The sequence below is a fragment of the Mesorhizobium sp. M0514 genome (genome assembly GCF_040321145.1).
Classification (GTDB): Bacteria; Pseudomonadota; Alphaproteobacteria; order Rhizobiales; family Rhizobiaceae; genus Mesorhizobium.
In genome coordinates, this window is the sequence record NZ_JAMYQZ010000033.1 from 1 (window position 1) to 55,254 (window position 55,254).

General features: G+C 62.4%; 56 protein-coding genes, 1 tRNA gene and 2 pseudogenes (1 of these 59 only partly in view). 31 read left to right on the plus strand and 28 right to left on the minus strand.

From position 1 onward, the window contains the following. Window positions 1-30 precede the first annotated feature (30 nt). The 8 genes from NKI61_RS15575 to NKI61_RS15610 form a co-directional block, all read right to left on the minus strand. Window positions 31-1,098, minus strand: a complete 1,068-nt coding sequence (locus NKI61_RS15575; RefSeq protein ID WP_352839994.1) for a BMP family ABC transporter substrate-binding protein — start codon at window positions 1,096-1,098, stop codon at window positions 31-33. Window positions 1,099-1,148: 50 nt separating this feature from the next. Further along, a complete protein-coding gene (locus NKI61_RS15580; protein WP_023668962.1) occupies window positions 1,149-2,069 on the minus strand; it encodes an ABC transporter permease in 921 nt (306 codons plus the stop codon). Then, a complete protein-coding gene (locus NKI61_RS15585; RefSeq protein ID WP_352839995.1) occupies window positions 2,069-3,193 on the minus strand; it encodes an ABC transporter permease in 1,125 nt (374 codons plus the stop codon). The genes NKI61_RS15580 and NKI61_RS15585 overlap by 1 nt, the downstream gene beginning before the upstream one ends. Further along, window positions 3,190-4,767 (minus strand): ABC transporter ATP-binding protein, encoded by a 1,578-nt coding sequence (locus NKI61_RS15590; protein WP_352840019.1) that lies wholly within the window; start codon window positions 4,765-4,767, stop codon window positions 3,190-3,192. Before NKI61_RS15590 ends, NKI61_RS15585 begins: the two co-directional genes overlap by 4 nt. A 210-nt stretch (window positions 4,768-4,977) precedes the next feature. Then, window positions 4,978-5,955 carry a quinone oxidoreductase family protein gene (locus tag NKI61_RS15595; protein ID WP_352839996.1) on the minus strand — a complete coding sequence of 326 codons (978 nt, stop codon included), beginning with the start codon at window positions 5,953-5,955 and terminating at the stop codon, window positions 4,978-4,980. 18 nt (window positions 5,956-5,973) lie between these two features. After that, the gene (gene pcsA / locus NKI61_RS15600) at window positions 5,974-6,804 is read right to left on the minus strand and encodes a phosphatidylcholine synthase (protein ID WP_023682522.1); all 831 of its coding nucleotides are present in this window, start codon (window positions 6,802-6,804) and stop codon (window positions 5,974-5,976) included. Beyond that, a complete protein-coding gene (locus tag NKI61_RS15605; RefSeq protein ID WP_023706821.1) occupies window positions 6,801-7,415 on the minus strand; it encodes a DUF1326 domain-containing protein in 615 nt (204 codons plus the stop codon). The genes pcsA and NKI61_RS15605 overlap by 4 nt, the downstream gene beginning before the upstream one ends. Window positions 7,416-7,429: 14 nt before the next feature. Beyond that, entirely contained in the window at window positions 7,430-8,317 is an 888-nt protein-coding gene (locus tag NKI61_RS15610) for a DUF2182 domain-containing protein (RefSeq protein WP_352839997.1), read from the minus strand. A gap of 95 nt (window positions 8,318-8,412) precedes the next feature. On the opposite strand from NKI61_RS15610, the gene NKI61_RS15615 reads away from it, so the two are divergent. Further along, window positions 8,413-9,624, plus strand: coding sequence for a UbiH/UbiF family hydroxylase (locus NKI61_RS15615; protein WP_352839998.1), 1,212 nt, complete (start codon window positions 8,413-8,415; stop codon window positions 9,622-9,624). Here the strand turns inward: NKI61_RS15615 and NKI61_RS15620 are convergent. Then, window positions 9,601-10,563, minus strand: a complete 963-nt coding sequence (locus tag NKI61_RS15620) for an AEC family transporter (protein WP_023741221.1) — start codon at window positions 10,561-10,563, stop codon at window positions 9,601-9,603. The two genes, NKI61_RS15615 and NKI61_RS15620, sit on opposite strands and share 24 nt — an antisense overlap. Window positions 10,564-10,787: 224 nt before the next feature. Between NKI61_RS15620 and hspQ the strand changes: the two genes are divergently transcribed. Beyond that, entirely contained in the window at window positions 10,788-11,111 is a 324-nt protein-coding gene (gene hspQ / locus NKI61_RS15625) for a heat shock protein HspQ (RefSeq protein ID WP_023668971.1), read from the plus strand. An 81-nt stretch (window positions 11,112-11,192) separates the two neighbouring features. Here the strand turns inward: hspQ and NKI61_RS15630 are convergent, their stop codons facing one another. Continuing rightward, a complete protein-coding gene (locus NKI61_RS15630; protein ID WP_023668972.1) occupies window positions 11,193-11,816 on the minus strand; it encodes an invasion associated locus B family protein in 624 nt (207 codons plus the stop codon). 260 nt (window positions 11,817-12,076) lie between these two features. On the opposite strand from NKI61_RS15630, the gene NKI61_RS15635 reads away from it, so the two are divergent. Both NKI61_RS15635 and NKI61_RS15640 read left to right on the plus strand, forming a co-directional pair. After that, window positions 12,077-13,897: an extracellular solute-binding protein gene (locus NKI61_RS15635; protein WP_352839999.1), complete on the plus strand. Its 1,821-nt coding sequence runs from the start codon at window positions 12,077-12,079 to the stop codon at window positions 13,895-13,897. Window positions 13,898-13,946: 49 nt separating this feature from the next. Further along, complete coding sequence (locus NKI61_RS15640; RefSeq protein ID WP_023702256.1) at window positions 13,947-14,627, plus strand: DsbA family oxidoreductase; 681 nt, start codon at window positions 13,947-13,949, stop codon at window positions 14,625-14,627. 6 nt (window positions 14,628-14,633) lie between these two features. Here the strand turns inward: NKI61_RS15640 and NKI61_RS15645 are convergent, their stop codons facing one another. Next, window positions 14,634-15,068 carry a hypothetical protein gene (locus tag NKI61_RS15645; protein ID WP_023741220.1) on the minus strand — a complete coding sequence of 145 codons (435 nt, stop codon included), beginning with the start codon at window positions 15,066-15,068 and terminating at the stop codon, window positions 14,634-14,636. Window positions 15,069-15,674: 606 nt separating this feature from the next. Between NKI61_RS15645 and NKI61_RS15650 the strand changes: the two genes are divergently transcribed. Both NKI61_RS15650 and mgtE read left to right on the plus strand, forming a co-directional pair. Further along, window positions 15,675-17,561, plus strand: coding sequence for an ABC transporter ATP-binding protein/permease (locus NKI61_RS15650; RefSeq protein ID WP_352519919.1), 1,887 nt, complete (start codon window positions 15,675-15,677; stop codon window positions 17,559-17,561). A gap of 290 nt (window positions 17,562-17,851) precedes the next feature. Further along, window positions 17,852-19,219, plus strand: a complete 1,368-nt coding sequence (gene mgtE / locus NKI61_RS15655; protein ID WP_352840000.1) for a magnesium transporter — start codon at window positions 17,852-17,854, stop codon at window positions 19,217-19,219. A gap of 74 nt (window positions 19,220-19,293) precedes the next feature. On the opposite strand, the gene gor is transcribed toward mgtE, so the two are convergent. The 3 genes from gor to rpiA form a co-directional block, all read right to left on the minus strand. Then, window positions 19,294-20,685, minus strand: coding sequence for a glutathione-disulfide reductase (gene gor / locus NKI61_RS15660; RefSeq protein ID WP_352444299.1), 1,392 nt, complete (start codon window positions 20,683-20,685; stop codon window positions 19,294-19,296). A gap of 124 nt (window positions 20,686-20,809) precedes the next feature. Further along, window positions 20,810-21,427: a DUF2059 domain-containing protein gene (locus NKI61_RS15665; protein WP_023668979.1), complete on the minus strand. Its 618-nt coding sequence runs from the start codon at window positions 21,425-21,427 to the stop codon at window positions 20,810-20,812. Continuing rightward, window positions 21,414-22,145, minus strand: a complete 732-nt coding sequence (gene rpiA, locus NKI61_RS15670; protein WP_352840001.1) for a ribose-5-phosphate isomerase RpiA — start codon at window positions 22,143-22,145, stop codon at window positions 21,414-21,416. Before rpiA ends, NKI61_RS15665 begins: the two co-directional genes overlap by 14 nt. Window positions 22,146-22,300: 155 nt before the next feature. Between rpiA and NKI61_RS15675 the strand changes: the two genes are divergently transcribed. Both NKI61_RS15675 and NKI61_RS15680 read left to right on the plus strand, forming a co-directional pair. Continuing rightward, entirely contained in the window at window positions 22,301-22,984 is a 684-nt protein-coding gene (locus NKI61_RS15675; RefSeq protein ID WP_027050903.1) for a phosphoglycolate phosphatase, read from the plus strand. A gap of 128 nt (window positions 22,985-23,112) precedes the next feature. After that, window positions 23,113-23,187, plus strand: a tRNA-Val gene (locus tag NKI61_RS15680). Between the two features lie 38 nt (window positions 23,188-23,225). Here NKI61_RS15680 and NKI61_RS15685 read toward each other — a convergent pair. Both NKI61_RS15685 and NKI61_RS15690 read right to left on the minus strand, forming a co-directional pair. Beyond that, window positions 23,226-23,498, minus strand: a complete 273-nt coding sequence (locus tag NKI61_RS15685) for a hypothetical protein (protein WP_352840002.1) — start codon at window positions 23,496-23,498, stop codon at window positions 23,226-23,228. A 248-nt stretch (window positions 23,499-23,746) separates the two neighbouring features. Then, the gene (locus NKI61_RS15690; RefSeq protein WP_352840003.1) at window positions 23,747-26,011 is read right to left on the minus strand and encodes a DNA/RNA non-specific endonuclease; all 2,265 of its coding nucleotides are present in this window, start codon (window positions 26,009-26,011) and stop codon (window positions 23,747-23,749) included. 68 nt (window positions 26,012-26,079) lie between these two features. Between NKI61_RS15690 and NKI61_RS15695 the strand changes: the two genes are divergently transcribed. Beyond that, window positions 26,080-26,421, plus strand: coding sequence for a hypothetical protein (locus NKI61_RS15695; protein ID WP_156936196.1), 342 nt, complete (start codon window positions 26,080-26,082; stop codon window positions 26,419-26,421). A 96-nt stretch (window positions 26,422-26,517) separates the two neighbouring features. After that, window positions 26,518-27,204 carry a Crp/Fnr family transcriptional regulator gene (locus tag NKI61_RS15700; protein ID WP_023668987.1) on the plus strand — a complete coding sequence of 229 codons (687 nt, stop codon included), beginning with the start codon at window positions 26,518-26,520 and terminating at the stop codon, window positions 27,202-27,204. Window positions 27,205-27,233: 29 nt separating this feature from the next. Here the strand turns inward: NKI61_RS15700 and NKI61_RS15705 are convergent, their stop codons facing one another. Beyond that, entirely contained in the window at window positions 27,234-31,556 is a 4,323-nt protein-coding gene (locus NKI61_RS15705) for a cytochrome P450 (protein WP_352840004.1), read from the minus strand. 129 nt (window positions 31,557-31,685) lie between these two features. Then, the gene (locus NKI61_RS15710; RefSeq protein ID WP_352538312.1) at window positions 31,686-33,458 is read right to left on the minus strand and encodes an adenylate/guanylate cyclase domain-containing protein; all 1,773 of its coding nucleotides are present in this window, start codon (window positions 33,456-33,458) and stop codon (window positions 31,686-31,688) included. Between the two features lie 357 nt (window positions 33,459-33,815). Between NKI61_RS15710 and NKI61_RS15715 the strand changes: the two genes are divergently transcribed. The 3 genes from NKI61_RS15715 (at window position 33,816) to NKI61_RS15725 (ending at window position 35,459) form a co-directional block, all read left to right on the plus strand. Next, complete coding sequence (locus tag NKI61_RS15715) at window positions 33,816-34,073, plus strand: PepSY domain-containing protein (RefSeq protein ID WP_023668990.1); 258 nt, start codon at window positions 33,816-33,818, stop codon at window positions 34,071-34,073. 83 nt (window positions 34,074-34,156) lie between these two features. After that, window positions 34,157-34,897 carry a lysozyme inhibitor LprI family protein gene (locus NKI61_RS15720; protein WP_352638291.1) on the plus strand — a complete coding sequence of 247 codons (741 nt, stop codon included), beginning with the start codon at window positions 34,157-34,159 and terminating at the stop codon, window positions 34,895-34,897. A gap of 91 nt (window positions 34,898-34,988) precedes the next feature. Next, on the plus strand, window positions 34,989-35,459 hold the full coding sequence (locus NKI61_RS15725; protein WP_023668992.1) for a hypothetical protein: 471 nt from the start codon (window positions 34,989-34,991) through the stop codon (window positions 35,457-35,459). Between the two features lie 97 nt (window positions 35,460-35,556). Here the strand turns inward: NKI61_RS15725 and NKI61_RS15730 are convergent, their stop codons facing one another. After that, window positions 35,557-37,437: a L,D-transpeptidase family protein gene (locus NKI61_RS15730; protein WP_023696140.1), complete on the minus strand. Its 1,881-nt coding sequence runs from the start codon at window positions 37,435-37,437 to the stop codon at window positions 35,557-35,559. A 212-nt stretch (window positions 37,438-37,649) separates the two neighbouring features. Next, window positions 37,650-38,395: pseudogene (locus tag NKI61_RS15735) on the minus strand (3-oxoacyl-ACP reductase family protein). Between the two features lie 100 nt (window positions 38,396-38,495). Here NKI61_RS15735 and NKI61_RS15740 point away from each other — a divergent pair. Together NKI61_RS15740 and NKI61_RS15745 are read left to right on the plus strand one after the other, a co-directional pair. Further along, on the plus strand, window positions 38,496-39,104 hold the full coding sequence (locus NKI61_RS15740) for a TetR/AcrR family transcriptional regulator (RefSeq protein WP_352840020.1): 609 nt from the start codon (window positions 38,496-38,498) through the stop codon (window positions 39,102-39,104). 62 nt (window positions 39,105-39,166) lie between these two features. After that, window positions 39,167-39,565, plus strand: a complete 399-nt coding sequence (locus tag NKI61_RS15745) for a rhodanese-like domain-containing protein (RefSeq protein WP_023688500.1) — start codon at window positions 39,167-39,169, stop codon at window positions 39,563-39,565. 45 nt (window positions 39,566-39,610) lie between these two features. Here NKI61_RS15745 and NKI61_RS15750 read toward each other — a convergent pair whose 3' ends face one another. Further along, window positions 39,611-40,519, minus strand: coding sequence for an alpha/beta hydrolase (locus tag NKI61_RS15750; RefSeq protein ID WP_352840005.1), 909 nt, complete (start codon window positions 40,517-40,519; stop codon window positions 39,611-39,613). A 48-nt stretch (window positions 40,520-40,567) separates the two neighbouring features. Here NKI61_RS15750 and NKI61_RS15755 point away from each other — a divergent pair, with 48 nt between their 5' ends. After that, the gene (locus tag NKI61_RS15755) at window positions 40,568-41,020 is read left to right on the plus strand and encodes a MarR family winged helix-turn-helix transcriptional regulator (protein WP_023668997.1); all 453 of its coding nucleotides are present in this window, start codon (window positions 40,568-40,570) and stop codon (window positions 41,018-41,020) included. 26 nt (window positions 41,021-41,046) lie between these two features. On the opposite strand, the gene NKI61_RS15760 is transcribed toward NKI61_RS15755, so the two are convergent. Together NKI61_RS15760 and NKI61_RS15765 are read right to left on the minus strand one after the other, a co-directional pair. After that, window positions 41,047-41,658 (minus strand): pyridoxamine 5'-phosphate oxidase family protein, encoded by a 612-nt coding sequence (locus tag NKI61_RS15760; protein ID WP_352840007.1) that lies wholly within the window; start codon window positions 41,656-41,658, stop codon window positions 41,047-41,049. A 64-nt stretch (window positions 41,659-41,722) separates the two neighbouring features. Further along, window positions 41,723-42,076, minus strand: a complete 354-nt coding sequence (locus NKI61_RS15765; RefSeq protein WP_023668999.1) for a gamma-butyrobetaine hydroxylase family protein — start codon at window positions 42,074-42,076, stop codon at window positions 41,723-41,725. A gap of 198 nt (window positions 42,077-42,274) precedes the next feature. On the opposite strand from NKI61_RS15765, the gene moaA reads away from it, so the two are divergent. The 3 genes from moaA (at window position 42,275) to NKI61_RS15780 (ending at window position 44,276) form a co-directional block, all read left to right on the plus strand. After that, window positions 42,275-43,270, plus strand: a complete 996-nt coding sequence (moaA, locus tag NKI61_RS15770) for a GTP 3',8-cyclase MoaA (RefSeq protein WP_031193366.1) — start codon at window positions 42,275-42,277, stop codon at window positions 43,268-43,270. A 52-nt stretch (window positions 43,271-43,322) separates the two neighbouring features. After that, window positions 43,323-43,823: a hypothetical protein gene (locus NKI61_RS15775; protein ID WP_023714206.1), complete on the plus strand. Its 501-nt coding sequence runs from the start codon at window positions 43,323-43,325 to the stop codon at window positions 43,821-43,823. A gap of 96 nt (window positions 43,824-43,919) precedes the next feature. Further along, window positions 43,920-44,276, plus strand: a complete 357-nt coding sequence (locus tag NKI61_RS15780; protein ID WP_023669002.1) for a hypothetical protein — start codon at window positions 43,920-43,922, stop codon at window positions 44,274-44,276. Window positions 44,277-44,420: 144 nt separating this feature from the next. Here the strand turns inward: NKI61_RS15780 and NKI61_RS15785 are convergent, their stop codons facing one another. Then, a complete protein-coding gene (locus tag NKI61_RS15785; RefSeq protein WP_280800279.1) occupies window positions 44,421-44,552 on the minus strand; it encodes a hypothetical protein in 132 nt (43 codons plus the stop codon). Between NKI61_RS15785 and NKI61_RS15790 the strand changes: the two genes are divergently transcribed. The 11 genes from NKI61_RS15790 to NKI61_RS15840 all read left to right on the plus strand — a co-directional run bounded on the left by NKI61_RS15790 (window position 44,503) and on the right by NKI61_RS15840 (window position 52,135). After that, window positions 44,503-45,423 (plus strand): DMT family transporter, encoded by a 921-nt coding sequence (locus NKI61_RS15790; RefSeq protein ID WP_023730566.1) that lies wholly within the window; start codon window positions 44,503-44,505, stop codon window positions 45,421-45,423. The two genes, NKI61_RS15785 and NKI61_RS15790, sit on opposite strands and share 50 nt — an antisense overlap. Window positions 45,424-45,430: 7 nt before the next feature. Further along, complete coding sequence (gene mobA / locus NKI61_RS15795) at window positions 45,431-46,063, plus strand: molybdenum cofactor guanylyltransferase MobA (RefSeq protein WP_352840008.1); 633 nt, start codon at window positions 45,431-45,433, stop codon at window positions 46,061-46,063. Continuing rightward, window positions 46,060-46,563 (plus strand): molybdopterin-guanine dinucleotide biosynthesis protein B, encoded by a 504-nt coding sequence (gene mobB, locus NKI61_RS15800; protein WP_352840009.1) that lies wholly within the window; start codon window positions 46,060-46,062, stop codon window positions 46,561-46,563. Before mobA ends, mobB begins: the two co-directional genes overlap by 4 nt. 319 nt (window positions 46,564-46,882) lie before the next feature. Beyond that, on the plus strand, window positions 46,883-47,668 hold the full coding sequence (locus NKI61_RS15805) for an ABC transporter substrate-binding protein (RefSeq protein WP_023688509.1): 786 nt from the start codon (window positions 46,883-46,885) through the stop codon (window positions 47,666-47,668). A 75-nt stretch (window positions 47,669-47,743) separates the two neighbouring features. Then, window positions 47,744-48,460, plus strand: coding sequence for an ABC transporter permease (locus NKI61_RS15810; protein ID WP_023669007.1), 717 nt, complete (start codon window positions 47,744-47,746; stop codon window positions 48,458-48,460). Next, entirely contained in the window at window positions 48,457-49,287 is an 831-nt protein-coding gene (locus NKI61_RS15815; protein WP_023688511.1) for an ABC transporter permease, read from the plus strand. Before NKI61_RS15810 ends, NKI61_RS15815 begins: the two co-directional genes overlap by 4 nt. A gap of 104 nt (window positions 49,288-49,391) precedes the next feature. Beyond that, window positions 49,392-50,261 (plus strand): NAD(P)-dependent oxidoreductase, encoded by an 870-nt coding sequence (locus NKI61_RS15820; protein ID WP_023755279.1) that lies wholly within the window; start codon window positions 49,392-49,394, stop codon window positions 50,259-50,261. Between the two features lie 9 nt (window positions 50,262-50,270). Continuing rightward, window positions 50,271-50,975: a DNA alkylation repair protein gene (locus NKI61_RS15825; protein ID WP_352840010.1), complete on the plus strand. Its 705-nt coding sequence runs from the start codon at window positions 50,271-50,273 to the stop codon at window positions 50,973-50,975. Beyond that, a complete protein-coding gene (locus NKI61_RS15830; RefSeq protein ID WP_245266171.1) occupies window positions 50,935-51,255 on the plus strand; it encodes a hypothetical protein in 321 nt (106 codons plus the stop codon). The genes NKI61_RS15825 and NKI61_RS15830 overlap by 41 nt, the downstream gene beginning before the upstream one ends. 18 nt (window positions 51,256-51,273) lie before the next feature. Continuing rightward, window positions 51,274-51,519 (plus strand): GNAT family N-acetyltransferase, encoded by a 246-nt coding sequence (locus tag NKI61_RS15835; RefSeq protein WP_280791736.1) that lies wholly within the window; start codon window positions 51,274-51,276, stop codon window positions 51,517-51,519. A gap of 46 nt (window positions 51,520-51,565) precedes the next feature. Then, entirely contained in the window at window positions 51,566-52,135 is a 570-nt protein-coding gene (locus NKI61_RS15840; RefSeq protein WP_352512095.1) for a DUF3299 domain-containing protein, read from the plus strand. 48 nt (window positions 52,136-52,183) lie between these two features. On the opposite strand, the gene NKI61_RS15845 is transcribed toward NKI61_RS15840, so the two are convergent. The 4 genes and pseudogenes from NKI61_RS15845 to NKI61_RS15860 form a co-directional block, all read right to left on the minus strand. Continuing rightward, window positions 52,184-52,675: an Lrp/AsnC family transcriptional regulator gene (locus tag NKI61_RS15845; protein WP_023669013.1), complete on the minus strand. Its 492-nt coding sequence runs from the start codon at window positions 52,673-52,675 to the stop codon at window positions 52,184-52,186. A gap of 143 nt (window positions 52,676-52,818) precedes the next feature. Next, window positions 52,819-53,436, minus strand: coding sequence for a uracil-DNA glycosylase family protein (locus NKI61_RS15850; protein WP_023682484.1), 618 nt, complete (start codon window positions 53,434-53,436; stop codon window positions 52,819-52,821). Next, complete coding sequence (locus NKI61_RS15855) at window positions 53,436-54,047, minus strand: glutathione S-transferase (RefSeq protein WP_352512096.1); 612 nt, start codon at window positions 54,045-54,047, stop codon at window positions 53,436-53,438. The genes NKI61_RS15850 and NKI61_RS15855 overlap by 1 nt, the downstream gene beginning before the upstream one ends. 39 nt (window positions 54,048-54,086) lie before the next feature. Then, a pseudogene (locus NKI61_RS15860) lies at window positions 54,087-54,711 on the minus strand (thermonuclease family protein). A gap of 74 nt (window positions 54,712-54,785) precedes the next feature. On the opposite strand from NKI61_RS15860, the gene NKI61_RS15865 reads away from it, so the two are divergent. Then, window positions 54,786-55,254: the 5' end (the start) of a sensor histidine kinase gene (locus tag NKI61_RS15865; protein ID WP_352512098.1), read on the plus strand. Its footprint extends 1,055 nt past the window's final position; the window shows 469 of its 1,524 coding nt (coding positions 1-469); it begins with the start codon at window positions 54,786-54,788; its stop codon lies off the right edge, out of view.

Sequence of the window (55,254 nt, forward strand, 5' to 3'; positions counted from 1 at the left end):
GGCGCCCCTTCTCTTTTGCGTTTCCGATAACTACTGCGGCAACTTGTCGTCGACGCCCTTCACATAGAAGTTCATGCCGAGCAGCGTGCCGTCGTCGGCGACTTCGCCGTCCTTGAGCCACGGCGTGCCGTCCTGCTTGGCGACCGGTCCTGTGAAGGGGTTCCAGCCATCTGCGATTTTCTTGGCGGTTGCCTCGGCCATCGCCTTCACATCGTCCGGCATGTTGGTGAAGGGCGCCAGCTTGACGGCGCCGTCCTTGATGCCGAGCCAGACATTGTCCGGCTTCCAGGTGCCGTCGAGCGCTGCCTGGACGCGGCTGATGTAGTACGGCCCCCATTCGTCTGTCAGCGAGGTCAGCTGCGCGTTCGGCGCGAACTTGATCATGTCGGAGGACTGGCCGAAGCCGTGCAGCTTGCGCTCTTCCGCCACCTGCAGTGCCGCAGTGGAATCCGTGTGCTGGACGATGATGTCGGCGCCCTGGTCAAACAGCGCCTTGGCCGCGTCGGCTTCCTTGCCCGGATCGAACCAGGAGTTCACCCAGACGATCTTGGCCTTGAAGTTCGGGTTGACCGACTGCGCGCCGAGCATGAAGGAGTTGATGCCCATCACCACTTCGGGGATCGGGAAAGAAACGATATAGCCGGCGACCCCTGCCTTCGATTCCTTGGCGGCGATCTGGCCGAGCACGTAGCGGCCTTCATAGAAGCGCGCATTGTAGATGCCGAGATTGTCAGCGGTCTTGTAGCCGGTGGCGTGCTCGAACATCACTTTGGGGAACTTCTTGGCGACCTTCACTTCCGGGTCCATGAAGCCGAAAGAGGTGCCGAAGATGATCTTGCAGCCTTCGCGCGCCAGACGCTCGAAAGCGCGGTCGGCATCGGGACCTTCCGAGACGTTCTCGAGATAGGCGGTTTCGACCTTGTCGCCGAGCGCCTTCTCCACCTCAAGGCGGCCTTGGTCGTGCTGGTAGGAATAGCCGAAATCGCCGATCGGGCCGGTGTAGACCCAGCATGCCTTCAACTTGTCGGCGGCCTGCGCGGACGCCGCCAGTGACATGGCGGCGGTCGTGATCATCAACGCAATAAGCAGTTTTTTCATTGTGTTACCTCTCTGAGTTTAGCCTTGGAGCTTCCCGTTTGTTTTTGTTGTCAACGATCCGGAACGAATGGCTGCCCCAAGGAAGCCGGCGTGTTCATCATCGTCAGACGCTTGTTGCGTGAGATTAGAACGAGAACCACGACGGTTGCCAGATAGGGCAGAGAAGAAAGCAGCTGCGAAGGCACCGGAATGCCAAATGCCTGTGCATGAAGCTGGCCGATCCACACCGCGCCGAAGATGTAGGCGCCGGCCAGCACGCGCCACGGCCGCCAGGAGGCGAAGACGACCAGCGCCAGCGCGATCCAGCCGCGGCCCGCGCTCATGTTCTCCACCCATTGCGGCGTGTAGACCAGCGACAGGTGGCCGCCGGCAAGGCCGGCGCAGGCGCCGCCAAAGATGACCGCGAGATAGCGGTAGCGGATGACCTTGATGCCGAGCGCATGCGCCGATGTGTGGCTGTCGCCGATCGAGCGCAGGGTGAGGCCGGTGCGGGTCTTGAACAGGAACCACATGACGGCCGCCGTCAGCGCGATCGAGATGTAGAAGATCGGGTCCTGGCCGAACAGCAGCCTGCCGACCACGGGAATGTCGGTGAGCACCGGAACGTAGAGGTTTGGCAGCCGCTCGCCGGGCTGGCCGACGAAGCTGGTCCCCATCATGCCGGACAGGCCGAGGCCAAGCAGCGTCAATGACAGGCCGGTCGCCACCTGGTTGGTGGCGAGCGACAGCGTCATCACCGCAAACAGCAGCGAGAACACGGCACCCATGGCGATTGCCGCCAACAATCCGATCCAGGGCGATCCCGTGAGATAGCCGGCGCCGAAGCCGCCGACGGCGCCCATGATCATCATGCCTTCGACGCCGAGGTTGAGCACGCCGGAGCGCTCGACCACCAGTTCGCCGATGGCCGCTATTAAAAGCGGCGTTGCCGCCGTGGCGATGGTCAAAAGGATGTTGACGGCGATGTCCATCAGCGGGCTTCCTTCAACTTCGGCGCGGCTTCAAGCTTCGCCGCGCTTTTCGTCAGCGCCATGCCGACCAGGCGAATGCGGTAATGGATGAGCGTGTCGCAACCGAGCACGAAGAACAAAAGCATGCCCTGGAACACGCGTGCCACCTTGTCGGAAATGCCGAGCGCGCTCTGCACCGCCTCGCCGCCGAGATAGGTCAACGCCAGCACCAGGCCCGCGGCGACGATGCCGAGCGGATTGAGCCGGCCGAGGAAAGCCACGATGATCGCTGTGAAGCCGTAGCCGGGCGAGATCACCGGTTGCAGCTGGCCGATGGCGCCGGAGACTTCCGAAATGCCGGCAAGCCCAGCCAGCGCGCCTGACAGCAGGAAGGCAAAGAACACCATGCGGTTCAGGCCGAAACCGGCGAAGCGCCCTGCCCTCGGGCTGGAGCCGAGCACGCGGACCTCAAAACCCTTGAGCAGGCGGCTCATCAGCACCCAGATCAGCACGGCTGCAACAAGCGCGAAGACAAAACCCCAATTGGCGCGGCCGGCATCCGGCATCAGTTCCGGCAGGACCGCCGAGTCGTTGAACTGGATCGTCTGCGGGAAACCGTGGCCCTGTGGATCGCGCCAGGGGCCGCGCACCAACCAGTCGAGGAAAAGCTGGGCGACATAGACCAGCATCAGGCTGGTCAGGATTTCGTTGGTGCCGAAGCGCGTCTTCAAGAGAGCCGGGATTGCTGCATAGGCGGCACCGCCGACCATACCGAACAACAGCATCAGCGGCAGCACCAGTGGGCCTTCGAACCCGGGAAACAGCACCGGAATGGCCGAGCCGAAAACGCCGCCGAGGATGAACTGTCCCTCAGCGCCGATGTTCCAGATGTTGGCCTTGTAACAGACCGACAGGCCGACCGCGATCAGGATCAACGGCGCGGCCTTGATCGCCAGCTCATGCAGCTGCCAGACCTGGCTGATCGGCTCGATGAAATAGACCTCGAATGCGCCCAGCGGGTTGACGCCGAGCAGCGCGAACAGAACCGCGCCGGCGATGATCGTCAGAGCGAAGGCGATGAAAGGCGACAGCGCCGAAAACAGCATCGAGCGCTGTGGGCGTTTGACGAGTTCGAGGCGCATCATGCCGTCTCCAGACCATGTTCGGTGTGGCCGGGCTCGGCGCCGCCCATCAACAGGCCGATCTTCTCGAAAGTGGCCTCGGCGATCGGCAGCGGCTTCGACAATTCGCCGTTGTGCATGACCGCGATCGCGTCCGAAATCTCGAACAGCTCATCGAGGTCCTGGCTGATGACCAGAACCGCCGAGCCACTGCGCGCCAGTTCGATCAGCGCCTGGCGGATATGAGCGGCGGCGCCGGCGTCGACGCCCCAGGTAGGTTGGTTGACGACCATGACGGCAGGGCTGCGGTCGAGTTCGCGACCGACGATGAATTTCTGCAGATTGCCGCCCGAAAGGGCCGCAGCTTCCGGATCGGGCGCGCTCTTGCGCACATCCATCGCCACGATGATGCGCTGGGCGGCGGCATAGACCGCACCGCTTTTGACGGCGCCGCCGGCGCCGACAAAAACCTTGCCGTCGGTGGCGTGCCGCGACAGAAGCAGGTTTTCCGAAAGCTTCATGCGTGGCGCCGCGCCATGGCCGAGGCGTTCTTCCGGCACGAAGGCAGCGCCCATCAGCCGCCGGCCTGTGATCGAGAGCGAGCCGGCATCCTTGCCGCGGATGCGCACGGATGCGGCGTCCTGCTGCAGCACCTCGCCGGAGACGGATTCGAAGAACTCGCCCTGGCCGTTGCCGGCGACACCGGCAATGCCGATCACCTCGCCGGCGCGCACAGTGAGGTTGATATTCTTCAGCGGAATCGAAAACGGCGTTGCCGGCTTGCGGCTGAGGGCGCGGATTTCGAGCAGCGGCTGCGCGGTCTCGATGCCTTCGGCCGGCGCACGCACCACGGCCTTCACCTCGTTACCGACCATCATGCGGGCCAGCGACGAAGCCGTTTCCTCGCGCGGATTGCAATGGCCGACGACCTTGCCGTGACGCAGCACGGTGGCGCGGTCGCAAATGCGTTTGACCTCTTCCAGCCGGTGCGAAATGTAGAGGATGGATTTGCCCTCGGAGCGCAGGCGCTCCAGCGTCTCGAACAGCTTGTCGGCTTCCTGCGGCGTCAGCACCGAGGTCGGCTCGTCGAGGATGATGAGCTGCGGCGTCTGCAACAGGCAGCGGATGATCTCGATGCGCTGGCGTTCGCCGACCGAGAGATCGCCGACCAGCGAGTCCGGATCGAGCGGCAGGCCATAGCTGAAGGAAAGCGCCCTCGCCTTGGCCGCGATCGAGCTGATCGGTGAGCCGTCATCCAGAGACAGAGCGATATTCTCGGCCGCGGTCAGCGCCTCGAACAGCGAAAAGTGCTGAAACACCATGCCGATGCCGAGCTTCTTCGCCATGCCCGGACTGGTGATCCGCACCGCTTCGCCGTTCCAGAATATCTCGCCGGAATTGGGCTCCAGCGAGCCGAACAGCATCTTGACCAGCGTCGACTTGCCGGCGCCGTTTTCGCCGAGCAGCGCGTGGATCTCGCCCTTGGCGATGTTGAGGTCGATATGATCGCACGCCGTCAGCGTGCCGAATATCTTGGTCAGGCCACGAACCTCAAGCAGGTTCGCTCCATCATGATCTGCACTCACAGTGCCTCCCATCCGGTTCCCGGACATGTTCTGTGTTCCCGCCAGCATGGTATGCGCTGGCCGCTCTCGTGCGAAAGCAGCACCCACCTTGAAAGAGCTTCAAGAATTTCAGCGGAAACTCAAGGGGCAAAGACCGACCTGCTTCGTACAACAGACCGATCGCCCGGTTTTTCGGGTAAACAGTGCCTAGCGTCGCGGCAAAACACTGAACAGCAAGGCAGATCAGGGGATCAGTATGGTCGTGCCCGTGGTCTTGCGCCGTTCGAGATCGGCTTGCGCCTTGCCCGCGTCCTTCAGCGCATAACGCTGGTTGATCTTGATCTCGACCGCACCGCTCAACACCACGTCGAACAATGCCGCGGCGGAGACTTCGAGGTCTTCACGCTTGGCGTTGTAGACGAACAAAGTCGGCCTGGTAGCGAACAGCGAGCCCTTCTGCGCCAGCAGCGACATCGAAAATGGCGGGATCGGTCCAGAGGACTGACCGAAAGAGACGAACATGCCGAGCGGCTTCAGACAGTCGAGCGAGGCCGGGAATGTGTCGTTGCCGACCGAATCGTAGACGACGTCACATTTCTTGCCGCCGGTGATGGCGGCGACCCCGGCGACGAAATCCTGCTCCTTATAGTTGATGACATGGCCGAAGCCATGCGCCTTGGCGAGCTCGATCTTGTCGGTTGAGCTTGCCGTGCCGATCACGGTGGCGCCGAGATGTTTTGCCCATTGTCCCAGGATCAGCCCGACGCCGCCGGCGGCGGCATGAAACAGGATGGTGTCGCCTGCCTTCACCTTGAAGGTCCGGCGCAACAGATACTCCGCCGTCATGCCTTTAAGCATCATGCCGGCGGCCTGTTCGTCGCTGATGCGGTCCGGTACCTTGACCACGCGGTCGGCGGCGACAATGCGCTGTTCGGCATAGGCACCGACATTGACGGCATAGGCGATGCGGTCGCCCGGCTTCAGCCAGTCGATGCCTGCGCCGACCTCGAGAACCACACCTGCCGCCTCGCCGCCCGGGATCAGCGGGAAGCCGCCGGGCGGCGGATAGAGGCCATTGCGGTGATAGACATCGATGAAATTGAGGCCGATCGCGGTGTGCCTGACCAGGATCTGCCCGGCGCCGGGTTGTCCCGGATCGGCGTCTTCATAGGTCAGGACTTCCGGACCGCCATGGGCGTGGATACGGATTGCTTTGGACATTTGTGGGCTTTCCTGCGGTCAGGCTTTCTTAGTGTCCGGCTTGGCGCCGAGTTTGGGGAAGAACTGCATGATACCGCCGATGCAGGCGAGGTAAAGTCCGGTGATGGTGATGCCGACCTTGGTAAAGACGCCGACCTGTTCGCCCAAAACGCCGATCTGGTCGTAGAAGGCGGCAAGGGCCGCCTGCGCAAGCGCCAGCGCACCGAAAGCGCACCAGAGCAGCGTCATGCCAAGATTGATTGGCCGCAGCCGCACCACCCGCACGGGATGGATGAAGTTGATCGGCACGAAGGTCAGGATGCCGGCCGCCACGACGACGCCGAAGGACACCCACTGTCCGGGCTCGATGACGAACAGCGTGAACACGACCATGTTCCAGACGACCGGAAAGCCTTTGAAGAAGTTCTCCTTCGTCTTCATTCCGGTGTCGGCATAATAGATGGCGCTGGACACCACGATGATGGCCGCCGACAGGAACGACAGCCCTTCGCCCATGAAGCCGCGCTGGTAGAGTGCGAAGGCCGGGATCAGCACGTAGGTGACATAGTCGATGATGTTGTCGAGGAGTTCGCCCGACCAGGTCGGCAAAATCTCCTTGACCTCGAGCTTGCGGGCGATCGGCCCGTCTATGCCGTCGACGAACAGCGCCAGCCCCAGCCACCAGAACATCGCCGTCCAGCGTTGCTCGCTTGCCGCCACCAGCGACAGGAAGGCCAGGAACGAGCCAGACGCGGTCAACAGATGCACCGAGAATGCCCGCGCCTGCGGCCAGGTGACCTTTTTCTTCGGCCTCGGAATCCGGTCGGTGATCTTTTTGGCGGCGTTTCTGGCCGTTGTGTTCTTGCTCACGGGCCCCGCCAATCCAGTTTGCAGATTTCGGCCGAGCGGCCGGCAAAGTTCCAGTTGCGGCCGAAAGCCCGCATCTTGCTCTTGTCGGACCTGGCCACGATGATCTCCGGCGCGATCCAGTATTCCGAGTTGCCGATCACGGTATCCTTCTCGCGATCCTTGCCGGGAATCGGTGTGACCGCCCCGTCGATGATCTTCGGTATCTGGAAAATACGGGTCTTGTCACGCGTCTCGTAGGTGATCGGCACCTGCTCGACGCCGAGGAACTTGCCGACAAGGATCGACAACAGCGCGGTGGTTCCGCCGGCCTTCCCGGTGAAGATCCTGGTCAGCGCTTTCACCGCATAGACGGAGGCTTGCTTGTCGATGAACAGGCCTGCGGTCCAGTTGCCGCGGCTCATATAGCCGGGGATTTCCATGACCAGACCGAGATTGAGGCCGGACAGGTCGACCTCGCCGAAATGGCCTGCGTCGATGCGGAAGCCCGCCCAGGTCTGGCAATAACCCTCCGTCGGCGGATGGCTGCCAAGCGACAGTACGCAAGGACAAAAAACCGTGCAATTGCAGGAGAGTACGAGCTCTCCTTTCATTGCCCAGCCTTGCTCTGCCATGGAATTATCCCCCGTCATGCCGAGACTACTAGCAGGGCGACTGCCCAGACAAGCAGTATCGCACCGGCCACTCGGGTTGGAAGGCTGCCGGTGGTCTGTTTTTCGATCAAGGTGAACAGGCCGATCAGCGCCATCCAGAACACGTTCATCGCGCCGACGGCAAACATCACCAGCATCAGCGCCCAGCAGCAGCCGAGGCACCACAGGCCCTGCTTCAGCCCTAGCCGGAAGATGCCACCCGGCTCCGCGCTCCAGTTGGAAAACAGTGTCGAGAACGGGTTCCGGCATTTTGTCAGGCAGGCCTGCTTGAGGCTGCTGAACTGGTAAAGGCCGGCAACCAGCAGCGCGGCCGCCGCGGCAAGGCCGCTCACCGGATCGAGCAATCGCCCGGAAGACGCAAATGCGTGGACGGTCAATGTCAGCACCGCGAATCCCGTAGAGGCGACAAGCCATGTCGAGAGGTAGCCGGCGACCAGGACCAGCGGGTGGGCCACCGGCTCGCCCTTGATGCGGGCGGTGTCGGCGATTTCACAATAGGTACGGATCATCGGCGCCGCCGACGGCAGCATCGTCGCCACGGCCATCGAAAACCACATCACGATCAACGCCAGAAGCTGTGCGCCGCCGGCATCAAGTGGTGCGGGCGTCAGGCACATGCCGAAGAAGCGGTCGAGGACATCCGGCAGCGGCAGTTGCGGCAGATATCGCAGGACCACATCGCCTGGTACGCCGGGGAGCCGGCCTTCGGCGTCGCGGATCGCCATGGCGCCGAGAATGAACCAGGCGAGCAGAATGCCGCCGGCGATGGCGATGTTGACCGTCAGGCGGGGGCTGCGGGCCAGGCTTGCCGTGGCGCGGCCGGCGCGGTCGAGATGGCTGAAATCGTCCTGCTGGCCGGTCATGACAACCGAATGAGCCTAATCGCCGCGTTGATCAAGCCGCATGGTCTGACCTATATCCATGGGTAGACACCTGCATCGCAAACTGGAAGTCCAATTTGGATCATCGCGAGACAGCACGGATACTGGTAGCCGGCAGCGGCCCTGCCGGACTGATCGCGGCGCTCGGTTTCGCCGAGGCGGGCTTTCCGGTAACCCTGGTCGGACCCGAAGCAGGCGGGCCCGATGGCCGGACCACGGCGCTGATGAACCCTGCTCTCAAGGTTCTCGATCGGCTGGGCGTGCTGGCCGAACTTGCGCCGAAGGCCGCGCCGCTGAAGGTCATGCGCATCGTTGATGCGACCAGCCGGCTGATCCGCAGCCCGGTGGTGACTTTTCGCGCCATAGAGATCGGCGAGGAGCAGTTCGGGCTCAACCTGCCCAACAGTGCGCTGAACCCGACGCTGGCCAAGTCCGTCGCGGCGCATCCCGGCATCGAATGGCTGACGTCGATGGTCGAGAGTTGGCGTCTGGACGCAGATCAGGCGCATGCCGTCTTGACTGATGGTCGCGAAGTCTCGGCCGCGCTTGCGGTCGCTGCCGATGGGCGCCTGTCGCCGGCGCGCGAGGCGGCAGGCATAGTGGCCTCGGTGCGATCCTACCGCCAAGCGGCGCTGGTGCTGAATTTTGGCCATCGCAGCGAACACGGCTTCACCTCGACCGAGTTCCACACAGAGACCGGGCCGTTCACCCAGGTGCCGTTGCCCTGCAACCGCTCCAGCCTCGTCTGGGTGGTGAAACCGGAGACGGCGAAGGACCTCGCCGCACTCGATGACGCGACGCTTTCCGAGCGTGTTGAGCAGCAGATGCAGTCGATGCTGGGCCGGGTGTCGGTCGAGCCCGGCCGACAAATTTACCCGCTTTCTGCGGCATCACCGGGGCGCTTCGCGCAAAATCGGGTGGCGCTGGTCGGCGAGGCTGCACATGTATTCCCGCCGATCGGAGCCCAAGGTCTCAACCTTGGCATCAGGGACATCGAGCATCTCATTGGAATCGCTGGTGAAAATCGCGGCGACCCCGGCGCCGCGAAGGCCCTGGCCGCCTATGATTCCAGGCGCCGTCCCGACATTCTGGCGCGTTCCGGCGCGGTCAATCTGCTCAACATGTCGCTGCTTTCGGACATGCTGCCGGCGCAGATGGCACGCAGCGCCGGCCTCAATGTGCTCGGCAGTTTCGCGCCGCTGCGCGCCTTTTTCATGCGCGAAGGCTTGAGGCCGGGCAGCGGCTTTGCGGCGCTTACCGGCGGTTCAGGGAAACAGGTCCGGCGGTAAGATGCCGTGGCGGATCATGTAGAGCAGCCCGGTCACCGTCAGCACCGAGAGGCAGGTGGTGATCAGCACGCTGGCCGAGGCGCGTTGCACCCAGACGCCATATTGCTGGGCGATGACGAAGACGTTGGTTGCAGTCGGTAATGCCGCCAAAAGCACGGCTGAAAAAACCCAGATTTCGGAAAAGTTCCCGATCCAGCTCAGCACGACGTAGCAGAGCGATGGATGCAGGATCAGCTTCAGCGCCGCGATCGACGCCAGCTCATGCGGCACGCGGTTGAGCGGCCGGAGCGCAAGCGTCACGCCCATGGCAAACAGGGCGCAAGGGGCGGCTGCCCGCGAAAGATATTCAAGCAGGCGATCGACCGGCTGCGGTGGGTGAAAGCCGAGATAGGCGGCGCCGACGCCAAGCGCGGTCGCGATGATGAACGGGTGCAGGACGATTTTCCTGACTACGCCGAGGATGAGCCGCCACGGCGATGTCTTGTCGTCGCCCGACAGCGCCATCATCATCGGCGCGATGGCGAAATGCATGATATTTTCGAAGCAGAAGATCAGCGCGACGGGAACCGCCGCTTGTTCGCCGAAGGCGAGCAGCGCCAGCCCCGGCCCCATATAGCCGATATTGCCGTAGGCCGCGGCCAGCGCCTTGATCGTCGACTGGGCGATCTCGCCGCGCGACGCCGTCACCGACCATACGAACATGATCGAGAAGATCGTGTAGGTGGAAAATACCGAGCCGAAGATGAAGCGCCATTCGGTCAACTGTTCGAACGGCGTGCGGGCCAGCAATTGGAAGAACAGGGCAGGAAGCGCGACATAGACGATGAAGGTGTTCATCCAGCCAAGCGCTTCCAGCGGCTGCCTGGTCATGCGCGCGACCAGAAAGCCGATGAAAATCAGCCCGAAGAACGGAAGAACAAGACCGACAATGTCAGACATTTTTGCCCTGGCCCGAAACCCCGGGACCGGGCTAGCCCGTAGCTTCATCGGGCGTCAAGCGCTTCGGCATTGAACTGACACGCCATCTGCGCCAAATAAAGCCTGATCCCAGACCTAAGTCGGGCTCGATTTTGGGCCACGGTGTGTGTAAATTCAAAGCCTTAGAGCGCTCTTCGCACATTGGAGGGGACGCCGGGCGCTCTAGAGGCTTAGTGGTGAGTATGATGAAAACGGCCAAATTTTCGATCGGACAGGTGGTTCGTCATCGGCTGTTTCCGTTCCGCGGCATCATTTTCGATGTCGATCCGCAATTCGCCAACACCGACGAATGGTACGAAGCCATCCCGGCCGACGTGCGGCCGCGCAAGGACCAGCCGTTCTACCATCTGCTCGCCGAGAATTCGGAAACCGAATACATCGCCTATGTCTCCGAGCAGAACCTGCTCGAGGACCAATCAGGTGAGCCGGTCCGTCATCCGCAGATCGGCGAGATGTTCGACAAGCGGCCGGATGGACGCTACGAGCCGAAACGCCAGTCGAGACACTGACATCACCTTGCATCGACGTGACGACAACAAAAAAGCGGGGCATGACCCCGCTTTTTGTCGCTCCGGTATCTGTCCCGGCGATTAGTTGGCGGCTTTGGCCTTGGCCTGCTCGTCCTTGAGCTTCTTGGCGAAGTCCTGGTTGTTCTTGACGACGAAATCCTGAAGTTTTTTCTGCCGGTCCTCGATGTCCGACTGCTGCAGCGGCGCGCCGTCAAAGGCGCCGCTGAAGCCGGTCAAGGCAACCTTGATTGGATTTGGCTGACTCTGGAAGTTGATCGAGGTCAGCGTGATCGCCTGTCCCTTCTTGAAGGAAGCGACGAGCGCGTCGGTCAGCGGCACTTCGGCAACGCAACGGTCGGCGAAGCAAATGACATAATCCAGCTTCGTCGCCTTGCCGGCGTCTATTTGCAGGGCGATGCCGGGGGGCACCAGGCGACCTGGGGGAACCGTGACCTGGAAGACCTTGCGGTTTACCTTGCCCTTCAACTCAATCAGGCTGACGCCGGTGACGAACTGGCCGTTGCCGGCAGTGATGATGTTCTGGACATTGCAGATGTCGACATCTTCCTGCTTGGTGCAGGCCTTGAACCAACCCTGCGGAATCTGTTGCTGTGCCGAAGCGGTGGGAAGTCCGGCGCCCAGAAAGCCGACCACGCCCGCGGCCAGGACCGAAAGGCGGTATGCGTTGCTGTTCAGGCTCGTCATGTCGTGCATTTCCTCTCAAATGATCGCGGGACCGGCTTCTTCGCGCCGTGTGGTCCTGCTACCTGTTGCCGAATTGAGGCAACAGAATGACTTCGGAGCGCGTGTTACACTGCATGAGCAGCCGAATCCAGCCCGCCGCCTGCAATTCTTGGCCTCGCAATTTGGGTCGTGCGATTTGGATTGATGTATCTGGCCGGAGCGCCGCGGCGCCATGTTAGGGTGCACTCCGAATCATCAAGCCGCCCAGTAAGGAGACGGTCATGGGCCGCATTCTTGTTTGGCTGATCGCCGCAATCTCGTTCTTCGCCTTTGCACCCGGCGTGGCGATGTCGGAACCGAAACATGCCATCGCCATGCAGGGCGAGCCGGCGCTGCCAGCCGACTACCAGCATTTCGACTACGTCAATCCCGATGCGCCCAAGGGCGGCAACATCACTTACTGCGTCGTCGGCAGCTTCGACAATCTGAACCCGTTCATCCTGAAGAGCCTGCGCACCACGGCGCGCGGCATGCAGGACCTCATTTTCGGCAATCTCGTCTTCGAGCCGTTGATGATGCGCAACTACGACGAGGCCTTCACCCTCTATGGCCTGCTCGCAGACAGCGCCGATATGGACCTGGAGCGCAAATCGATCGAATTCCACCTTAATCCAAATGCGAAGTGGTCGGACGGTGAGCCGGTGACGCCGGATGACGTGCTGTTCACCTACGATGTCTTCACCGACAAGGGCCGCCCGCCCTACAGGGATCGCATGAGCCTGATCGCCAAGCTCGAAAAGACCGGCGATCACAGCGTGCGCTTCACCTTCAACGACAAGGCCAATCGCGAGACCCCCTTGATCATCGCGCTGACGCCGATCATCCCAAAGCACGCCTTCAACAAGGATACCTTCGAGAAGACGACGCTGAAGCCGGTGATCGGCAGCGGTCCCTACACCATCGACAAAGTGCAGCCGGGACAGCGCATCGTCTTCAAGCGCAATCCGAATTACTGGGGCAAGGACATCCCTTCCAAGCGCGGCTTCGACAACTACGACCAGATCACCATCGAGTACTTCCTCAACGCCAATGCCAAGACGGAAGCGTTCAAGAAAGGCATCTGCGCCATTTACGATGAGGGCGATCCGGTCAAGCGCGAGCGCGATATCGATTTTCCCGCCTTTCATCGCGGCGAGGTGATCGCCGAGACCTTCGACACCGGCATACCGCCCGTGGTGACCGGGTTCCTGTTCAACACGCGGCTGGAGAAGTTTTCCAATCCGGAGGTGCGGCGCGCGCTCGGCATGCTCTACGACTTCGAATGGGCCAACAAGAACCTGTTCGGCGGTAAGTACACGCGCACGATGAGCTACTGGCAGAATTCCGAACTTTCCGCGCTCGGCCATCCCGCCAGCGACAGGGAAAAGGCGCTGCTGGCGCCCTACCCCGGCCGCGTGCCGGCCGATGTCATGGACGGCAGCTGGCGCCCGCCGGTGAATGACGGCACCGGCCAGGACCGTAAGGTGCTGAAGGTGGCGTTCGACCTGCTGAAGAGCCAGGGCTACACCGTCAAGGACGGGGTCCTGCTGGACCCAAAGGGAAACCCGTTCGGTTTCGAGATCCTGACGGCCTCGCAGGACGAGGAACGCTTTGCCGCCATCTATCAGCGCTCGCTGGAAAAGATCGGCATCGCGGTGACCATCCGCAGCCTCGAGGCCGACCAGATCCAGTCGCGCAAGCAGCGTTTCGACTTTGAGGTTCTTGTCGGGTCGAGCGGGTTCAGCAACTCGCTGTCTCCCGGTATGGAGCAGAACCTTCGCTGGGGTTCTTCAGAGGCCAAAAGAGAAGGTTCATTCAATCTGGCCGGCGTCGCCGATCCGGCGGTCGACGCGGCGATCGACGCGATGCTGAGAGCACGGACCAAGGAAGACTATGTCGCCGCCGTGCGCGTGCTCGACCGATTGCTGATCTCCGGCAATTACATGGTGCCGATGCAGTACAACGCGCAGCAATGGCTCGCTTACTGGAATTACCTGGATCATCCCAAAAAGACACCCATATTCGGTTATCAATGGCCGACATGGTGGCGCAAGCCGAACTGAGCGTAGCCGAGATCATGCTCGGTAAAACGCTCGGCTGCAGGAGATCAAGATGAGCGATGACAATTCCATTACGGTCGACGTGGTTTCCGACGTCGTCTGCCCCTGGTGCTTCGTCGGCCAGAAGCGGCTGGATAAAGCGATTGCCGCTGCCGGCGACGTTGAGGTTCATGTGCGCTGGCGGCCGTTCCAGCTCGACCCGACCATCCCGCTCGAGGGCAAGGACCGGCGCGAATACATGCTGGCCAAATTCGGCAGCGACGAGCGCATCCGTCAGATGCATGCCCGCATAGAGCCGCTCGGCGAAGCCGAAGGCATCGATTTCGCTTTCGACGCCATCAAGGTCGCCGCCAACACGCTGGACGCGCATCGTGTCATCCGCTGGGCCGGTGCCGCCGGTGAAGCCGTGCAGAACCGGCTCGTGCGCCGGCTGTTCCAGCTGTATTTCGAGGAAGGCGGCAATATTGGCGACCACGCCGTGCTGGTCGATGCCGCCCGCGAGGCAGGCATGGACGCTGCCGTGGTCGAAACGCTGTTGCCGACCGATGCCGACGTCGAGGAGGTGCGCACAGAAATCGCCACGGCATCGCGGATGGGGATCACCGGCGTGCCGTGTTTCCTGCTCGAAGGCAAATACGCCGTCATGGGCGCGCAGGACGCCGAGACGCTGACTGATGCCATCCGCCAGGTCGCGGCTGCAAAGGCCAAGGGCGAGCTGGAAAAGGCCGGCTGACCGAAGTTATTTCACCGTCACCTTGGCTTTGCTGAGGAAGAAGCCATGCCCGTTGCTGCCCGTGCAGGTCAGTCCCTTGGTTGACGACTGGCAGGTAAACGGCCCTTTGCTCCAGCTGTTGCCATAGGCCAGCTTCGCGACATCGCTGCAGCAGCCCTGCTCTCCCGGATTCTTGATCAATGTCGCCGGGCCGTTCGGCCCAAGGATCACGGTGACGTAGCTGGGCTCGACTCGCGAACAGCTCAGTTCCGGACCGCCATCCTGTGGCTCGTAGGTGCTGGTGCCGCCCTTCGGCGTGTAGATGCAGCCGATGTTGCCGGACGGCCCATTGAACTCAATTTGCCCTTCGGCGCTTGCCGGAATGGTCTGGCTGACGGCATGCGCAAGAGGCAGCCAGGCAAAGAGCGTCACCATTGCGGGAACGGCTGCGCGTGCAAGCATTGGGGAGCTTCCTTGTTGGGGACCGGACATGCATCGGTGCCGACAGTGCCCGGCAAGGTTCATTCCAGTGCGCTTGATTGTCAAACGGTGTTCAGCTGCAGCTAAAAAGCGTGGGCCAACTCATGAGCAGTCGCCGTGCAGGAGCGACGATCTTGCGTGCCCAACCATGATGGCCGGTGAAATGATTCGGGCGGCCTGGGGCGATCACGGACGGCAATTTTTCGGGCGATCCGGTTAGCGCGCGGTGGGAAAACCGGCCGACGGGCAGGCCTTTTGGTCACAAAGCCGTGTATGAGCTTTCCCTCAGTGGAATATATTCGCACATCTGAGCGTTCTCGCAACACATTGAAACAAAGGACAAATTTGACCCAAAGACGGCGATCTCGCAGCACCAACTGTTGCCTCATGGCAACGGCCGGTGGGCTGCTTCACATTCGCCGGGATAAAATTCATAGAAAATGATCAATTGGTGTTACTATCCGTAACAAAACTAAAAAAGGTTTGGGCGGGATTGTGATTCGGGTCGACAGACCGCGACGTTCAATATCGGCACTTTGGAACCGCGACGCCCCCGCCGGGCCGTCGCCCCTGACGCCAGTATCGTCGATGCGGACCTTCTGGGGACTGATGCGGGCCTACTGGTTCTCGGACCGGTGGAGAGAGGCCTGGGCTCTCACCGTCGTCCTCGCACTCATCATAGCCCTGTCGAGCAAGGCCGACGTCTGGTTTACCGTGTTGGCGGGCGAACTGGCAGCCTCAATCGCTTTTTTCCACGACGCCGCGAATACCACGCCCCTTGAATCAGTGCTTACCAATGCCGGCCTGCTTGTGCTGCTGGTCGTGTTCAAGGACATCGGAATCATAGGCGCCTGCAAATTTGTATCGGCGACATTGCATCGCAAATGGCGCGCCTGGTTGAACGCGCGTTTCAATGCGGCGCTGCTTGATACCAACCATACTCACTACCACGCTCAGAATGGCTCGCCAGATGCGCCAGCGCCCGACAACATCGATCAGCGCGTGCAGGAATCCATCAAAGACATGGCGGGCGGCGCCATCGGGCTTGCCCAAGGTGTCTTCGGCGTCTTCACCTCACTTTATTTTGTCGGCGGCGCTTTGCTGGCGAATTCCGTGGAGGTAAAAGGTCTGGATGCCCTCGGCAGCTATGGCAGCGCCGTCCTCGCTCTGCTGGCGGTTGCCATCTACGTGCCCGTCAATACCTGGATCGCGATCAAACTCGGCGGAATGCTGGAGTGGCTCAACGTCAGGATGCAGAAGGCCGAAGGCACCTATCGCAGCGAGCTGATCACTTTGTTGCGCCGCAGTTTCCATGTGTCGGCGTCGCAAGGCGAAGACGTGCAAAAGACGATACATGGACGGCTCTATCTCGATATCGATACCACCTGGTCGAAGCTCAACATCGTCAACACCCTCTATGCGGGATTCGAATCGGTCTATAATTTCGTCGGGGCCAAAGTTGTCGCCTACGGACCTGGTCTGGTGCCGTTCATCCACAACGGCGTCGACCTCAAGGGCTACATAACCGGTTCCGAGCAGGTCAACGCGCTGATCAGCAAATGTTCCTGGTTCATCCATGTCATGCCGAGTCTCGCCACCTTGCGGGCCAACAGCCAGCGCGTCATCGAGTTGGCGCACGCCATTGAAAACGTCCAACAGCCGCAGGAATTCTACAGCCAGACCGGCCGTTCCGACTTCCACTATGCCAGCCAGAACCCGGTCTTCGGCCTGACCATCCAGAAGCTTGAACTGGCGCATCAGGGTGAAGACGCCACGCCGTTCCTGAGCGCAGCCAATCTGCGCTTTCGGCGCGGCGAGTGGGCATTCCTCAAGGGCGAATCCGGCTGCGGCAAGACTTCGCTGATCAAGGCGATCAACGGCTTGTGGCCTTATGGCCGCGGCACCATCGTCTTCCCTGACGGTGTGAGGAGCTTCTATGCCGCCCAGGAGGTCAAGCTGCAGCAGGTGTCGCTGAAGCAGCTGGTGTGCCTGCCCGGCTCCGAGGACGACTATGGCGATGCGCAGGTCGCGGCAGCCCTGCATAAGGCCGGCCTTGGCGATTTCATCGAACACATGGCCGATGAAAGCCGCGAGGGAAAGATCTGGGACCAGCTGCTGTCCGGCGGCCAGAAGCAGAAGCTGGTTGTGGCCCGCATCGTGCTGCAGCAACCGGGACTGTTGTTCCTCGACGAAGCGACCGGCGCGCTCGACCCCGAAGGCAAGATCGCCTTCCACCAGGCGATCAAGGACAATTGCCCCGATGTCACGGTGATCAGCATCATGCACGAGGCGGTGCCGCCACGTTCGGCCTCGGGCGAGGAATTCTATCACAGCGTGGTCGCGATCGCCGACGGCGTCGCCACCAAGAGGCCGCTTGTTCCGAACCTTCCGCGCGAGCTCACCACCATCCTTACGCAGCCGCGGCCGGTCGAGGACAAATGGATGCGTTTTTCACGCCGGCTGAAGCAGAAATAGCAGCCACGCCGAAGCGCGTTCCGCCACTGGCGGCGGGGCACTCGCTCCCTCCCCCTTCAATAATCATCACAGTCTCGCGATTGGGCCGGCTCCCGGCTGTTTTCCGCCACTCCCGCGATTGACTCGCCAAGATGCGCTCCTATGTTGCGCCCGCTCGCTGAATTCCAACTCGAACCCGCGAGCAGAAAGGTCACCGCGCCATGCCTGGCGACAGTAGTCGAACGCAACCGCCGTCCGCCTCGATGTGACCTCTAACGGCTCACGTCCCGCCGGACGGCAAGGAGTGAGCCATGAACGAATTTACCCCCGTCATAGCAAGCGACGATGCCGTCGCTATCGCGCGTATCCTTGCCAATGATCACGTCGCCGATGTCGTCGAGGCCCTGAACCGGGAATCTCGCGATACCGCGATAGAACTGCTTTGCGAAATGCCGTTCGAGCGGCTGGTCGAGATCTTCGACCAGCCTAAACTCGACGGCGCCTCCGATCTGGCCGAGGCGCTGCCGCGCGCCAAGGCGTGCAAGCTCCTGACCGCCATGTCGGTCGACCGCGCCGCCGATATCCTGCGCGAACTGGACGAACCGGCGCGCTCCGAGCTGCTCGGCGGGTTGGTCCCGCCGCTGCGGGCAACGCTGCTTTCCATTCTCGGCTATCCCGAAGGCAGCGCCGCCTCGATCATGACGACCGAATTCGTCAGCGTGCCGTCGGACTGGTCCGTCGGGCTCACGCTCGACTACATCCGCAAGGTGGAGCGGACGCGGGAGACCGTCTACGCCATCTACATCGTCGATCCAGACACGCATGTGCTGGTGCGCTCGACCGGCCTGCGCCGGCTGATCACCGGCGAGCCGGACGATCCGATCCTGTCGGTGGCGCCGGATCGCGCCCCGGTGACGGTGACGCCGCTGACCGATCGCGAAACACTGGCGCAGACGATCTCCAAATACGACCTGCTCGCGGTTCCCGTCGTCGACGATGGCAAGATCCTCGGCATCGTCACCATCGACGACATCATCGACACCATGATCGAGGAGACGACCGAGGACGCGCATCGCTTCGGCGGCATGGAGGCGCTCGACGAGCCCTACATGAAGATGAGCTTTCTCGCCATGATCAAGAAGCGCGGCGGTTGGCTGTGCGCGCTGTTCATCTCGGAGATGCTGACCGCCAATGCCATGCAAAGCTATGAAGGCGAACTGGAAAAAGCGATCGTGCTCACTCTGTTCATCCCGCTGATCATGAGCTCGGGCGGCAATTCCGGTTCGCAGGCGACCTCGCTCGTCATTCGCGCGCTGGCGCTGCGCGAGATCGGCGTTCGCGACTGGTGGCGGGTGGCGTTGCGCGAATTGCCAACCGGCCTGGTACTCGGCGCCATGCTTGGCGTGGTCGGCATCTGCCGCATCGCGCTCTGGCAGTATATGGGCTTCTACGATTATGGGCCGCATTGGCCGCTGATCGCGGCGACCGTGGGGGCAGCCCTTGTCGGCATCGTCACCTTCGGCTCGCTGTCGGGGTCGATGCTGCCGTTCGCGCTGAAACGGATCGGCTTCGATCCGGCGAGCGCCTCGGCGCCGTTCGTCGCCACGCTGGTCGATGTCACCGGCCTGGTGATCTATTTTTCGGTGGCGCTGGTCATCCTGCGCGGCACTTTGTTGTAATAAGCTTCAGGCCTCCCATCGCGGTGGCAACAGCGGCTGCCATGGGGGGTTCTTCAAGATCGAGCGCGCGGGCGTCAATCGACCCGCACGCCGTTCTTCACGCGGTAGGTGGGCTTGTACATGGTGACCAGTTCCTCCGCTGCCGTCGGGTGGACGGCCATGGTGCGGTCGAAATCATCCTTGGTGACGCCGGCCTTCAGCGGAATGCCGAGCAACTGCGCCATCTCGCCGGCGTCCGGCCCGAGGATGTGCGCGCCGAGCACTTTTCGCGTGGCGCCATCGACCACCAGCTTCGTCAGCATCTTTTCGTCGCGGCCCGACAGCGTGTGCCGCATCGGCCGGAATGTGGCGCGGTAGATTTCGATATCGGAGTAGCGCTTGACGGCATCGTCCTCGGACAGCCCGACGGTGCCGATCTCCGGCTGTGAGAAGACGGCGGTCGGAATGGTGTCGTGGTCGGGCGCGGTCGGATTGCCCTTGAATGCGGTCTCGATGAAGCACATGGCTTCGTGGATCGCCACAGGCGTCAACTGCACGCGGTTGGTGACGTCGCCGATCGCCCAGATGTTGTCGATGTTGGTGCGGGAATATTCGTCGACAACGATGGCGCCGGTTTTGCCGAGTTCGATGCCGACGCCTTCCAGGCCCATATTCTCAGTGTTGGGGAGGCGGCCGATGGCGAGCATGACCTGGTCGACTGTCAGCACCTTGCCGCCGGTGACCAACGCATCCAGCCTGCCGTCCGGCCGCTTGCGGACCCATTCCGACACGGCGTGGCAGAGGATCTTGATCCCCTTCTTTTCCATGGTTTCGTGCAGCATGCGCCGCAGGTCCATGTCGAAGCGCGACAGTATCTCCTTGCCGCGATAGACCAGCGTGGTGTCGACGCCCAAGCCATGGAAGATATTGGCGAATTCGACGGCGATGTAGCCGCCGCCCTCGATCATGATCGCCTTCGGCAGTTGCTTGAGGTCGAAAACCTCATTGGAAAAGATGCAATGCTCGTGACCGGGCAGCGCCGGGTGCGGCGCCGGCCGGCCGCCGGTGGCGATCAGGATCTGGTCGGCGGTGACGGTGCGGTCATCGCCCAGGAGATGCACGACATGCGGGTCGACCAGCATGGCGCGCGAGTGGAACGTCTCGCCGCCGGCGCCTTTCACGTTCTTTTCGTAGATCGCTTCCAGACGGGCGATCTCGCGGTCCTTGTTGGCGACCAGCGTCGGCCAGTCGAAGCTGGCCTCCGGCACCGTCCAGCCATAGCCGGCGGCGTCGGCAAAATGCTCGGGAAATTGCGAGGCATAGACATAGAGTTTTTTCGGTACGCAGCCACGGATGACGCAGGTGCCGCCATAGCGGTATTCCTCGGCGATGCCAACGCGCTTGCCGAGCGCTGCCGCCACGCGCGCCGCCCGAACCCCGCCGGAGCCGCCGCCGATGACGAAGAGATCGTAGTCGTAGCCGGCCATGCTGCTGTTCCTTGCCCCAAGAAATGTTTGAGACAGGTAGGCTGCATGAAGCCAAAAGAAAAGCCCGGTTTCCACCGGGGTTTCTGGTCCAGCGGCAAGGGTGCCGGTGGCGAAATCAGATGTCTTAGTTCTTGGGGGCTTCCGGCTGGTCACCGTCTGCGGGCGCATCGCCGTCGGCAGGTGCAGCGCCATCGGCCGGGGCAGTTGCGTTATCCGGTGCAGGCGCGGCCGGAGCAGCGGCCTTCGCGGCTGCTGCCAGCGTTTCGCCGACCTGCTGGGCGAGATCGCGCGCCAAGCCGTTCTGCCAGATGTCGGCGGCCTTGACCAGTTCGCGCGTCACGTTGGGGCCGTTGTCGAGCAGCTTCTTGCCGGCATCGGAATTGTAGAAGGCGGCGATGTCGGTGAGATCCTTCTCGGAGAACACCTTGGCATAGGCGAGCGCTGCTTCCTTCTCCAGATCGGCACGGCGCGAGGCCAGCGCCAGTGCCTTCTCGCTGACGGTCTTGCCGATCAGCTCCTGCATATCAGGGTTCTTCTGGATAAGCTGCTGCTCGAGCGAGGCCGCCGCTTGCGGCAGGATGTTGTCGAACGAGTCGGTTGCGTGGATTGCCGTGACCGCCGCCCGTGCCGCCTTCAGATGCGATTCCGTGATCTCCTGCGAGAACGCCGGGGAAGAGAAGGCGAAAACGGCCGAAGCCGCCAGAACGGCGCAAAGATTGCGAACCCGGTTATGCAACATCATGATCGGTAGAACTCCCTGGTTTTCGGGCGGCATGGACGGTTTGGATGCCGTCGCCGCCGGCGATGATGGCCGCTGACGCCAGCCCGATGAAAAGACCATGCTCGACCACACCAGGAATGGCATGGAGAGCATTCGAAAGCGCTCTTGTATCCGGAATGCGGCCAAAAGATGCATCGAGGATAAAATGGCCGCCGTCTGTAACAAAAGGCTGGCCCCCCGTCATCCTCAATGTAACCGGGCCGGAAAGGCCGAGACTTTTGGCCGCTGCCGCGACCGCGTTTTCGGTGGCGCGCAGGCCAAATTGGTTGACTTCGATCGGCAACGGAAACTGGCCAAGGGTCTCGACCATCTTCGAGCGATCGGCAATGACGATCATGCGCTGAGATGCCGCCGCGACGATCTTCTCGCGCAGCAGCGCGCCGCCGCCGCCCTTGATCAGCGTCAGCGCCGCGTCGATCTCGTCGGCGCCGTCGACGGTGAGGTCGAGCTCGGGCGTTTCCTCAAGCGTCGACAGCGGCACGCCGAGTTCGCGGCAAAGGGCTGCAGTGCGCTCCGACGTCGGCACGCCGATGACGGTCAAGCCCGCGGCGATCTTTTCGGCCAGCAGCCGCACGAATTCGTCGGCCGTCGTCCCGGTGCCGATGCCGATGCGCATGCCGTCGCTGACATGGGCAAGGGCAGCCCGCGCGGCCTCGACCTTCAACTGCCTCGCATCCATGCTCGCCCCGGGGATTTGGCTTGGTTCTGATTTTTCTGGATGCGCGCTCCTAGCACTTTTGCCCGCAGGGTCAAAGACTTTGGCTCGCACCGGCTTGCCTGAAAGAAGCGCAGCCGCTATCGCCTGCCTGCAATGCATCAGCCACAGGACAGGCCATGACCCAACCGATCATCGTGTTCGACCTCGACGGGACGCTGATCGACACGGCGCCGGACCTGCTCGACAGCCTCAACCACAGCCTTGCCGCCAGCGAGCTTGCCGCTGTCGACGAGGCCGGCTTCCGGCGTTTTGTCGGCCAGGGCGGACGGGTGATGATCGAGCGCGCGCATACCGCGCAGCAGAAGTCGCTGGCGGTGGAGGAGCACGACCGGCTGCTCAAGCTGTTCCTCGACCACTACACGCTCAACATCCCCGGCAAGTCCCGCCCCTACCCCGGCGTCGTCGAGGCGATCGCCCGCTTCGAGAAGGCCGGCTATTTGCTTGCCATCTGCACCAACAAATATGAGGCGAATTCGAAAGCGCTGATCGAGGCGCTCGGCCTGACAAAGCATTTCGCCGCGATCGCCGGCCAGGACACGTTCGCCTTCCGCAAGCCCGACCCGCGCCATCTGACCGAGACCATCCGGCTCGCCGGCGGCGATCCGCATCATGCGCTGATGGTCGGCGATTCGCAGACCGACATCGACACCGCCAAGGCCGCCGGCATTCCGGTGGTCGCCGTCGATTTCGGCTACACCGACCGCCATGTCAGAGAATTCGAGCCGTCGGCGGTGATTTCGCATTTCGACGCGCTGACGCTCGACCTGGCGGAACGGCTGATTGCAGCTGCGGCCGGCTGAGCGAAACGGGCGATTGCGCGGCAGCGCCTGCCCTCGCCTATTTCAGGCATAGAAGGCGGGCGCATCGCCTTGACTTCACAACCCTGCCTCCCTTATATCGCGGCTCGCTTGGCCTTCGGGCAACGAGCGGGCGATTAGCTCAGCGGGAGAGCACACCCTTCACACGGGTGGGGTCGCAGGTTCAATCCCTGCATCGCCCACCATTTTCTTTCCCTGAACAGCGCACTCCAAGCCAGCACTCCTAGCAGCTGCAACTCGCCCCTTCCCCACCAAAATTGTTCTGCGCGAAGTTCAAGGCGCTTGAGTAGCTCGTGTAGCTCTGGAACTGGCAGACATCGGAGCCGTTCCGCACCTTCATCTGCTCGAGATCCCAGAACGAAACCTCGATGTGATCGTTGGCGCAGTAGACCGTGTATTTTTCAGGCTCCAGCGCTCGTGCCTTCTGCGCCGGGCTGGAGACGGCAGGAATGGAAAGCACGGAAAGTGCAAGCATGATGGCGTGACGTGTGCGCATGTAAAAACCCCGAATGAAAACCAGCCCGTATTATTGCCGCTATCTTGAAGCGCTGCATCACGGCTTTTTGACGAACGACTTCTTTCCGGTGCCCGGCTAGCCGTCAGCTATGTGCTGATCCAGATCTCCGCTGTGTTGGCGCTAATTGGTACCGCTCGGGGGCGCGTGGCCGGCAGCAGGGAGGTCGGCTTGGATTGCGTCCATTCGGTCATGGTGTTCCCTGCAAGGCATCGCAGCGCCGCGCGACCCTAAGCCTTCTTCTTCCGCTTGCGTGATCCCGCCCGCATTGCAATTTCGCCGCCACGAACCGTTTCGTACTGGTCGGAGTCGACAATCGATTTGTCGAAGGTGATGCCGGTCATTTCGGAGATTTCGGTTAGCGGGTACATGGCGCCGATGAATTCGTCGGAGACGGCAAACTCCAGCTCCGTGTCCGACAGATCCTGTTCGAGGACGAAGCCATAGCTGGCGAGCCCGTCTGTGACGCGCGCCACGATCACCTTCCAGAAACGGCGCGGCACCGGCGCGCGAAGACTTGTTCCCTTGGGGCCTTTGCCGGCAAAGGTTCGGTCGTCATCGGCGAGCACCGGGCCAGCGAAGACACACAGCCGTTCGCTCGCCGCCTCCGACAGGACGTGGTTCTCAAGATCGCCCCAGTTCTTCTCGCCCCTGTCGGAGCGGTTGTAGCCTTCGACCTGGGGCGAGCAGTTGGTGACATGGAAGGAACAGACATTGCCCCTGAGCAGCAACTCGAAGGTGCTGCCCCAGGCCACGTCATCGCGCCTGACGATATGGCCCTTGTCGAAGGCGCCCTGATCCTGGGTGTAGAAGACGTCGGGGATCTGATACTTGTCGTCGAGCCGCAGATCCGGGAACCAGCGCTCGCTGAACAGGCCGCCGCGCGAATAGTTGCGGCCCTTTTCCGGCTCGCGCAGATTGCTCTCCTCGGTGACGTTGGAGGCGGTGAACAGCGCCAGCCGCCGCTTGGCGTGCATCTTGAGCGAAAAATTCTGGTAGTCGAGTTGCGTGCCGCCGGCCTTGAGCGGCGCCAGCACGGAGAGGTCGGTGGCCTCAGGCATCGGCACAACGACCGGCGCGAGTTTAGTGCCGCCAGAGAGAAATTTCTCGTCGTAGCCCTTATAGCCGGCATAGTCCGCGACCGTTTTGGGAACGAATGCGCCGCCTGGAGGGGTCGACTTGGCCGCTTCGAGCTCGACCGATTCCGTGACCGCTTCATGGGCAGGCGTTGCGCCGAGCGAGACGGTGATGCGCAACGGCACTTCGAAGGTGACGCTGCCGCCCGGCGAAACGACGACGCCTCCGGATGGAGGCGTCTGGGTGGCGACGCCCGGGATCTGCTGGACGCCGCCGACTTCAACCAGGTTTACGCCCTCGGCCGGCGACCCGCTGTCCGCCTTGTTCCACCATGCGCCCCAATCGTTTGGGCCGCCGCTGGCGGCGCCGGCGAAATTGAGGCCGAGGTCGACGACACGCTGGTCCTTGGCCAGCGCGCCGGTCGGCACGGCGTAGTTACGCTCGAGATAGCGGCCGGCGAAATGCAGCGCCACGACCTCGCCGGTGGCGAGGTTGATCATGGCGGTACCGGAGTTGCCGCCAGTGGTCGAGCAATCATGTGTCGCCGCGCTGACGATCTTGCCGAAACTCTCCGTATCGAAGCCGCCCTGCAGTATGCCCGGTTGCAGGCGCTTGACCTGGAAACGATTGCGCATGAGCTCGTTCTGGACATCGACCGCGTTGCGATTGTCGAACGCGGGATAGCCGATGGCGACGACTTCCTGGCGCAGCATATCGCGCGCGTCGGCGACCGCGAGCGACAGCGGCGTGATGTTGTCGGGCAGGCCTTCGACTTCTAGGATCGCCATGTCCCAATAGGGATGGATCATCCGGACATTGCGGATCTTGAAGACGTTTCCCGCCGCCGAATCGCGCTTGAAGTCGATGCCGGCGGCGCGGCCGTTGATGAATTGCAGATTGCAGTCGCCAAGGCCGTCCGCAAATATCTGCGCCACATGACGATTGGTCATCAACAGGTTGCGGCCGACGACGAAGCCCGTGCCGCCGTAAGGGATATTGGTGTTCCACAACAGTTCGATACGCCCGATCGCCGGCAGGGCGGCTTCGATGCGCTGCTTCAATGCGGCCTCGCTGGTAAGCTTCGTCCACAGCGAATGGCCAGGTGTCGGAGCGCCGTCGAAAGTCAGCGTCGTAAAGGTGCCATCCTTGATGTCATAGACCGGCCGCAACTCCGGGATGATTATGGCTTCCAGATCGGAAAGCTGCTCGGGCGCGACTTCGGCGCCCCGCGCGAGGCTCTCCATGCCAGCGCGCGCCGATTCAAACGCCGCCTCCGTCTTGCCGGCTTCCGCAGGCGCAAGGGATTCCAGAGCGCCGCCTGCCATCGTCTCCACGTTGCCGAGGACCGATTCAGTCCCCTCGCCCCCGGTGACGAGATCGAGATATTGACGGATTCGCTGCTCTCTGCTGACCGGCATAGTCGCCCCCAAAGGTTCTGTCGAAGTAAATAACTGTATTGCCCCATTTTAGACTGGTGCATTTCTGATTGGCAGGCAAGGAAACAAATCAACTCGCGTCGAAGATGACCGGAGTGCAACGTCGGCATGTCTTTGCCGCAGTCGCTCGCGCGATGTATGACGCTCGCATTATTTCAGCGATGCCGTATGTGATCTCCGTCACAGACGCTCACGCTGTTTGCGCCCACCTATCGCAACGGGTGGAAGGGCCATTGCGGCCGCTCGGTTTTACAGAAATTTTATCACCTATCCATTTTTATCAGTTGGCGCCTGCACGCGCGGCTCCTCTCGCCGCGCGTGCAGGCGGCTTTCCGCCCGGCACGAGCCAGGCACTGGGCGCGACCACTGCGCCAAGCCTTTACAAGGCGTAATCGCAAGGGATGAACGCCGGCCTTTGACGCGGTGCACTCTTGCCTTAGACTTCGGCCCTTAAACTTCGCCGATTGCGGCAATTGGGAATTTGGAACATGGCTTTTGGCGGCCCAAACGACAGAAACGATCTGCCGCGCCTGGCACGCATCGATCCAAAGCTGTTCGATATCCTGTTCAGCGGCTGCAAGGTCGAGCGCTACGCCGCCGGCCAGCATCTGTTCGTCCAGGAAGATGCCGCCGACCGGATCTACGGGGTGATGAGCGGCACGGTGGAAATCTCGATCTATTCGCCTGGCGGGCAGAAGCTGGTGGCCAATATCGAGCTGTCGCGCAGCCTCGTCGGCGAGATCGGCGCGCTTGACGGGCGGCCACGCACCGCCACCGCCATCTGCCTGACCGCTTGCGAGCTGGTTTCGCTCAGCAGGACACAACTCTTTGATCGCATTGAGAGAAATCCACCGCTGGCACGCGCGATGATCGAACTTCTGTGCGCCCGGCTGCGCTGGGTCAGCGGCGAACTCGGCGACCAGGCCTTCTTCGGCATCGAGGCGAGGCTCGCCAAACGCCTGGTCTTCCTGGCCAAGGTGATGGCCGACAGCGCCGGCTGGATCCCGATCTCGCAATCGGAACTCGGAGAGTTCCTCGGCGCCACGCGCGAGTCCGTCAACAAGACGCTCAACGACTGGCGCAACCGCTCGTTCATTGCCATCAAACGCGGCGGCCTGCGCATCACCGACACCGGGGCGCTGCGCCATATCGCCGAATCGCAGGACGACGACTGACGCCGATCCCGAATAGCCCCGGCTAAGACTCAGAGCCGCGAAATCAGGTAGCGCAGCGCCGAGCGGCTGGGCATGAAGAAGTATCCACCACCCTTGGTGGTGACGAATTGCGGCATGTCACGGAGCATCGTGACCTTTTCCCATGACGGAATGGTGAACCTGCCATCACCGCTGCGCGAACCAATGGTCGGGTCCTTTTCAGCGACGAGGCCCTGGAACGTGGCCGACGAAACCCAGGTCTGCTGAATGAATTCGTACTGGCGCTCTATGTCGGCGTTGAGGCACATGAACAGCAGCCCTTTTTCGACCTTGCCATTCTTGCCGTCCTGCTTCTCATAGGTACGGCCGACCCGCAGGATACGATGGCGCTTGCCGATATTGATCTGCGTATCGCGGTCCTCACCCAGCGAGTCGCGTGGGTTGGAACGGCGAATGTGGGCACCAAGCGGGCAGCGATGGCCTTGCGGATCCTCGGCGCCAGCGGCGAAGTTGTTGTCGATGACGCGTCCCGGATGATCGGGGTTGCGCACCAGCGAGCTACCGTTCTGCCAGCGGCCGAGCATCTTGGCGGCAATCCAGTCTTGCGTGATGGCTTGGTTGCCGAGTTGGCTCGCGACCAAGGCTGCAGCCTTTTTGCAGTAGTTGTTGAAGACGTCGACGTGCTGCTCGAACTGGCGAATAACCAGGAATGAACCGTTGCGCCCGAAATCGCGCGGCGGTGGCGGCAGGCCCGGAATCAGCCGGCTACGGCGCACCTGCGAAAGGATTCCAGTCCGATCGCGTGATGCGCTTACCGAGGGCGAGGCTGGATAGAACCCATGCTCATCACGATAGCCGAACAGGAACTCGCCGGGCGCGACCAGATGCATGGGCGCGGCGCCCCTGCTGGCGCGGGTCGTGCCCCGGACAATCGGCTGCGAAATCCCGTCCGCGAAACCGAAATGCTCGTAGGCTGGCCCACGTTCCGACCGATCGTCACGCTTTGCCCCGTCGGACGATTTCGTCTTCGTGTCGGTCGGACCCCGGTTTACGGCGAGCGGCAGTTCGGCGACGACCTTCATGCCTGCACCGGTCGTCTTTCGTCTCACGGTGGCAATCTCGGTCTTCAACCGTCCCGGGTCTTCAGCATAGCAGACGATGACCAGGTCCACAGGGTTCTCCAGCGACCCCCACTCCCATTCGTCCGGGCCGTCGCGGCCTCGGTCGTCCAGTATGCGCCCACGCTCGGGGTTGCCCATGCCATGGCGAAAGGCGATCGGAAATGTTTCCAGTGGATCGCCCTCCACACCCTCGTCGAGCCCGAACTGCCGCAGGCCACCGGGACCAAAGGCGACTATCATAGCGCGCCCGGCGGGCCTGCCTTCGCCGAAACTCGTCTGCTCGACAACGAAATCGAGCCAGGCTCTGCGCTTGGGCGCCGGCAACTTGTCCGGCACCCGGATCGCAAGCATATGCGAATAAGCGAGCGGGCCGAGCGGGCCGAAGAAGATGGACTGGATCTCGCCGGTTTCCAGCTGCTGTTCGAGAGGCGCCGGAAAGGCAGAGCTGATATTGGCCAGCAGCGAAGTGGTCTTTTGAACGGTGGTTGTTTCGCTCGCCGGGCGCCGTAGCGAACCGAACAAGCTCAGCCAGTCGCGCGCCTCGTTGCCGACGGCGGAAGCAATGCCGCGCCTGACCCGGGAATTGATCCGGATGCGCTCTGTGTTGATTTGGGGATAGGCGGAGTACCAGAACAGGGTCGGCACCTGCTGGCGCCGCGCCCAGCGCTTGAAACGATCGCCGTCGCGCGCGCCGTCCAGGAACAGCCATCGTGTGCGTGGATAGCCCACGGTGTTGCTCCACACGCCGGTCAGGCCAGCGGACGCCTTGGCGATGAAGTCCTCAAGATAGCTTTCCCAGCTGCCGCCGTAGTTGGAGAAGAACATCAATCGGTTGGAGGCGGGCAGCAGTATCCAGCGGGCGAAATGGATGGTGTTGATTGTGTTGAGGAAGCCTGGCTTGAATACCTTCTGGGCAGCTATCGAGATCAGGTAGAAGGAAAACCTGAGCGCCAGCCGCCGCAGAATGCCGGCCTTCATCGTCGAAATCGCAGTCAGATGGTTTTGTGCCGCGTGGCCCTCCTTGACGAGTATCGCGTTCAATTCAGATATGCCGATCGATGTGCTTTCCGGCCGATCCCTGTCCTCGCGGCGTCGCAGCGCCAGCAAGCACGAAAACGCCAGCAGCGCCGCTGCCACCAACACTCCAAGTCCCGACAACAGAAGTGAGGTGATTGCTACGGCTATGGCGGTGAAGGAGATTTCCTGGGAACTGATGTCGATAGATCTGCCGAACACCACACCGTAGGTCATGTACCAGCAAGCAGCCCAGATGATCGCCACCGTGACGAAGACCGGCGGCACCAGCAACGTCGTCATCAGGGCACGGCCCCAATGACCCGGCGGCTTTTCGAGCAGGCTTTCGGCCGGCTCGAACGCCCAGGCAAACGTCCCTAATGACTGGACACGCTGGCGAACTTCAGCGAGCACGGCAGGAGCGTTGCCGGCGCCTTTGCGTGGCCGCTCGACGATGTCGCGCACGGCTTCGAAAAGCTGCTGCTCGGCCTTGATACGCTGGACCGAGTGCCCCGGCGTGCCCGAAAACACCAGTCCGGCATTGCTGCCGAAGGACGGCGATATGTCGACATTGTGCTTGCGCAGGAAATCGTTCAATGCGCCGCCATCGCGCAGATCGCAGACATCCTTGAAGATCGGCCGCAGCCGGTGCCCGATGGCGTGCGTGACCGCATCGATGACATCGTCGATGCTGCCGTCACCGGAAATCTCGAGAACCAGAGCTCCTTTTTCCCGACCGGAATCAGCGCCGATCTCGCCGGTGCCGACCACGGTCAGGCTGGTGAAGTGGACGGTGCCGGCAATGTCGAGCGCGGTGCGGATATCTTCGACGGCCGGGTTGCCGAGGCTGGCAACCTTGTCGCGGACAGCATCCAGCGACGCGGATCGGGTGACCGGGCAGACCACCGTCACCATGGACTGCGTTACGGTGCGGCAGAGTTCTGCCCGTTCGAAATCGACCTTGAGGGTTTCGGGATAGGCGCCGACGCGGGTCATCCGCCCGGCCTTGCCGGGCATGCGGCGCACGCCCTGCTTCTGGAACAGGGCGCGCAGGCTTTCGCCGATCTGGATCCTGGCGATCTCGGCGCCGATGCACTGATGAATGCCGTGGCCGAACACCATGTAGTCGCGATGCGGGCGCGATGTGTCGAACTGGTCCGGGTTCTGCACGGCGTCCGCATCGAACATCGCCGACAGCGTCGCCGGCATCACCACCGTGCCGGCTTTCACCAGGCGCTCGCGGCGCGTGCCCTTGCCGATGATCGCGTCGCGGGCCGTGTAGCGCCAGGGGCCGACCCAGATCGGCTTGAAGCGCATGGCTTCAAGGACGGCCCTGTCGAGCTTGGCGGTATCGTTTTCGGCCAATGCGGCATCGATAGCCTGCCGTGCGTCGGGCCGCGACAGGATCACGTCGAGGCAATTGCCGGCGGCCAGCACATTGGTCGGGACGAAGCCGGCGATCATGCCCAGCATGATCGAATTGAGGTCATCCCGCGACAGGCGGCCCTGATCCATCTGGACAACCAGCCTCGCCAGCGGTTGCTCGGCCTTCAAGCCCCGGTCCCTAGCCGACTGGATGGAGCGATCGATGACTTTGAGAAGACGGTCGCCCGCCACCACTGCGAGTTCGCGCATGACGGGGCTCGCCGTCGGGTCCGAAAAGAACAGCGCACTCAGCGCGATCGCCCAGTCGGCGAATTCGGATTCATCGTCCATCTCGACGCCGAAATAATCGCGGCAGATGTGCACCGGGACGATCTTCATCAACCTGGAGATCGCATCGAAGCCGGGGCTGGCGCGCGTCATGATCTCTTGCGAATGACGCGCCGCGATCGGCCTGACGGCGGCTTCGACCTCGGCCGGCGGGAATGCACTCAGCACCGACGATTTCATGCGCCGGTAGTCGGCGCCGTCCTGCATGCCGAGGATGAAGTTCGATCCGCGGGCAAGCTCGGTCATTTCCGGGCCGTATGGGGTCTGGAATTCGTCGCCGCGCTCCAATATGTCGCGGACATCGGCGTTCTTGGTGACCACCAGAACACCGAAGAGCTTGCCGGTCGGGCGGATACGCCGCAACAGGGAAAGCGCCCAGCGGGGGTCTTCGGCCAGAGACCCGACGATGCGCGCAATCAGCCCTGTCTTGCGGATCCGGCCGAGATCGAACGGCGGCATTTCCGACAGCGGGCGCTGGTTTTTCTGGGCCACGCGAATAGCGTCGAAATACTTCAGTTCGGTCATGCGCGTTCAAGCCCCCCGGCTATCCACGTTATTGCGATGCCGGCCGTTCAACGCCTAGGTTTGCATCGGTTGCACGTATGTGAATCTTTTCACAGTTGGTCCATGTTCCAGCCAGCATTGACGCCATGTTCATTTGGCCAGTCGGAAATTGGCGACGAGGATCTCGTTCGCGGCCTTGTCGGTGAATGGTATCCAGCGCACACGCTGTTCTGAAAAATCGGGATGCCGGGTGGTGAAAATGGTCATCTCGCGCCGCGCCTGTTCCGGCCGGCCGCTTCGCATCAGCGCGCCGATCTTCAGGAACCTGGAATAAAAATAGCCGGGAGACAGGTTGAGCGAGCGATCGGCAGCAGCGATCGCCGCAGGCCAGTTCTCGACCAGACAATAGGCCGCCGTCAGTTCCCCCAGATTGTGGAAGCGGTAGAGGTCGAACGGGCTCAATCGCTCGGTATCGAGAAAGAACGGTATCGCTGACGCGGCATTGCCGAGCAGCAGCTGGGCGCTGCCCATGGCCGAGCGCGCGAAGGCAAAGCTCGGATTGATGTGGATCGCTTCCTCGAGATGGTCGACGGCCGACCGCGGTTCGCCGCGCATGATGTCGACGGCGCCGAGATGGGCGTGCGGGCGCGCATCCAGGCTGTCCACCAGCAACGCCTTGCGGGCAAACTGCTCGACCTTGTTCAAATCGTCGCTGTCGCCGAAACGCAGCCATGCCCGCCAGAAATACCACCACGCCAGTTCGTTGAGCACGGCGCTCGAGTTGGCGTCCTCGCGGTAGGCCTTCTGGAAGAACTCGAGTGCTGTTTCGGTGTCGCCGCGGGTGCGCCGGTTCATGTGCCAGCGGCCCCGTCGCACCAGTTGCCAGGTCTCCAGGCTTTCCCAGGGAACCTGGAAGGTGCGTGCCTGTTCCGCCCGGTCGACCTCCTTGTCGAGGATCGAAACGATCTCAGCGCCGATCTGGTCGCGCAGGTTGAAGATGTCGACCAGATCGCGATCGAAGCGCTGCGACCACACCAGCCGCCCGTTGGACGCGTCGGCCAGCGAGGTGTTGAGGCGGATCTGGCCACCATTGCGCATCAGCGTGCCGCTGACGATGTAGCGCGCGCCGAGCGCGTTGCCGATCACGCGCGTGCCCAGCGTGTCGTCGCGGAACTGGAAGCTGGAGCCCTTGGCGATGACCGAGAGCCATCTGGTGTTGGATAGACCATAGATGATGTCCTCGGCGATGCCGTCGGCCATGTAGCCGATGTCATGCTCGCCGCCATCGGCGTGGAAGGGCAGGACGGCGATCGCCGGCGGCCCCTTGGACGACAGCTTCTGCTGCGCATTGGCCTGGGGAATGGCCGCGAACGACGCCGCCGGCGAGGATCCGTTGCCGCTGCGGCCGGCGATCAGAACGCGCACCGGCAAGGCGATGTTCTTCAGCATGAATTCGCCGAGATCGGTGAATTCGGCCGCCGTCTTGTCCTTCACATGGTGCCAGGTCGTCTCCGAAACGGCGAGACCGTTGCCCGGCGCGAATTCCTGGATTCTCGCCGCGATGTTGACGTCGTCGCCGTAGAGGCGGCCACCACGCACGATGACGTCGCCGGTGTTGATGCCGGCGCGAAACGGCATGCGCATATCGTCGGCAACCTCGGCGTTGAGGGCGACGATGCGGCCCTGGAAATCAAAGGCCGCGCGCAACGCCTCGATCGGATTGCCGAACTCGGCCATGATGCTGTCGCCGGCGTCGCCGAACGTGCGGCCGCCAAATGTGCCACAGCTGTCGGCGATGATGTCGCGCCGTTCCTCGAATGCCGCGACTGCAGACTCGTCGTCGATGCCCATCAGCCGCGAGAACCCGACGGCATCGATAGAAATGATTGTCGCCAGCTGACGGGTGTAGTTCCGTACAGCCATGTTCGAGCCCCCGCTCCCTTTCTGGTTCTGGTCCAGCACAGGCGACGACCCGTTCCTGAAACACTTCGCCGCGCGCTGAGAGATGAAGATTCCGGCGGGGTTGGCGCGCCATGCCACCCCGCCAGGACCAGAAGTCTAGCAGGGTCTTTGGCAAAGCTCTACCACCATCGGGTTGTCCAGCGCGGGCCGTGGCAGCACTCATGGTTGGCCGGCGGTTGGCTCAAATATGGGCGTGCCGTCGCTCTGAGCGCGGCGATCCAGGGCTTCACGGAAGCTGCGCGATGTCAGCTCTCGGAACAAACTGTGCTGCCTGCGAGTTTCCGGTGCGGTTCATACCAACGTGAAATGAGGGTAATCATGCGAAATCTTGTTCTGGCGACCGGTGTCGTCGTTCTTCTGGCCGGCTCGACGGCCTTTGCCGCGGATGACAGCCCACTGCCGCCGACGAATGCCCAGAAACTGTCGGCAATCATCGCCAAGGTCGAGCAGCGCGACGGCTTTCGCTATGTGAAGGAGGTCGACTGGGACAAGGATGGGTACACCGTCACCTATTACACCGCCGACAAGGCGAAAGTCGAAATCACCTTCGATCCCGTGACCGCCGAACCGAAATAGCGCCGATACCGCACCGCTTCGGCAATTCCGTCCGCCACGTTTTTTGCCTACGATGGTGGCAGTTGTCGGACAACGTTGCGACCATGCTTTCTTCCAATCGAATTGCCAACTCGCTTGCGCTTGTCGTCGCACTGGCTGGCGCGGCGGTCTGCCTTGGTCCAGCGCGTGCCGACGGGCCGTCCTTCGATTGCCGCAAAGCCAGCCTGCCGGTGGAAAAGGCGATCTGTGCCGACCCGCAACTGTCGGCAATTGATGCCTTGGTGGCCGAGGCCTTTACGGGTTTCGAGCCAGCCTTTGGCGGCGACAAGCGCAAGATCGCCCGTGCGCTCATCGCCGACAGGAACGCCTGTGGGCAGGATGCTGCCTGCATCGTCAGCGCCCAGAACAACGCGCTGCAGACCTACGGCAATGCGCCGTCCTGGGTGCAGGACTACAACATCGCCCTGATCGGCAAGAAGGCGCTCGACACCGCGGCCCGCCATCCGGGCAGCCCCGACCATCGCCTGCCCTCGTCGATCGGCCAATGCGCCTTGACCCACATCACCGCGCTGACGACGCGGCTCGGCGACGACCCGCTGGAAACCGCCGGCCCTGAAGCCGGCAGCCTGGCGCGGTTCAGCAATGGCGGCGCCGGGGTTTCCTACGAGCGGGAGCCTGGCCTTGCCAGTTCGAAAGCCGGCGATCCTGTCGTCATGTGCCTGATATCGATCCCGAGGGATTGTCCGCAGGGCGACGAGCGCGGGCGGGTCTATTACGGCGTGGACCTCACGATAAAAGGCACATGGGTTTTGCCGGATTCGCAACATCTATGCGGCGGCGCCTGAAGATTTGCCGCAAAGCACTGCTGGATGCACTCTTGCGCCGATCCGCCTTTGATGGCTGAGTGCGCGTAACAGTTGCAGGGCACGGGGGTGCATGGCCATGGTTAAGCATGTTTTGAAGCGCATCCTGATGATGCTTGCCGGCTATTTCGTTTCGGTGCTGATCGGATTGTTCGCGGTCGTGGCGATATATTGCGCACTCGCCGTATTGCCCAACGCGCCGGACTATTTCGGCGCCATGCAATTTTCGCCCATTGTCGTGCTGCTGTGGCCGCCGCTCGGCATGGTCGTCTATTTCCTGACGATCGTGCTGACCGGCCTGCAGACGCTGATCTTCGCGCTGCTCGCCGAATTCTTTGCCCTGCGCAATTTCCTGGTGCACATGCTGTTTGGCGCCGCTGCCGCTGCAGCCGGCTTCTTCCTGGTCTGGCCGGCCGCGGAAGAGGATGCCGGACGCTGGGCCGATATCGGCATCATCGCCGCCGCCGGCCTCGTAGCCGGCCTGGTCTATTGGCTGATCGCGGGCCGCGACGCCGGCTTCCGGCGTCCGCTCATCCAGCGCTGATCGCAGGAAACGGGCGACCGTCTATCGGCCAAAAATCTAATAAAACCAGAGAGACAAAGTGAGTTCCTCGTTTCGTTGAACGAGGAACTCCGCTGGTTCAGCTCGTCGGCGAACGCACCGCTTCAGTCGCGTCCAGCGCCTGCATCAGCCGCGTGTCGCGGTCGTAGACGTCGTTGAAATATTCGACTTTGCCGGACAGGTCCGGCCAGGCAGTGAAGTAGGAGACATAGACGGGAATCGTGCGTGTCACGTCTTCGCTGGCATGGCCGTGCTTGAGCTTTTCGGCGATGTCGTCGACCGAGACGCCGAGCACCGCCGCCGCCATCCCACGTGGGTCCTGAAGGCGAATACAGCCATGGCTGAGCGCCCGCATATCGCGCTGGAAGAAGGATTTTTGCGGCGTGTCGTGCATGTAGATGGCGTGCTTGTTGGGGAACAGGATCTTCAGTTCGCCCAGCGCATTGGCTTCGCTCGGCTGCTGGCGCACGCTGTAGGGAATGTTGGCGCCGTAGGCGCCCCAATTGACCGAGGACGAGGGAACCCGCCTGCCGCGCGAATCGGTCACCTCGTAGCCGGCACGGTCGAGATAGCCCGGATCGCTACGCAGCCTTGGCAGCATCTCGTTGACGATGATCGACTGCGGCACGCCCCAATAGGGATGGAAATCGACCTGCTTGATCTCCTTGAAGAAGAAGGCGGTCTGGTTGGTGGTCCGGCCTATGACGACGCGGGTCTTCAGCTTCTCCTCGCCATTGTCGATATAGCTGGCGGTGAAGGCGGGCTGGTTGATGAAGACCCGCGGGCTACCAAGATCGGACGGCAGCCAGCGCAACTCTTCCAGCGCAACCTGCACCTTCTGCAGCCTGTCTGCCTTGGATGCGCCGGCGAGCGAGGCGACGGTGCGCGGGCCGATGACCCCATCGCCCTTCATGCCGGCCTTCACCTGCACGGCCTTGATGATCGGAACCAGTTCGGGAACATAGACATCGCTGGTGCCGAGACGAGACAAGATCTCGCCATAGGCGCCGCCCATCTCGTCGTCGAGATTGCGCGCGATCAGCGTCAGCAGCTTCGGCAGTTCGGCGCTGGTCTCGCCGGGCTTCAGCAACAGCTTGGGATCGACGACGATTTCGTTTTCGGCGCTCGCCTGCAGCGATTCAAGTTCGACGCGCAGCGCCTGATATTCCGCGTTCTGCGGGTGCCGCGATTCGAGGTAGGTGCGCACTTCCTGGGTGTGGGCCAGCGTCTTGAGCGCGCCTTCCATGTCGACCGGCTTCGGCGGAAATTCATAGTAGCCGGTGATGCGATTGGGATCGACGCGCCCGCTCTGGGCGTCACGGGCATAGCGCAGTACGCGCGCCGACAGCGCCATCTCGAAGCGGACGAGTTCCTTCAGATGGGCGTCGGCATCGACTGCCGATGCGTTGGCTGCCGGCACCTCGACCGTGTAGTCGGCCGACGTGAGACCATAGCTTGCGGCTTCGCCAAGCACCCGCACCGCATCCTGGGCGCGGGCATTGGGATTGCCCTCGTTCACCCAGATGAAATCAGGATTGGCAGAGTAATAGGCAATCAGTGCCTTGGCGATATCGGGCTCGGCATAGAGTTCATAGTCGCTGAGGCCTGCAACGGCTTCGCGGAAGGCAGTGCTGGTCGCCGACGGCACAAAGGCGGCGTCTTCAGCTGTTGCCACCTGGGGAGGTGCTGCCACCAACGCGGCAAAGTCGACGCGCACCAGCCGGTCGGCCTTGTAGGTGTAGTAGGACGGGCTGCTGATCCTGGTGCCGCCGCCGCCCGATACGGCGGGCTTCGGCTTGCGCTTTGGCGGCGGCGGGAATTCGCCTTGCGGCCTGTGCTTGACGCCACCGCCGAACAGCATGTCGAACAGGCCTTGCGCGCTTGCCTGCGGCACACCGAAGGCCAGTGCTGCCGCCACTGCAAGCGGCATCACGGTGGCTTTATTTCCGAGGAATTTCATTAATCACCCGCTCCGGCTGCAAGCCGGCTCCCGTTCCGCGCCGCTAGACGATCTTGCCAACCGCATGGCGGATGTAAGGCGCTACTATACCGATTCATACCGATTTCGTTAAGCTTCCATAAATTTCCGCGGGCCTGTTGCAGAACGGTTTCACAACATCGTGACGTCTGGAGCGGCGTTGCCGCTCCGGACCGGTCAAAGCGGCTGCTGCTTCAGGCGTTGGCGCCACCGTCGATGGTGAGCGCGGCGCCGGTGACGAAGCGCCCTTCCGGACCGGCGAGCCAGGCAACCATGCCGGCGATCTCGTCAGCCTTGCCGAAGCGGGGCGTCGCCATCTTCCGCCGCTGGTGTTCGGCATGCGGGCCTTCCGCCGGGTTCATGTCGGTGTCGGTCGAACCGGGATGAACGACATTGGCGGTGATGCCGCGCGGACCGAGGTCTCGCGCCAGCGCCTTGGTCAGGCCGACCAGCGCAGCCTTGCTGGTCGAATAGGCGCTGAGACTGGTGTCGGTGACGCGCTCGGCCAGATTGCTGCCGATCGAAATGATGCGGCCGCCCTCGCCCATGTGAGCCGCGGCCGCCTTCGAAGCCACGAACGGCGCTCTCAGATTGACCTCAATGGTTTCGTCGAAGTCGGCCAGCGACATCTGTTCGATGGGCGCCGCGCGCCAGATGCCTGCGCTGTTGACCAGGATGTCGAGCCGGCCGAAGGCATTCACCGCCTCGGTGACCGAGCCTTCGATGGCGGCGGCGTCGCGATTGTCGGCTTGGATGGCGATCGCGCGACCACCTGCCGCTATAATCTCGGCGACGACAGCTTGGGCCGGCGCCGAGCTGTTGACGTAGGTGATGGCGACGTCGGCGCCATCGGCCGCAAGCCGTTTGCTATCGCAGCACCTATGCCGCGGCTGCCGCCGGTGACCAGTGCTGCCTTGCCGTTCAATCCGTTCGCTGACATGTCATTTCTCCGTTATGTAACGATCGATACATAAATCTCTGGCAACCTTGCCTGGCGACGTCAAGTGAATTATGTATCGATCAACACAGAAAAGATCGTCATGCCGGAAAGAGGCCGTCCCCGCACCTTCGATCGAACCGCCGCCTTGCGGCAGGCGATGGAGCTGTTCTGGGCCAAAGGCTATGAGGGCACCTCGATCGCCGACCTGACCGCGGCGATGGGCATCAGCTCGCCCAGCCTCTATGCCGCCTTCGGCAGCAAGGAGGGGCTGTTTCTGGAAGCGACCGAGTATTACACCCGCAACGAAGGCACCGAGATCTGGAGCGCGCTGGACGAAGCGCCGACGGCATGCCAGGCGATCGAGAATTTCCTGCGCCAGACGGCAAAAGCGTACTCTCAGGACGACCGCCCGCAGGGCTGTCTCATCGCGCTGGGCGCACTGCACCAGGATTCAAGCAGCGGCGCGATCTGCGATGATTTGCGCCGCCGCCGCGCCGAAAACCACACCCTCTTGCTGAGACGGCTGGAACGCGGTGTGGCGGAAGGCGAATTGCCGGCGGGCTTCGACAGCAACGCGGCGGCGACCTTCTATGCGACGGTCCAGCACGGCATGTCGATCCAGGCCCGCGACGGCGCCTCGTGCGAAGCGCTGATGGCCACAGTGGCCGGAGCGATGGCGGCGTGGCAGGGGCTGGTCGGAACAGCGTGACAAAGCGCGGAGCTTGTGCTGGAAATCCAGTCGGCGGCGAAATGCGCCGGGAGGGATCATCCGTGAAAAAAGGGTATCGCGAGTTGCTCGACGAGGCCAATGCCGAGATCGAGGTGGTCTCGCCCGAGGAAGCGGCCGGGCTGCTCGACGACGAGGACACCATCTTCGTCGACCTGCGCGATCCACGCGAGATCGAGCGGGACGGCCAGATCCCCGGCGCCAAACATGTCACTCGCGGCATGCTGGAATTCTGGATCGATCCCGAAAGCCCTTACCACAAGCCGTTCTTTGCCTCGGGCAAAAGCTTCGTCTTCTTTTGCGCCGGCGGCTGGCGCTCGGCGCTGGCCACCAAGACGGCGCAGGATATGGGGCTGTCGCCGGTCAAGCACATCCTTGGCGGCTATACCGCCTGGAAGGCGGCCGGATTGCCCGTCGAGCCGGGCGGCAAGAAGAACGGTTAGCTCACCGCTCCGGCGTTGTCGGAGTCGACAATACACCCATTGGAATCAATGCAGTATCGGCTCGCGCTCGTTTTTGAGAAAAGTCACAGCGCGTTCGACAACACCTTTGTCGGCGAGAATGCGACGGTGGCCGAGCCCATCGGCCCAGTGCAGCCGCACATGGCTGCCGGCGCCGGCATAACGTGTGGCATGATCGGCGGGGACTTCGCGGTCGTCCGGCGCGTGGATGACCAGCGTCGGCACCGGCGCCTCAGCCAACTGGCGGTCGCCGGTGAATTCATGCAGCGGCCGGCCCGACAGCCTTTTCACCTGATCGGCCATGGAAACCTGCGAACGCGGACCGACATTGAGCATGCGGCTGAAGTCGGCGAAGATCGCCGGCAGGGAACTTGGCGCGGCGACCAGCACCAGCCGCTCGGCCGCGACGGGCTGGATACCCTTGATCGAACCGGCAATGGCATTGGCGGCGACGGCGCCACCGAAGGAATGGCCGACGATCGCCTTGAACGGACCGAACCATTCGCCGGCGACCCTGACCGCCTCGACCGCATTGACCATATTGAGATGACGGCCCAGCGACTGGCCATGGCCCGGCAGGTCGAGCGAGGCGACCCGGTAGCCCGCATCGCGAAAGCCTTCGATCAGCGCCCGCATATATTCCGTGCGCGAACGCCAGCCATGGACCACCAGCACCGTGCCGGCGGACGCCCTGCCCGGCTTGGGCCGGAATTCGTGCACCATGACGCAGCCGGCCTTGGTCGGCAGCCGATGATGGCGCGCCTCGGCCATGAAGCCGGCGGCGCGGTCGACCGCACGCCGTTCACCGTCGCTGAGCGCCTTGACGCTGGGGGTGCGGCAGAACAGTTCGAAGGCGGCGCGCCCGCTCAGGCGGGGCGCCACATGCTCGGCGGCGCGGAACACGCCCCGGATGACCTTCAGTCCAAATGATGCCATAGTGGCGATCCATCCATTCCGTTCAAGCATGAACATAATAGTTCAAACATGAACATTAAACAAGAGCTGCCCTGGGACAACCCGCGCTTTCGCAACTGGGTCGCGGTGGCGCGCGCCTGCCATGTGCTGGAGCGTGCGCTGGCGGTAAAGCTGGCGCCGCTGGATCTCAAGCCGGCGCAGCTCGACGTGCTGATGAACCTCTATCGCCATCCCGGCATGTCGCAGCACGATCTCGCCCGCAAACTGCTGGTCGGCCGCTCCAACATCACCATGCTGTTGCCGCAGCTCGAGGCGCGCGGCCTGCTGCGCCGCGAGGGCGACGAGAAGGACAAGCGCGTGCTGCGGCTGACGCTTACCGAGGCCGGCACGGAGCTTTTGATGAAGGCGCTGAAGGTGCATATGGCGCTGATCGAAAAGGCGATGAGCCAGTCGACAGCGGAACAGTGCGATATGATCGGCGAACAGATGCGCAAGATCTATGACGTGCTGAAGGATACCTGAGCCGTTCGATCCACGCGCCTCCCACCTCACCACATCGTCTTCTTCGCCCGCTCCGGCCATTCCTTGTCGTAAGTACCGGCATCGATGTAATTGCGGCTGGTGACTTCCAGGATTGTTCCGGGTGTCGGCAGCGATTTCGGGTCGACGTGCTTTGCCGGGTTCCACAGCTCCGAGCGAACGATGGCGCGGGCGCACTGGAAATAGACCGAATCGACATCGACCACGGTGACCGAGCGCGCCGGCTTGCCTTCGACGGCGAAGGAGGCGCAAAGCGCGGCGTCGGTGGTGATGCGGGCGCGGCCGTTGACGCGCAGCGTCGTGCCCGAACCCGGCACAAGAAACAGCAGCCCGACGCGAGGATCGCGGATGATGTTCTTAAGCGAATCGGCGCGGTTGTTGCCGCGCCTGTCCGGCATCATCAGCGTTTTCGGGTCATGCATGCGCACAAAGCCGGCGAGATCGCCGCGCGGCGAACAGTCCAGCCCTTCCGGCCCGCTCGTCGCCAGGGCGACAAAAGGCGAGGCTTCGATGAAGGCGGCATATTCGGGAATGACGTGGTCGAGTTCCTTGACCGTCGACGCTTCGCCGGGCAGGCCGTAGAGCGCTTCAAGTTGTTTAACCGATGTGATCTCAGACATTTCCCGTCTCCGAACCGTTGCCAGCGTTACCCCCAGTCAATGACGTTTTGCCGACAGTGCCGAACTAGCGGTCGCGGCTCAGTCCCTTCTCCTGGAGCTCGGCGAGATAGGCATTCCAGCGCGCGTCCTTTTCGTGGCCAAGCGTGTGCAGGTAATTCCAGGTGAAGATGCCGGTGTCGTGAAAATCGTCGAAAGTGATGCGCACGGCGTAGTTGCCGACCGGCTCGATCTTGAGGATGGCCACGTTGCGCTTGCCGGGAACCGTCACCCGCTGGTCCGGCGAATGGCCCTGCACCTCGGCGGAGGGTGAAGCGACGCGCAGCAGTTCGGCCGGCAGTTCGAACGGCCGATGATCGGGAAAGGTGACGGACAGCAGTTTTCTGTCCTTCGAGACCCTGAGTTCCTTCGGCGCCGTCATTGTTCTGCATCCCGTCAATCCGCCCTTCCCTACGCTGCTTCGCGCGAGCGGAAAAGGCCATTTGGACCCGGCCGACACCGGATGTCGGCCAGGGAATGTCACCAAAGATCGAGAGCGGCTATCTTGAATGGCGGGTTGGATCGTATCACATAGCCGTATATAACGGCGCCACTCGCAGCCACGGGAATGCTTGAACGCATGGACATGATCGATCCCTTCGGTCGCACGATCAGCTACTTGCGCGTGTCGGTCACCGACCGCTGCGATTTCCGCTGCACCTATTGCATGGCCGAGGACATGGCGTTCCTGCCCAAGAAGGACCTGCTGTCGCTCGAGGAACTCGACCGGCTCTGCACCGTCTTCATCGAAAAGGGCGTGCGCAAACTGCGCCTCACCGGCGGCGAGCCGCTGGTGCGCAAGAACATCATGCATCTGGTGCGCCAGCTGTCGCGGCACTTGAAGAGTGGCGCGCTGGAAGAGTTGACGCTGACCACCAATGGCTCGCAGCTGTCGCGCTTTGCCGCCGAGCTTGCCGATTGCGGTGTCGAGCGCATCAATGTCTCGCTCGACACGCTCGATGCCGACAAGTTCCACGCCATCACCCGCTGGGGCCATCTCGGCAAGGTCATGCAAGGCATCGATGCCGCGCAGGCGGCGGGGCTGAAGGTGAAGCTCAACGCCGTTGCGCTGAAGGACTTCAACGACGTCGAGCTGCCGGAGATGATGCGCTGGGCGCATGGCCGCGGCATGGACTTGACCGTCATCGAAACCATGCCGATGGGCGAGATCGACGCCGACCGGACCGACCAGTATCTGCCGCTGTCGCTGCTGCGCGCTTCGCTCGAGCGCCAGTTCACGCTGAGCGACATCCCCTACAAGACCGGCGGTCCGGCCCGCTACGTCCATGTCGCAGAGACCGGCGGCAGGCTGGGCTTCATCACGCCGATGACGCATAATTTCTGCGAAAGCTGCAACCGCGTGCGGCTGACCTGCACCGGCACGCTCTATATGTGCCTGGGTCAGGAGGATGCCGCCGACCTGCGCGCGCCGTTGCGTGCCTCGGAAGGCAACGAGCTGGTCGCTGCTGCCATCGACGAAGCGATCGGCCGCAAGCCGAAAGGCCATGATTTCATCATCGACCGCCGCACCAGCCGCCCGTCGGTGTCGAGACATATGAGCGTCACCGGCGGCTGATTTTCTCCGCGATTGGTGCAGAATGCTTCCGTTGGAAGCGAGGGGGATTTCCATGCAGCGTGTTTGCCAAACCGGGCTGTCAGCGCTGGTCGTGGCCCTATCATTGGCGACCACAGTGGCGCTCGCAAAGCCGTTCACCTACATCAATGCGCGCTATGGCACGGTGTGCACGTTCCCGAGCCAGATTTTCAGCAAACCGATGCCTGAGTCCCTCAATGGCGACGGTCGAAAATGGCTTAGCCCCGATGGTGCGAGCTTGTCCTGTTACGGCGGATACAAGCTGACGGAAGATACGCCCGACAGTCTGGTTGAAAAGGAAAAAGCCGACCCTGACTCTGGGGAAAAGGTCACTTACAGCAAAACCGGTAAGAACTGGGCAGTGGTCTCAAGCACCAAAGGCGACAAGATCTTCTATACCCGAATCGTCTTCGAAAAAGAGGATGCAATCCATACAGTCTGGATCGAATATCCGGCCTCGCTCAAGGCCAAGTACGACCCACTGGTCGGCGCTATCGGCGACAGCCTGCATGGGGCTGAGCAACACTGGGAATAAATCGCTCTCGACGCTGCAAACCCGATTTACCGCCATCGCGTTCCGCCCTAAATTTCGGCCTATAGCGGCTCGTCGCTCGGTTTGGGGGAATACGACATGCGCACATTCTTACTTTCTCTTGCAATGCTTGGGTTTGCCGCCGCGCCGGCAGCAGCACAGTCCATCGGTGGCAGCTACACCGTTGCGGGCACCAATTTCGACGGCTCGAAATATGGCGGCGAAGCCACCATCACGCTGACCAGCGAGACCACCTGCACCATCCATTGGGAGACGGGCGGATCATCGTCGGACGGCATCTGCATGCGCAACGACGATGCCTTCTCCGCCGGCTATGTCATGGGCAAGGAAATCGGTCTCGTCGTCTACAAGGTAGAGGATGACGGCTCGCTGCACGGCCTGTGGACCATCGCCGGCAAGAACGGCAGCGGCACCGAGGTGCTGACCCCGAAATGAGCCTGCTGGTCATCCGGCCAGCCCTCTTAGCGATTTTGTGGGCCACGGGTGAAAATCCGTGGCCTATTTCTTTGACGTTGCTGTCTTGCCGCCGGCTGCTACAGGCTTGGGCGGTTCACCGTTTCGCCGAAACGTCGAACCGCTTTATTCTTTGTTTTCACGCAATTCCGGACGGAAAACCGTTTCACACTTTTCTGGAATTGCTCTTGCAAAACCGGTAACGCCCTTGCCTCTTTCCCCAAACATTCGCGGCGCGCTGTGCATGATGGTGGCCATGATCGGCTTCACCCTCAACGACGCCATCACCAAGTTCTCGTCGGAATCGATGAACATGGCGCAGGTGATGCTGGTGCGCGGCGCCTTTGCGTCGCTGCTCGTCGGCCTGCTCGCCTGGCAGCAAGGCGCGCTCGCGCGACCGAGGTCGATGCTGCAGCCGCTGGTGACGCTTCGCGTGGTCGCCGAGGCCGGCGCCACCGTCGCCTTCCTTGTGGCATTAGCGCATCTGCCGATCGCCAATGTCTCGGCGGTGCTGCAGGCGCTGCCGCTGGCGGTGACGATGGGGGCGGCACTCGTATTCAGCGAAGCGGTCGGCTGGCGGCGCTGGCTGGCGATCGCGGTCGGCTTTGGCGGCGTGCTGATCATCGTGCGGCCAGGCTTCGAAGGCTTCAGCATCTATTCGCTGTACGCACTCGTCAGCGTCGCCTGTTGCGCAGTACGTGACCTCGCCACCAAGCGCATCCCGAGGGCTATCCCGACCTTGCTGGTGTCGACGGCAACGGCAATCGCCATGACCATCGTTGGCGCCGTGCTGCTGTCGCCGATGGGCGGCTGGACGCCGATGTCCGGCAAAGGCTCGGCACTTTTGGCATTGGCGGCGGTGCTGGTGCTGATCGGCTACCAGTTCATCATCATGGCAATGCGGGCCGGCGACATCTCCTTCATTGCGCCATTCCGCTACACCGCCCTCTTTTGGTCGATGCTGCTTGGCCTCATCATCTTCGGCGATGTTCCCGACCTGCCGATGATCGTTGGCTCCGCCATCATCATCGGCTCCGGCCTCTACGCGCTCTATCGCGAACGGGTCGTCGGCCGGCAGAAGCCGGCGGCCGAAAGCGCTGGACCCGACATGGCGCCGGACGGCATATAGGTTGGCCATGAGCCAAGACATTGCAGGAATTATCCTGGCCGGAGGCCTGTCACGGCGCATGGGCGGCGGCGACAAGACTTTGCTAGCGCTTGGCGAGCGTCCGCTTCTCGACCATGTCGTTGCCCGCCTGGCGCCGCAGGTCGGATCGCTGGCGCTCAGCGCCAATAGTGACCCGGCGCGCTTCGCCGCGGCCGGTCTTCCGGTTCTCGCCGATGCGGTGGAAGGCTATGCCGGACCGCTGGCCGGAATTCTCACCGGCCTCCAATGGGCGGCAGCGAATACCGCTTTCAAGGCATTGGCGACGGCCGCCGGCGACACGCCGTTCCTGCCGGTGGACCTGGTCGAGAGGCTGGCTGCGGCTGTTGACGAGCGACCAGGCTCCATCGCTGTTGCCAGTTCCGGCGGCAGGCGGCATCCGACCTTTGCGCTGTGGCCGCTCGGGCTGCGTGAGGCCTTGCGCCATTTCCTGATCGACGAGGACAACAGGCGCGTCTCCGCCTTCATCGAGCGGCACGACTGTGTCGAAGTGGAATTTCCGTTGCTGACCCACGGCAGTGACGAGATCGACCCGTTCTTCAACATCAACACACCGCACGACCTTGCGGTGGCCGAGCGTCTGTTGCAGAGCATCGGCCCATGAACATCTTCGGCATCACCGGCTGGAAGAATTCCGGCAAGACCACACTGACCGAGAAGCTGGTCACAGAGCTCGTCCGGCGCGGCTGGACAGTGTCGACGGTCAAACACGCCCATCATGAGTTCGACATCGACAAGCCTGGCGCCGACAGCTTTCGTCACCGCCAGGCGGGCGCCACCGAAGTCGCGGTGGTGTCGGGCAAACGCTGGGCGCTGATGCATGAATTGCGCGGTGAGGACGAGCCGACGCTGGAGACGGTCCTGTCGCGGTTGGCCCCGTGCGACATCGTGCTGGTCGAAGGCTACAAACGCGAGGTGCACAAAAAGATCGAGACCCGGCGGCAGGAGGCCAAGGACCGCTCGCCGCTGTCGGCGAACGACGGACATATCGTGGCGATTGCCGCCGACTTCGCGGTTACCGGCGAAAGCCTGCCTGTGTTCGATCTCGACGACACGGGAGGGATAGCCGACTTCATCGAGCGCATGGCCGGCCTCAAACCTTGAGGCGCCTGCCCTCGCCCGGGTCAGCCGCCCTCTTCAGCCGTTGCATTGTCTAAGCGCGTCTCGCCTGAACGGCCTCATGCGACGCGCTTCAGGTTGTTTTATTTATGCATGTCGTCGTCCCAAAACCGCTGCGCACTTTTGGGCGACATGCATTAACCCGGCGTCGGCATTGGCTGGACCCGCAAATCCCGCAAGCAACGGTTTTACAGTTGCTTTTCTCCCGAAAACAGTGGGAGTATCGCGCCAGCGGGCGGTCAAAAGCACCGCCCCACAGAGCCGTTCCGGAACGACGGCCGGGAGCCATAAAGAGAGGACTATCATGCGTATTGCACTGCGTATCGCGCTCGCCGCATCGGCTGCGCTGCTGACGCTCGGCGTCGCCCAGGCTCAGGAAACGACCCTGAGAATCGGCACCGAAGGCGCCTACCCCCCATTCAACAACCTGACCTCCGACGGCCAGCTCGTGGGCTTCGACATCGACATCGCCAAGGCGCTCTGCGACGAGATGAAGGTCAAGTGCACCTTCGTCGCCCAGGATTGGGACGGCATCATTCCGGCCCTGCAGGCCGGCAAGTTCGACGCCATCGTCGCCTCGATGTCGATCACGCCGGAGCGCGCCGAGAAGGTTGACTTCACCCACAAATACTACAACACGCCGTCGGCGATCGCGGTACCCAAGGATTCGACCCTCAAGGGCGTGACCAAGGAAGACCTGGCCGGCAAGACCATCGGCGTCGCAACCACCACGACGCATTTCAATTATGCCTCGAAAACCTATACGGACAGCACGGTCAAGGGCTATCCGAGCAGCCCCGAAGAGCAGGCTGATCTCGCCAATGGCCGTCTCGACGCGATCGAGGACGATATCGTCGTGTTGCAACAGTTCCTGGATTCGCCTGATGGCGCCTGCTGCAAGATTCTCGGCCAGCCTTCGCCGCAGCCGGTCGATATCTTTGGACCGGGCGCCGGCATCGCCGTGCGCAAGGGCGAGACGGATCTGGTCAACAAGTTGAACAGCGCCATCGACGCAATCCGCGCCAACGGAAAGTACAAGGAAATCAACGACAAATACTTCAAGTTCGACGTCTTCGGCGCCGAGTCCTGATCGTCTGAAACAAGGCGGCAGGGGAAATTTCCTGCTGCCGCCTTGGCCTGACAGAAGTGGAGACAAGACCCGTCAATGCCAAGCCAGAACATATGGATACTTCTCACTTGGGGACCCGATGGCTGGATTGACGATATTGCCTATGGCGCACTGGTCACCATTGCGCTCGCGCTGGCGACACTGCCGATCGGCCTGACGATCGGCTTTTTCGTCGCCTGGGCAAAACAATCCGAAGAGCCGTCGCTTCGCGTGGCTGCCAACATCTACACCACGGTGTTTCGCGGACTGCCGGAACTGGTGACGCTTTTCCTGTTCTTCTTCGGCATGCCGATCCTCTTGCAGTATGTCATCCGTCTGTTCAGGCCGGAAGCGACGGTCGATGTCGACAGCTTCCTCGCCGGCATGATCGTGCTGTCGCTGATCTTTTCGTCGTATTCCAGCGAAGTCTTCCTGTCGGCCTTTCGCGCCATTCCGAAGGGCCAGTATGAGGGCGGCTATGCGATCGGGCTGTCGAAATGGCAGACGATGCGCAAGGTGATCCTGCCGCAGCTGCTGCGCATCGCCTTCCCCGGCCTTGAGAATTGCTGGCTGAGCCTGCTCAAGGACACGGCCCTGGTGTCGGTCGTCAATCTGGCTGAAACCTTGCGCAACGCCGGCGTGGCGGCCCGTGTCACCAAACATTCCTTCCTGTTCTACAGCGTCGCGGCGATGGTGTTCCTTATCCTTGCCATCCTGTCGTCGATCGCCACCGGCTTCATCCTGCGTTCGCTCGGGAGGAGGGAGGCACGATGAGCGTCGTGACGCGCGCCGCCGTCGACATCGAGAAGCCACCACCACGGGCGCGAGGCTGGCCGCGGGCCCGTATCGTCGGCTACGCGCTGGTCGGCTTCTGGATCCTGTTCGGCATCGGCATCGCCGTCTATCTGGTTTACGCTTGGAATGGCGAATTCTTCGCCAGATACGCGCCGGCCTATCTGCAGGGCTTGGGAACCACGCTTGCGCTGGTGGCCATCTCGATGGTGCTCGGCGCGCTTTTTTCGCTGCCCGTCACCTATGCCCGCATGTCGAAGAACCGCTATCTGTCCGTCCTGGCCTATTGCTACGTCTACTTCTTCCGCGGCACGCCGCTGCTGGTCCAGGTCTATCTCGTCTATTACGGCCTGGGCTCATTCCGGGTGCAACTCGAATCCGTCGGGCTGTGGTGGTTCTTCCGCGACGCCTTCAATTGCGGTGTGTTCGCCTTCGCGCTCAACACCGCCGCCTACCAGGCCGAAATCCTGCGCGGTGCCATCGAGAGTGTTCCGAGGGGCCAATGGGAGGGCGCTGCTTCGCTCGGCCTGCACAAGCTGCAGACGCTGCGCAAGGTCATCCTGCCGCAAGCGTTTATCGTGGCGCTCCGACCCTACGGCAACGAGCTCGTCTTGATGATCAAGGCCTCTGCCATCGTTGCCATCATCACCGTCTATGATTTGATGGGCAACGCGAAGCTCGCCTACGCCAAGTCCTTCGACTTCCAGGCCTATGTCTGGGTCGCCATCGTCTATCTGGTGATGGTCGAGATCCTGCGCCACGGCGTCGAATGGATCGAGCGACGGATCACCATTCATCTGATCCGCTGAGCGGTCGGCTGTACCAGTCGATCGGCTCATGCGCGTCTTGACGAATTGTGTGCAGTGCCTAGAGCTTGCGCTGACAATTTCGCTTTCATCTGAAGGGCAAACCCATGGCATCTGTGGCATTTCTCGGTCTTGGCGTGATGGGCTATCCCATGGCCGGGCACCTCAGGAACAAAGGTGGCCATGAGGTCACCGTCTACAACCGCACCGCAGCGAAAGCCGAGCAATGGGTTGCCCAGCATGGCGGCAAGCTTGCTTTGACGCCGGCAGAGGCCGCAGAGGGCCAGGATTTCGTCTTCTCCTGCGTCGGCAATGACGACGATCTGCGCTCGGTGACGACCGGGGCCGATGGCGCCTTCGCCGCGATAAAAAAAGGCTCCGTTTTCATCGACAACACCACCGCCTCGGCCGAAGTCGCGCGCGAACTGGCCGACGCCGCTGAAAAGGCCGGCTTTTCCTTCCTCGACGCGCCGGTTTCCGGCGGGCAGGCGGGCGCCGAGAACGGCGTGCTGACGGTGATGGTCGGCGGCGAGCAGGCTGCCTTCGACAAGGCCAGGCCGGTCATCGACGCCTTTGCCCGGATGGTCGGGCTGATGGGTCCGTCGGGCGCCGGCCAGCTCACGAAAATGATCAATCAGATCACCATTGCCGGGCTGGTTCAGGGACTGGCCGAAGGCATCCATTTCGGCAAGAAGGCCGGGCTCGACATCGAGAAGGTCATCGAGGTGATTTCCAAGGGCGCTGCCGGGTCCTGGCAGATGGAGAACCGCCACAAGACGATGAATGCCGGTAAATATGATTTCGGCTTCGCCGTCGACTGGATGCGCAAGGATCTCGGCATCTGCCTCGATGAAGCCGACCGCAATGGCGCGAGACTGCCGGTGACCGCCCTTGTCGACCAGTTCTACAAGGATGTGCAGGCGATGGGCGGCAAGCGCTGGGACACCTCGTCCCTGCTGGCGCGCCTGGAAAAATAGGCGTTCGCAATGGCCGAGCTTTCGCCCCAATCGAGCGCCGATGAGATCGTCGCCCATTTGCGCTCGATCGGCTCGGAGGACAATCGCCGCGGTATGCTGCGCTACGGCATCAAGATCGAGCGCGCGCTCGGCATCTCGCATGGCATGCAGCGGCAGATCGCCAAAAAGATCAGACGCAACCACGAGCGTGCTTTCGAGCTTTGGCAGACCGGCATCATGGAGGCGCAGTTCATCGCTTCCGTCACGGCCGACCCGAAGCGCTTCTCAGCCGCGGATGCACGACAATGGGCCGCGTCCTTCGATTCCTGGGATATCGTCGACGGCGTCTCCGATCTCTTCGTCGACACGGACGCCTGGAAGGAGCTGATTGAAGAGTTCGCGGCGGACGAGCGCGAGTTCGTTCGACGCACGGCCTTTGCGATGATGGCGTGGTCCGTCGTGCACCGGAAGCAGGAGCCGGTGGCGACTTTCCTCGGCTTCCTGCCGATCATCGAAGCGCATGCCGCCGACAGCCGCAATTTCGTGAAGAAGGCGGCAAACTGGGCGCTTCGTTCGATCGGCAAGCGATCGTTGGAGATGCACGGTGCTGCCCTTGCCGTGGCCGAACGGCTGGCCCAGTCGACCGACAAGACGGCTCGCTGGATTGGCAAGGACGCCGTACGGGAACTCACCAATGCCAAGATCATCGAGCGGATCGCCCCCAGAAAAGGCTGACCTGGCCAACGTCCGGTTCACCGAGGTGACGCGGCAGACGCGCGCCGATTTCGAAGGCCTCTTCGAAGCGCAAGGGCGTCCGAAGTATTGCTGGTGCATGGCCTGGCGGCCCCTGCCCGGCCGCCGCGAGCATGTTCAGCACGCCGAGTTGAAACGGGCCATGATGGCGCTTGTCGAGGCCGGCACGCCGGTCGGAATCTTGGCCCAGATTGACGGCAAGACCGTCGGCTGGTGCTCGGTCGCGCCGCGCCAGACATATCGGAAGCTGACGTCGCAATAGGACGATGACGAGACCGGCATCTGGTCGATCGTCTGCTTTTACGTGCCAAGGGCGCTGCGCGGCGGCGGGCTGGCGGCCGCGCTGCTTGACGCTGCCATAGATCACGCCTTTGCCAAGGGCGCCGGCGTGATCGAGGCCTACCCGGTCGGCGAGGCATCGCCGAGCTACCGTTTCATGGGGTTTCGCGACATGTTCATCGCTCGCGGGTTCCATGAGGTCGGCATGGCCGGCTCTCGCAGACATGTGATGCGGCTCGAGCGTTGACGCGATCGGCCGCGGCGTCTTTACTCCTGCACAAAGGAAGCGGCCGATGAGCAGTCCTCTCAAATCGACCTTGGCGCTTGCAGCCGCGTTGTTGGTGTTCACCGCTACCAACGCCTCAGGCCAAACCGCGCACATCTTCTGGAAAGATCTGCGTCCTGCGACGCAGGCGGTGGCCGAAGATGCCGGCCTGCCGATGATTGCGGCAAAACTGCCCGATCGTGGCGAGACATTGTCGCTCAACCTGCAAGACAAGATAGTACAATTAGCCGGCTACGCATTGCCGGTCGACCGTGATGGCGATCTCGTCTACCAATTCCTGCTGGTGCCGTGGACAGGCGCTTGCAGCCACATGCCGACGCCGCCGCCCAACCAGATCGTGCTGGTGACGCCGGCCCGTCCCTACAAGATGTCGCAGTCCTATGAGTCGGTTGCCGTGACCGGCGCTTTGCGGCCCGGCTTGGAGAAGAGCCAGTTGTTCATTCTCGACGGCGTCAGCATCATCCAGTCCGGCTACACCGTACGCAAAGCCGATGTGGTGGCAGTCGACACGGTGCCGGACACGATCACGCTGCCGGTCAACTCGCCCTGGAGTTTCCTCAACAAAAAGAAGAACTAAACGGCGCCTGCTTGTGCAGCGTCACCGCCCGGTCACAGACAACCGCGCTCAGGCCGCGTTGGCGCCGGATTCCTTGTCCAGCAGCATGTAGTCGAGCGGCATTTCGGTCGTGTACTTGATCTGCTCCATGGCGAAGGACGACGATACGTCGCGGATCTCAATCTTGGCGATCAGCCGCTTGTAGAAGGCGTCATAGGCGGCGATATCGGGCACCACGACGCGCAAGAGATAATCGACGTCGCCGCTCATGCGGTAGAATTCGACCACCTCGGGAAATTCCTGGATGACTTCCGAGAAACGCCGCAGCCATTCATGGCTGTGCGAATTGGTGCGGATCGACACGAAGACGGTGACGCGCACATTGACCTTTTCGTGGTCGAGAATGGCGACGCGCCGCTTGATGACTCCCTCTTCCTCCAGCTTCTGGATGCGGCGCCAGCACGGCGTCGTCGACAGGCCGACTTTCTTGGCGACATCGGCAACCGCGAGCGTCGCGTCCTCCTGCAGGAGGCGGAGAATTTTTCTGTCGAGGCGATCCATTGAGGTGCTCCTGGTGCAGGCCGCGTTCCCTCGGGCGCGACGCGCTTTGGGAATAGATTGGCTATACTCCCTCTTATTTCGACCTTTCACAAGAAAGAAATTCTGCCGGATGGCACAAAAGCGAGTGATATCTTGCTTAAAGTCTAATCTATGCGATAGCGGATTTCCGATCTCAGAAACGGCAGCAAATCCATTTCAAACCATGGATTCTGCTTCAGCCATCCTGAGTTGCGCCATGACGGGTGTGGCAGCGGCAGCACTTTCAGGCTGGCCGGCGCATCCCAGATGGTGCGCCAGTCCTTCACGGTTTCGGTCAGCGACGGCCGGCGCGTGGCGCCCATATGCCAGGATTGCGCGTAGGAGCCGATTGTCAAAACGAGGTCGATCTGCGGCATCAGCGCCATCAGCGGCGCGCGCCAGGCCAGCGCGCATTCTCGGCGCGGCGGCAGGTCGCCGCCCTTAGCGTCCTGGCCGGGGAAGCAGAACCCCATTGGCACGATGGCGAATTTATCCGTGTCGTAGAATTCCTCGCTTGTCACGCCCAGCCAGCTTCGCAAGCGGTCGCCGGAGGCGTCGGTGAACGGCATGCCCGACAAATGCACCTTTGTGCCTGGCGCCTGGCCGGCGAGCAGGATGCGGGCACTGGATGATGGCAGCAGCACCGGGCGCGGCTCGTGCGGCAGTGGCCTGCCGACCGGAGTGTCGACGCAGATGCGGCAGGCGCGGACCTTTGCCGTCAAGCGTTCGAGTTCCGCCTCCATCAGGCGGAAGCGCTCGGACGGCTCGAGACGGCGCTGTACCAGCGCAGCACGTTGGTGCACTCGTCCGGCACTTTGATGCGCGCCGGTTTCATGAAATCCATGGCGATCATGCCGGTGATATCGGCGATCGAATAGGCGTCGCCGGCGGCGAATTCGCGGTTTGCCAGTTCGGGGTCGAGCAGTTTCAGGAATTCGACCGCTTTCGCCTTGTTGGCCTCGCCCCATTGGGGGATCTGCGGAATTTCCCATTCCTTCATCGCCGGATGGATGTGGCGAAAAGCCTGGGCGACGCAGCTGAGCAGATTGAACTCCATGCGCCTTTGCCACATCTCGACCTTGGCCTTGCCGAGCGCGCCTTGCCCGAACAGCGCCGGTTCGGGATGCAGTTCCTCGAAATAGCGGCAGATGGCGACGGATTCGGTGAGGATGGTACCGCCGTCGAGCTCGAGCACCGGCAGCCGCTGCAGCGGGTTGCGCGACCTGACCGGCTCCTGCTTGTGCCCCATCGCGCCCATGTCGACCGGCACCAGCGGCACTGCGATGCCCTTTTCGGCGAGGAAAACCCGCACGCGCCGCGGATTGGGGGCGCGGCCGCCGTCGAACAGTTTCATGCTTATCCTCCCGATCTGGTCCTTCAACTATAGTGCTCGTCACCAGAAGCGAAACATCTCTCGCAAGGCGTCACCGACCGAAGCCAGGGTGCCGTGCTTTCTTTCGAGCGGGCCGCCGTGGTGGCTTTCGCGCCAGTCTTGCGGCCGATCGAACGTGCCGGCCCAGATGCCAACCTTGCCGGCGCGGGCAATGGCCTGCTCGGTGTCGAAATCGCCATAGGCAATTGCCCAGCCGGCCTCAACCTGGGCCCGGTTGAGATCCTTTCCACCGGCCTTGCAATCGCCGAGCAGGCGGCCGTAGCGGTCGCGCTGCCAGCCGCTGCAGGTCACCGGGATTTCCTGATATCAGCCGCACCAGCGCCTGGCGCGCCAGCCTGCCGCAGGCGTAGTCTGCGCCATCCCTACGGCAGATCTGCTGGTATTCCGGAGCGTCGATGCCGCGCATGCGGATACGTTCGGTGCCAAGAGTGAGTGAATCGCCATCGTTCACGATCGCCGCCCCTTGCGCCTTGCGCGTCTCGAAACGGTCGAGGCGTGCGGCGAGCAGGATCAGCAGGCCGAGCAGAATGACCGTCAGCGCGTAATCCAGCAGCTTGCGCCACAGGCTTCGCGGCGGCGGCGGATAGTATCGCCGGCGCGGCCTTGGCGACCACGAACGGCTCATATGGCAAACAGTCTCTTAATCATTCGAACGTAGCTTAACGAATGAAATCGCTGCGCGCATAAATCGAAGTTTCCATGCCTCTGCTACGCTCGAACACAGCGGATAAATTCATTGTGGACCGCCGGAAACCGCACCGCAACAGCGATGTGGCGCGCGCGGTGCGCAAGACGCGCGACCGTCTTTCGCAGCAGGTCGGCAATCTCGACTTCGACCGCGAGCTGCTGAAGCTGCACGCCGGGACCATGGTGGGCGGCGCAGCCGTCATCCCACTGCTGGTGTTGGCGGTCGCGGCGGCCGGGCTGCTGGCCGGTGTGGACAAACAGATCAGCGTCTGGGCGCTGTTCACCCTGATCTGCTATTCGATCGTCGCCTTCATGGCGCGCCGCGTCGAGCGCACCGAAGCCGCCGAGCTCAATCCTGTTCGCACCCGCAGGGAATTCCTGATCGGACATTCGCTGTGCGGCCTCGGCTGGGCGTGGTTCGCATGGCTCGGCTGCGCCACCTGCCAGATCGACCAGTTCCAGGCCGCCAAGGCGGTGGTGC

What these genes read in the sequence shown, in the direction of transcription:
- NKI61_RS15575 (WP_352839994.1), bottom strand. Translation starts at nt 1,098, where the DNA reads ATGAAAAAACTGCTTATTGCGTTGATGATCACGACCGCCGCCATGTCA.
- NKI61_RS15580 (WP_023668962.1), bottom strand. Translation starts at nt 2,069, where the DNA reads ATGGACATCGCCGTCAACATCCTTTTGACCATCGCCACGGCGGCAACG.
- NKI61_RS15585 (WP_352839995.1), bottom strand. Translation starts at nt 3,193, where the DNA reads ATGATGCGCCTCGAACTCGTCAAACGCCCACAGCGCTCGATGCTGTTT.
- NKI61_RS15590 (WP_352840019.1), bottom strand. Translation starts at nt 4,767, where the DNA reads ATGGGAGGCACTGTGAGTGCAGATCATGATGGAGCGAACCTGCTTGAG.
- NKI61_RS15595 (WP_352839996.1), bottom strand. Translation starts at nt 5,955, where the DNA reads ATGTCCAAAGCAATCCGTATCCACGCCCATGGCGGTCCGGAAGTCCTG.
- NKI61_RS15605 (WP_023706821.1), bottom strand. Translation starts at nt 7,415, where the DNA reads ATGGCAGAGCAAGGCTGGGCAATGAAAGGAGAGCTCGTACTCTCCTGC.
- NKI61_RS15610 (WP_352839997.1), bottom strand. Translation starts at nt 8,317, where the DNA reads ATGACCGGCCAGCAGGACGATTTCAGCCATCTCGACCGCGCCGGCCGC.
- NKI61_RS15620 (WP_023741221.1), bottom strand. Translation starts at nt 10,563, where the DNA reads ATGTCTGACATTGTCGGTCTTGTTCTTCCGTTCTTCGGGCTGATTTTC.
- hspQ (WP_023668971.1), top strand. Translation starts at nt 10,788, where the DNA reads ATGAAAACGGCCAAATTTTCGATCGGACAGGTGGTTCGTCATCGGCTG.
- NKI61_RS15630 (WP_023668972.1), bottom strand. Translation starts at nt 11,816, where the DNA reads ATGACGAGCCTGAACAGCAACGCATACCGCCTTTCGGTCCTGGCCGCG.
- NKI61_RS15635 (WP_352839999.1), top strand. Translation starts at nt 12,077, where the DNA reads ATGGGCCGCATTCTTGTTTGGCTGATCGCCGCAATCTCGTTCTTCGCC.
- NKI61_RS15640 (WP_023702256.1), top strand. Translation starts at nt 13,947, where the DNA reads ATGAGCGATGACAATTCCATTACGGTCGACGTGGTTTCCGACGTCGTC.
- NKI61_RS15645 (WP_023741220.1), bottom strand. Translation starts at nt 15,068, where the DNA reads ATGCTTGCACGCGCAGCCGTTCCCGCAATGGTGACGCTCTTTGCCTGG.
- NKI61_RS15650 (WP_352519919.1), top strand. Translation starts at nt 15,675, where the DNA reads ATGCGGACCTTCTGGGGACTGATGCGGGCCTACTGGTTCTCGGACCGG.
- mgtE (WP_352840000.1), top strand. Translation starts at nt 17,852, where the DNA reads ATGAACGAATTTACCCCCGTCATAGCAAGCGACGATGCCGTCGCTATC.
- gor (WP_352444299.1), bottom strand. Translation starts at nt 20,685, where the DNA reads ATGGCCGGCTACGACTACGATCTCTTCGTCATCGGCGGCGGCTCCGGC.
- NKI61_RS15665 (WP_023668979.1), bottom strand. Translation starts at nt 21,427, where the DNA reads ATGATGTTGCATAACCGGGTTCGCAATCTTTGCGCCGTTCTGGCGGCT.
- rpiA (WP_352840001.1), bottom strand. Translation starts at nt 22,145, where the DNA reads ATGGATGCGAGGCAGTTGAAGGTCGAGGCCGCGCGGGCTGCCCTTGCC.
- NKI61_RS15675 (WP_027050903.1), top strand. Translation starts at nt 22,301, where the DNA reads ATGACCCAACCGATCATCGTGTTCGACCTCGACGGGACGCTGATCGAC.
- NKI61_RS15685 (WP_352840002.1), bottom strand. Translation starts at nt 23,498, where the DNA reads ATGCGCACACGTCACGCCATCATGCTTGCACTTTCCGTGCTTTCCATT.
- NKI61_RS15690 (WP_352840003.1), bottom strand. Translation starts at nt 26,011, where the DNA reads ATGCCGGTCAGCAGAGAGCAGCGAATCCGTCAATATCTCGATCTCGTC.
- NKI61_RS15700 (WP_023668987.1), top strand. Translation starts at nt 26,518, where the DNA reads ATGGCTTTTGGCGGCCCAAACGACAGAAACGATCTGCCGCGCCTGGCA.
- NKI61_RS15705 (WP_352840004.1), bottom strand. Translation starts at nt 31,556, where the DNA reads ATGACCGAACTGAAGTATTTCGACGCTATTCGCGTGGCCCAGAAAAAC.
- NKI61_RS15710 (WP_352538312.1), bottom strand. Translation starts at nt 33,458, where the DNA reads ATGGCTGTACGGAACTACACCCGTCAGCTGGCGACAATCATTTCTATC.
- NKI61_RS15715 (WP_023668990.1), top strand. Translation starts at nt 33,816, where the DNA reads ATGCGAAATCTTGTTCTGGCGACCGGTGTCGTCGTTCTTCTGGCCGGC.
- NKI61_RS15720 (WP_352638291.1), top strand. Translation starts at nt 34,157, where the DNA reads ATGCTTTCTTCCAATCGAATTGCCAACTCGCTTGCGCTTGTCGTCGCA.
- NKI61_RS15725 (WP_023668992.1), top strand. Translation starts at nt 34,989, where the DNA reads ATGGCCATGGTTAAGCATGTTTTGAAGCGCATCCTGATGATGCTTGCC.
- NKI61_RS15730 (WP_023696140.1), bottom strand. Translation starts at nt 37,437, where the DNA reads ATGAAATTCCTCGGAAATAAAGCCACCGTGATGCCGCTTGCAGTGGCG.
- NKI61_RS15740 (WP_352840020.1), top strand. Translation starts at nt 38,496, where the DNA reads ATGCCGGAAAGAGGCCGTCCCCGCACCTTCGATCGAACCGCCGCCTTG.
- NKI61_RS15750 (WP_352840005.1), bottom strand. Translation starts at nt 40,519, where the DNA reads ATGGCATCATTTGGACTGAAGGTCATCCGGGGCGTGTTCCGCGCCGCC.
- NKI61_RS15755 (WP_023668997.1), top strand. Translation starts at nt 40,568, where the DNA reads ATGAACATTAAACAAGAGCTGCCCTGGGACAACCCGCGCTTTCGCAAC.
- NKI61_RS15760 (WP_352840007.1), bottom strand. Translation starts at nt 41,658, where the DNA reads ATGTCTGAGATCACATCGGTTAAACAACTTGAAGCGCTCTACGGCCTG.
- NKI61_RS15765 (WP_023668999.1), bottom strand. Translation starts at nt 42,076, where the DNA reads ATGACGGCGCCGAAGGAACTCAGGGTCTCGAAGGACAGAAAACTGCTG.
- moaA (WP_031193366.1), top strand. Translation starts at nt 42,275, where the DNA reads ATGGACATGATCGATCCCTTCGGTCGCACGATCAGCTACTTGCGCGTG.
- NKI61_RS15775 (WP_023714206.1), top strand. Translation starts at nt 43,323, where the DNA reads ATGCAGCGTGTTTGCCAAACCGGGCTGTCAGCGCTGGTCGTGGCCCTA.
- NKI61_RS15780 (WP_023669002.1), top strand. Translation starts at nt 43,920, where the DNA reads ATGCGCACATTCTTACTTTCTCTTGCAATGCTTGGGTTTGCCGCCGCG.
- NKI61_RS15785 (WP_280800279.1), bottom strand. Translation starts at nt 44,552, where the DNA reads ATGGCCACCATCATGCACAGCGCGCCGCGAATGTTTGGGGAAAGAGGC.
- mobA (WP_352840008.1), top strand. Translation starts at nt 45,431, where the DNA reads ATGAGCCAAGACATTGCAGGAATTATCCTGGCCGGAGGCCTGTCACGG.
- mobB (WP_352840009.1), top strand. Translation starts at nt 46,060, where the DNA reads ATGAACATCTTCGGCATCACCGGCTGGAAGAATTCCGGCAAGACCACA.
- NKI61_RS15805 (WP_023688509.1), top strand. Translation starts at nt 46,883, where the DNA reads ATGCGTATTGCACTGCGTATCGCGCTCGCCGCATCGGCTGCGCTGCTG.
- NKI61_RS15810 (WP_023669007.1), top strand. Translation starts at nt 47,744, where the DNA reads ATGCCAAGCCAGAACATATGGATACTTCTCACTTGGGGACCCGATGGC.
- NKI61_RS15815 (WP_023688511.1), top strand. Translation starts at nt 48,457, where the DNA reads ATGAGCGTCGTGACGCGCGCCGCCGTCGACATCGAGAAGCCACCACCA.
- NKI61_RS15820 (WP_023755279.1), top strand. Translation starts at nt 49,392, where the DNA reads ATGGCATCTGTGGCATTTCTCGGTCTTGGCGTGATGGGCTATCCCATG.
- NKI61_RS15825 (WP_352840010.1), top strand. Translation starts at nt 50,271, where the DNA reads ATGGCCGAGCTTTCGCCCCAATCGAGCGCCGATGAGATCGTCGCCCAT.
- NKI61_RS15830 (WP_245266171.1), top strand. Translation starts at nt 50,935, where the DNA reads ATGCCAAGATCATCGAGCGGATCGCCCCCAGAAAAGGCTGACCTGGCC.
- NKI61_RS15840 (WP_352512095.1), top strand. Translation starts at nt 51,566, where the DNA reads ATGAGCAGTCCTCTCAAATCGACCTTGGCGCTTGCAGCCGCGTTGTTG.
- NKI61_RS15845 (WP_023669013.1), bottom strand. Translation starts at nt 52,675, where the DNA reads ATGGATCGCCTCGACAGAAAAATTCTCCGCCTCCTGCAGGAGGACGCG.
- NKI61_RS15850 (WP_023682484.1), bottom strand. Translation starts at nt 53,436, where the DNA reads ATGGAGGCGGAACTCGAACGCTTGACGGCAAAGGTCCGCGCCTGCCGC.
- NKI61_RS15855 (WP_352512096.1), bottom strand. Translation starts at nt 54,047, where the DNA reads ATGAAACTGTTCGACGGCGGCCGCGCCCCCAATCCGCGGCGCGTGCGG.